The organism is Salinibacterium sp. 10G20-15 (assembly GCF_057365065.1).
Map to the genome: position 1 here is coordinate 1,947,738 of NZ_CP195118.1, position 55,104 is coordinate 2,002,841.

60 protein-coding genes and 1 tRNA gene (2 of these 61 running past the window's edge) are annotated in these 55,104 nt (G+C 62.5%); 38 read left to right on the plus strand and 23 right to left on the minus strand.

Annotated features, from left to right (window positions below):
* Positions 1-94, minus strand: the beginning of a protein-coding gene (locus tag ACR3YK_RS09365) for a TetR/AcrR family transcriptional regulator (protein ID WP_486174621.1). 533 nt of this gene lie to the left of the window's left edge; the window shows 94 of its 627 coding nt (coding positions 1-94); its start codon is at positions 92-94; its stop codon lies beyond the left edge, outside the window.
* Positions 95-158: 64 nt separating this feature from the next.
* A complete protein-coding gene (locus ACR3YK_RS09370; RefSeq protein WP_486174622.1) occupies positions 159-794 on the minus strand; it encodes an MBL fold metallo-hydrolase in 636 nt (211 codons plus the stop codon).
* 56 nt (positions 795-850) lie between these two features.
* On the opposite strand from ACR3YK_RS09370, the gene ACR3YK_RS09375 reads away from it, so the two are divergent.
* The gene (locus ACR3YK_RS09375; protein WP_486174623.1) at positions 851-1,783 is read left to right on the plus strand and encodes a diacylglycerol kinase family protein; all 933 of its coding nucleotides are present in this window, start codon (positions 851-853) and stop codon (positions 1,781-1,783) included.
* A gap of 65 nt (positions 1,784-1,848) precedes the next feature.
* Here the strand turns inward: ACR3YK_RS09375 and ACR3YK_RS09380 are convergent, their stop codons facing one another.
* Entirely contained in the window at positions 1,849-2,313 is a 465-nt protein-coding gene (locus tag ACR3YK_RS09380) for a hypothetical protein (protein WP_486174624.1), read from the minus strand.
* Between the two features lie 79 nt (positions 2,314-2,392).
* On the opposite strand from ACR3YK_RS09380, the gene ACR3YK_RS09385 reads away from it, so the two are divergent.
* Together ACR3YK_RS09385 and ACR3YK_RS09390 are read left to right on the plus strand one after the other, a co-directional pair.
* Positions 2,393-2,465, plus strand: a tRNA-Glu gene (locus ACR3YK_RS09385).
* A gap of 256 nt (positions 2,466-2,721) precedes the next feature.
* Complete coding sequence (locus ACR3YK_RS09390) at positions 2,722-3,966, plus strand: acyl-CoA dehydrogenase family protein (RefSeq protein ID WP_486174625.1); 1,245 nt, start codon at positions 2,722-2,724, stop codon at positions 3,964-3,966.
* Here the strand turns inward: ACR3YK_RS09390 and ACR3YK_RS09395 are convergent.
* Genes ACR3YK_RS09395 through cmtR form a run of 3 tightly spaced genes read right to left on the minus strand, consistent with a single transcriptional unit; the run spans position 3,963 to position 7,008 of the window.
* A complete protein-coding gene (locus ACR3YK_RS09395) occupies positions 3,963-4,625 on the minus strand; it encodes a DsbA family protein (RefSeq protein WP_486174626.1) in 663 nt (220 codons plus the stop codon). The two genes, ACR3YK_RS09390 and ACR3YK_RS09395, sit on opposite strands and share 4 nt — an antisense overlap.
* Positions 4,622-6,640, minus strand: coding sequence for a heavy metal translocating P-type ATPase (locus tag ACR3YK_RS09400; protein ID WP_486174627.1), 2,019 nt, complete (start codon positions 6,638-6,640; stop codon positions 4,622-4,624). Before ACR3YK_RS09400 ends, ACR3YK_RS09395 begins: the two co-directional genes overlap by 4 nt.
* Positions 6,637-7,008, minus strand: a complete 372-nt coding sequence (gene cmtR, locus ACR3YK_RS09405) for a Cd(II)/Pb(II)-sensing metalloregulatory transcriptional regulator CmtR (RefSeq protein ID WP_486174628.1) — start codon at positions 7,006-7,008, stop codon at positions 6,637-6,639. Before cmtR ends, ACR3YK_RS09400 begins: the two co-directional genes overlap by 4 nt.
* Positions 7,009-7,245: 237 nt before the next feature.
* Between cmtR and ACR3YK_RS09410 the strand changes: the two genes are divergently transcribed.
* A complete protein-coding gene (locus ACR3YK_RS09410; protein WP_486174629.1) occupies positions 7,246-8,247 on the plus strand; it encodes a TerC family protein in 1,002 nt (333 codons plus the stop codon).
* Between the two features lie 27 nt (positions 8,248-8,274).
* Here the strand turns inward: ACR3YK_RS09410 and ACR3YK_RS09415 are convergent, their stop codons facing one another.
* On the minus strand, positions 8,275-9,363 hold the full coding sequence (locus tag ACR3YK_RS09415) for a Glu/Leu/Phe/Val dehydrogenase family protein (RefSeq protein WP_486174630.1): 1,089 nt from the start codon (positions 9,361-9,363) through the stop codon (positions 8,275-8,277).
* Between the two features lie 211 nt (positions 9,364-9,574).
* Here ACR3YK_RS09415 and ACR3YK_RS09420 point away from each other — a divergent pair, with 211 nt between their 5' ends.
* The 7 genes from ACR3YK_RS09420 (at position 9,575) to ACR3YK_RS09450 (ending at position 16,446) form a co-directional block, all read left to right on the plus strand.
* Positions 9,575-9,982, plus strand: coding sequence for a hypothetical protein (locus ACR3YK_RS09420; protein ID WP_486174631.1), 408 nt, complete (start codon positions 9,575-9,577; stop codon positions 9,980-9,982).
* A gap of 99 nt (positions 9,983-10,081) precedes the next feature.
* The gene (gene leuC / locus ACR3YK_RS09425; RefSeq protein ID WP_486174632.1) at positions 10,082-11,542 is read left to right on the plus strand and encodes a 3-isopropylmalate dehydratase large subunit; all 1,461 of its coding nucleotides are present in this window, start codon (positions 10,082-10,084) and stop codon (positions 11,540-11,542) included.
* Entirely contained in the window at positions 11,542-12,138 is a 597-nt protein-coding gene (gene leuD / locus ACR3YK_RS09430; RefSeq protein ID WP_486174633.1) for a 3-isopropylmalate dehydratase small subunit, read from the plus strand. The genes leuC and leuD overlap by 1 nt, the downstream gene beginning before the upstream one ends.
* A gap of 8 nt (positions 12,139-12,146) precedes the next feature.
* Complete coding sequence (gene murA / locus ACR3YK_RS09435; RefSeq protein ID WP_486174634.1) at positions 12,147-13,514, plus strand: UDP-N-acetylglucosamine 1-carboxyvinyltransferase; 1,368 nt, start codon at positions 12,147-12,149, stop codon at positions 13,512-13,514.
* Between the two features lie 6 nt (positions 13,515-13,520).
* Complete coding sequence (locus ACR3YK_RS09440; protein WP_486174635.1) at positions 13,521-14,291, plus strand: lysophospholipid acyltransferase family protein; 771 nt, start codon at positions 13,521-13,523, stop codon at positions 14,289-14,291.
* A 1-nt stretch (position 14,292) separates the two neighbouring features.
* A complete protein-coding gene (locus ACR3YK_RS09445) occupies positions 14,293-15,324 on the plus strand; it encodes an NAD(P)H-dependent glycerol-3-phosphate dehydrogenase (RefSeq protein ID WP_486174636.1) in 1,032 nt (343 codons plus the stop codon).
* A 3-nt stretch (positions 15,325-15,327) separates the two neighbouring features.
* The gene (locus tag ACR3YK_RS09450; RefSeq protein WP_486174637.1) at positions 15,328-16,446 is read left to right on the plus strand and encodes a D-alanine--D-alanine ligase family protein; all 1,119 of its coding nucleotides are present in this window, start codon (positions 15,328-15,330) and stop codon (positions 16,444-16,446) included.
* Between the two features lie 67 nt (positions 16,447-16,513).
* On the opposite strand, the gene ACR3YK_RS09455 is transcribed toward ACR3YK_RS09450, so the two are convergent.
* Complete coding sequence (locus ACR3YK_RS09455; protein WP_486174638.1) at positions 16,514-17,059, minus strand: DUF3515 family protein; 546 nt, start codon at positions 17,057-17,059, stop codon at positions 16,514-16,516.
* Between the two features lie 23 nt (positions 17,060-17,082).
* Between ACR3YK_RS09455 and thiL the strand changes: the two genes are divergently transcribed.
* On the plus strand, positions 17,083-18,075 hold the full coding sequence (gene thiL / locus ACR3YK_RS09460) for a thiamine-phosphate kinase (RefSeq protein ID WP_486174639.1): 993 nt from the start codon (positions 17,083-17,085) through the stop codon (positions 18,073-18,075).
* 12 nt (positions 18,076-18,087) lie between these two features.
* Here the strand turns inward: thiL and rsmD are convergent, their stop codons facing one another.
* Positions 18,088-18,660 (minus strand): 16S rRNA (guanine(966)-N(2))-methyltransferase RsmD, encoded by a 573-nt coding sequence (rsmD, locus tag ACR3YK_RS09465; RefSeq protein ID WP_486174640.1) that lies wholly within the window; start codon positions 18,658-18,660, stop codon positions 18,088-18,090.
* Between the two features lie 116 nt (positions 18,661-18,776).
* Between rsmD and ACR3YK_RS09470 the strand changes: the two genes are divergently transcribed.
* The 3 genes from ACR3YK_RS09470 to fgd all read left to right on the plus strand — a co-directional run bounded on the left by ACR3YK_RS09470 (position 18,777) and on the right by fgd (position 22,502).
* Positions 18,777-20,891: an ATP-dependent DNA helicase RecG gene (locus ACR3YK_RS09470; protein WP_486176401.1), complete on the plus strand. Its 2,115-nt coding sequence runs from the start codon at positions 18,777-18,779 to the stop codon at positions 20,889-20,891.
* Positions 20,892-20,978: 87 nt separating this feature from the next.
* Positions 20,979-21,467 (plus strand): pantetheine-phosphate adenylyltransferase, encoded by a 489-nt coding sequence (gene coaD, locus ACR3YK_RS09475; protein ID WP_486174641.1) that lies wholly within the window; start codon positions 20,979-20,981, stop codon positions 21,465-21,467.
* Between the two features lie 18 nt (positions 21,468-21,485).
* On the plus strand, positions 21,486-22,502 hold the full coding sequence (fgd, locus tag ACR3YK_RS09480; RefSeq protein ID WP_486174642.1) for a glucose-6-phosphate dehydrogenase (coenzyme-F420): 1,017 nt from the start codon (positions 21,486-21,488) through the stop codon (positions 22,500-22,502).
* A gap of 111 nt (positions 22,503-22,613) precedes the next feature.
* On the opposite strand, the gene ACR3YK_RS09485 is transcribed toward fgd, so the two are convergent.
* The 4 genes from ACR3YK_RS09485 to ACR3YK_RS09500 form a co-directional block, all read right to left on the minus strand.
* Positions 22,614-23,054, minus strand: coding sequence for an Hsp20/alpha crystallin family protein (locus ACR3YK_RS09485; protein WP_486174643.1), 441 nt, complete (start codon positions 23,052-23,054; stop codon positions 22,614-22,616).
* Positions 23,055-23,206: 152 nt separating this feature from the next.
* Positions 23,207-23,485: a hypothetical protein gene (locus tag ACR3YK_RS09490; protein WP_486174644.1), complete on the minus strand. Its 279-nt coding sequence runs from the start codon at positions 23,483-23,485 to the stop codon at positions 23,207-23,209.
* A 380-nt stretch (positions 23,486-23,865) separates the two neighbouring features.
* On the minus strand, positions 23,866-24,624 hold the full coding sequence (locus ACR3YK_RS09495) for an alpha/beta fold hydrolase (RefSeq protein ID WP_486174645.1): 759 nt from the start codon (positions 24,622-24,624) through the stop codon (positions 23,866-23,868).
* A gap of 7 nt (positions 24,625-24,631) precedes the next feature.
* Positions 24,632-24,754 carry a hypothetical protein gene (locus tag ACR3YK_RS09500; protein ID WP_486174646.1) on the minus strand — a complete coding sequence of 41 codons (123 nt, stop codon included), beginning with the start codon at positions 24,752-24,754 and terminating at the stop codon, positions 24,632-24,634.
* A 109-nt stretch (positions 24,755-24,863) separates the two neighbouring features.
* On the opposite strand from ACR3YK_RS09500, the gene ACR3YK_RS09505 reads away from it, so the two are divergent.
* From ACR3YK_RS09505 to ACR3YK_RS09530, 6 genes are read left to right on the plus strand one after another with little or no spacing between them, the layout of a single operon-like run.
* Positions 24,864-25,877 carry a TIGR03557 family F420-dependent LLM class oxidoreductase gene (locus ACR3YK_RS09505; protein WP_486174647.1) on the plus strand — a complete coding sequence of 338 codons (1,014 nt, stop codon included), beginning with the start codon at positions 24,864-24,866 and terminating at the stop codon, positions 25,875-25,877.
* Between the two features lie 39 nt (positions 25,878-25,916).
* Entirely contained in the window at positions 25,917-26,705 is a 789-nt protein-coding gene (gene cofE / locus ACR3YK_RS09510) for a coenzyme F420-0:L-glutamate ligase (protein WP_486174648.1), read from the plus strand.
* A 38-nt stretch (positions 26,706-26,743) separates the two neighbouring features.
* On the plus strand, positions 26,744-27,103 hold the full coding sequence (locus ACR3YK_RS09515; RefSeq protein ID WP_486174649.1) for a PLD nuclease N-terminal domain-containing protein: 360 nt from the start codon (positions 26,744-26,746) through the stop codon (positions 27,101-27,103).
* 26 nt (positions 27,104-27,129) lie between these two features.
* Positions 27,130-28,125 carry an AAA family ATPase gene (locus tag ACR3YK_RS09520; RefSeq protein ID WP_486174650.1) on the plus strand — a complete coding sequence of 332 codons (996 nt, stop codon included), beginning with the start codon at positions 27,130-27,132 and terminating at the stop codon, positions 28,123-28,125.
* A gap of 9 nt (positions 28,126-28,134) precedes the next feature.
* Positions 28,135-29,505: a DUF58 domain-containing protein gene (locus ACR3YK_RS09525; protein ID WP_486174651.1), complete on the plus strand. Its 1,371-nt coding sequence runs from the start codon at positions 28,135-28,137 to the stop codon at positions 29,503-29,505.
* A complete protein-coding gene (locus ACR3YK_RS09530) occupies positions 29,492-31,738 on the plus strand; it encodes a transglutaminase TgpA family protein (protein WP_486174652.1) in 2,247 nt (748 codons plus the stop codon). Before ACR3YK_RS09525 ends, ACR3YK_RS09530 begins: the two co-directional genes overlap by 14 nt.
* A 7-nt stretch (positions 31,739-31,745) precedes the next feature.
* On the opposite strand, the gene ACR3YK_RS09535 is transcribed toward ACR3YK_RS09530, so the two are convergent.
* Genes ACR3YK_RS09535 through ACR3YK_RS09545 form a run of 3 tightly spaced genes read right to left on the minus strand, consistent with a single transcriptional unit; the run spans position 31,746 to position 34,622 of the window.
* A complete protein-coding gene (locus tag ACR3YK_RS09535) occupies positions 31,746-32,591 on the minus strand; it encodes an ABC transporter ATP-binding protein (protein ID WP_486174653.1) in 846 nt (281 codons plus the stop codon).
* A complete protein-coding gene (locus tag ACR3YK_RS09540) occupies positions 32,588-33,598 on the minus strand; it encodes a putative F420-0 ABC transporter permease subunit (RefSeq protein WP_486174654.1) in 1,011 nt (336 codons plus the stop codon). The genes ACR3YK_RS09535 and ACR3YK_RS09540 overlap by 4 nt, the downstream gene beginning before the upstream one ends.
* On the minus strand, positions 33,591-34,622 hold the full coding sequence (locus ACR3YK_RS09545; protein ID WP_486174655.1) for a putative F420-0 ABC transporter substrate-binding protein: 1,032 nt from the start codon (positions 34,620-34,622) through the stop codon (positions 33,591-33,593). Before ACR3YK_RS09545 ends, ACR3YK_RS09540 begins: the two co-directional genes overlap by 8 nt.
* 266 nt (positions 34,623-34,888) lie before the next feature.
* Here ACR3YK_RS09545 and ACR3YK_RS09550 point away from each other — a divergent pair, with 266 nt between their 5' ends.
* From ACR3YK_RS09550 to mutM, 4 genes are read left to right on the plus strand one after another with little or no spacing between them, the layout of a single operon-like run.
* Positions 34,889-35,476 carry a YceD family protein gene (locus tag ACR3YK_RS09550; protein ID WP_486174656.1) on the plus strand — a complete coding sequence of 196 codons (588 nt, stop codon included), beginning with the start codon at positions 34,889-34,891 and terminating at the stop codon, positions 35,474-35,476.
* A 2-nt stretch (positions 35,477-35,478) separates the two neighbouring features.
* Positions 35,479-35,682, plus strand: a complete 204-nt coding sequence (gene rpmF / locus ACR3YK_RS09555; RefSeq protein WP_100388572.1) for a 50S ribosomal protein L32 — start codon at positions 35,479-35,481, stop codon at positions 35,680-35,682.
* Between the two features lie 32 nt (positions 35,683-35,714).
* The gene (rnc, locus tag ACR3YK_RS09560; RefSeq protein ID WP_486174657.1) at positions 35,715-36,410 is read left to right on the plus strand and encodes a ribonuclease III; all 696 of its coding nucleotides are present in this window, start codon (positions 35,715-35,717) and stop codon (positions 36,408-36,410) included.
* A gap of 5 nt (positions 36,411-36,415) precedes the next feature.
* Complete coding sequence (mutM, locus tag ACR3YK_RS09565; protein ID WP_486174658.1) at positions 36,416-37,330, plus strand: bifunctional DNA-formamidopyrimidine glycosylase/DNA-(apurinic or apyrimidinic site) lyase; 915 nt, start codon at positions 36,416-36,418, stop codon at positions 37,328-37,330.
* Here the strand turns inward: mutM and ACR3YK_RS09570 are convergent.
* Both ACR3YK_RS09570 and ACR3YK_RS09575 read right to left on the minus strand, forming a co-directional pair.
* Positions 37,314-37,784 (minus strand): hypothetical protein, encoded by a 471-nt coding sequence (locus ACR3YK_RS09570; protein WP_486174659.1) that lies wholly within the window; start codon positions 37,782-37,784, stop codon positions 37,314-37,316. The genes mutM and ACR3YK_RS09570 overlap by 17 nt on opposite strands.
* Positions 37,785-37,882: 98 nt before the next feature.
* Positions 37,883-38,953 (minus strand): GNAT family N-acetyltransferase, encoded by a 1,071-nt coding sequence (locus tag ACR3YK_RS09575; protein ID WP_486174660.1) that lies wholly within the window; start codon positions 38,951-38,953, stop codon positions 37,883-37,885.
* 243 nt (positions 38,954-39,196) lie between these two features.
* Between ACR3YK_RS09575 and smc the strand changes: the two genes are divergently transcribed.
* Positions 39,197-42,886, plus strand: a complete 3,690-nt coding sequence (smc, locus tag ACR3YK_RS09580; protein ID WP_486174661.1) for a chromosome segregation protein SMC — start codon at positions 39,197-39,199, stop codon at positions 42,884-42,886.
* On the opposite strand, the gene ACR3YK_RS09585 is transcribed toward smc, so the two are convergent.
* A complete protein-coding gene (locus tag ACR3YK_RS09585; protein ID WP_486174662.1) occupies positions 42,883-43,446 on the minus strand; it encodes a histidine phosphatase family protein in 564 nt (187 codons plus the stop codon). The genes smc and ACR3YK_RS09585 overlap by 4 nt on opposite strands.
* Positions 43,447-43,501: 55 nt before the next feature.
* Here ACR3YK_RS09585 and ftsY point away from each other — a divergent pair, with 55 nt between their 5' ends.
* Positions 43,502-44,371 carry a signal recognition particle-docking protein FtsY gene (gene ftsY, locus ACR3YK_RS09590; RefSeq protein ID WP_486174663.1) on the plus strand — a complete coding sequence of 290 codons (870 nt, stop codon included), beginning with the start codon at positions 43,502-43,504 and terminating at the stop codon, positions 44,369-44,371.
* A gap of 36 nt (positions 44,372-44,407) precedes the next feature.
* Here the strand turns inward: ftsY and ACR3YK_RS09595 are convergent, their stop codons facing one another.
* The gene (locus tag ACR3YK_RS09595; RefSeq protein WP_486174664.1) at positions 44,408-44,929 is read right to left on the minus strand and encodes a gamma carbonic anhydrase family protein; all 522 of its coding nucleotides are present in this window, start codon (positions 44,927-44,929) and stop codon (positions 44,408-44,410) included.
* 50 nt (positions 44,930-44,979) lie between these two features.
* Positions 44,980-45,861 carry an LLM class flavin-dependent oxidoreductase gene (locus ACR3YK_RS09600; protein ID WP_486174665.1) on the minus strand — a complete coding sequence of 294 codons (882 nt, stop codon included), beginning with the start codon at positions 45,859-45,861 and terminating at the stop codon, positions 44,980-44,982.
* 77 nt (positions 45,862-45,938) lie between these two features.
* Here ACR3YK_RS09600 and ffh point away from each other — a divergent pair, with 77 nt between their 5' ends.
* From ffh to ACR3YK_RS09635, 7 genes are all read left to right on the plus strand, one after another.
* Positions 45,939-47,501 (plus strand): signal recognition particle protein, encoded by a 1,563-nt coding sequence (gene ffh, locus ACR3YK_RS09605; RefSeq protein WP_486174666.1) that lies wholly within the window; start codon positions 45,939-45,941, stop codon positions 47,499-47,501.
* Positions 47,502-47,591: 90 nt separating this feature from the next.
* Positions 47,592-48,374, plus strand: a complete 783-nt coding sequence (locus ACR3YK_RS09610) for an LLM class F420-dependent oxidoreductase (RefSeq protein ID WP_486174667.1) — start codon at positions 47,592-47,594, stop codon at positions 48,372-48,374.
* Positions 48,375-48,569: 195 nt separating this feature from the next.
* Positions 48,570-49,028 (plus strand): 30S ribosomal protein S16, encoded by a 459-nt coding sequence (gene rpsP / locus ACR3YK_RS09615; protein ID WP_486174668.1) that lies wholly within the window; start codon positions 48,570-48,572, stop codon positions 49,026-49,028.
* Positions 49,029-49,031: 3 nt separating this feature from the next.
* A complete protein-coding gene (locus tag ACR3YK_RS09620) occupies positions 49,032-49,268 on the plus strand; it encodes an RNA-binding protein (RefSeq protein WP_100388591.1) in 237 nt (78 codons plus the stop codon).
* Positions 49,269-49,271: 3 nt separating this feature from the next.
* Positions 49,272-49,856: a ribosome maturation factor RimM gene (rimM, locus tag ACR3YK_RS09625; protein ID WP_486174669.1), complete on the plus strand. Its 585-nt coding sequence runs from the start codon at positions 49,272-49,274 to the stop codon at positions 49,854-49,856.
* Between the two features lie 16 nt (positions 49,857-49,872).
* Positions 49,873-50,559, plus strand: coding sequence for a tRNA (guanosine(37)-N1)-methyltransferase TrmD (gene trmD / locus ACR3YK_RS09630; protein ID WP_486174670.1), 687 nt, complete (start codon positions 49,873-49,875; stop codon positions 50,557-50,559).
* Between the two features lie 43 nt (positions 50,560-50,602).
* Complete coding sequence (locus ACR3YK_RS09635; RefSeq protein WP_486174671.1) at positions 50,603-51,211, plus strand: hypothetical protein; 609 nt, start codon at positions 50,603-50,605, stop codon at positions 51,209-51,211.
* 76 nt (positions 51,212-51,287) lie between these two features.
* Here ACR3YK_RS09635 and map read toward each other — a convergent pair whose 3' ends face one another.
* Together map and ACR3YK_RS09645 are read right to left on the minus strand one after the other, a co-directional pair.
* Positions 51,288-52,055, minus strand: a complete 768-nt coding sequence (map, locus tag ACR3YK_RS09640) for a type I methionyl aminopeptidase (RefSeq protein ID WP_486174672.1) — start codon at positions 52,053-52,055, stop codon at positions 51,288-51,290.
* Positions 52,052-52,678, minus strand: coding sequence for a TetR/AcrR family transcriptional regulator (locus ACR3YK_RS09645; RefSeq protein ID WP_100388595.1), 627 nt, complete (start codon positions 52,676-52,678; stop codon positions 52,052-52,054). The genes map and ACR3YK_RS09645 overlap by 4 nt, the downstream gene beginning before the upstream one ends.
* A 70-nt stretch (positions 52,679-52,748) precedes the next feature.
* On the opposite strand from ACR3YK_RS09645, the gene ACR3YK_RS09650 reads away from it, so the two are divergent.
* From ACR3YK_RS09650 to ACR3YK_RS09665, 4 genes are all read left to right on the plus strand, one after another.
* Entirely contained in the window at positions 52,749-53,234 is a 486-nt protein-coding gene (locus ACR3YK_RS09650) for an MFS transporter (protein WP_486174673.1), read from the plus strand.
* A gap of 130 nt (positions 53,235-53,364) precedes the next feature.
* On the plus strand, positions 53,365-53,712 hold the full coding sequence (gene rplS / locus ACR3YK_RS09655) for a 50S ribosomal protein L19 (protein ID WP_486174674.1): 348 nt from the start codon (positions 53,365-53,367) through the stop codon (positions 53,710-53,712).
* 65 nt (positions 53,713-53,777) lie between these two features.
* Positions 53,778-54,533, plus strand: coding sequence for a signal peptidase I (gene lepB / locus ACR3YK_RS09660; RefSeq protein ID WP_486174675.1), 756 nt, complete (start codon positions 53,778-53,780; stop codon positions 54,531-54,533).
* 3 nt (positions 54,534-54,536) lie between these two features.
* Positions 54,537-55,104: the 5' portion of a ribonuclease HII gene (locus ACR3YK_RS09665; RefSeq protein ID WP_486174676.1), read on the plus strand. It continues 68 nt past the right edge of the window; the window shows 568 of its 636 coding nt (coding positions 1-568); it begins with the start codon at positions 54,537-54,539; its stop codon lies beyond the right edge, outside the window.

Below are 55,104 nucleotides of genomic sequence, written 5' to 3' on the forward strand. Positions count from 1 at the left end.
CAGCCGTCACGATCTCGACCGCAGCGGTTTCGATGCGCAGGCGCGTCTCGATTCGCTTGCGGTCGCGAAGACCAAGGGCAGGAGTATCAGGCACTCAGCAATAGTTGCAGAGACTGCAAAAATGCACAACTGCAAAAAGCTGTCAAATCGCTGAGGGGTTAGAGCGCGATCGATTCGCCCGGCTGTAGAACGGTGAACTCGCCGCCGTAGCCCGCCATGACATCCGAAATTCGTGCGGCTGACAGGGCGAGTCCCTTGTCGGAGAGCACAGCATCGTGCGTCTGAATCGCGCGCCTCGGGGCCAGCTCAGCCACGTAATCCATGACTTCACTGATCTTGAGCCACGGAGCGCCCGCGGGGATCGCTGCGTGCTGCACGGACGTGGGCGGAACCGTGAAAGAGTCACCGCCGTACCAGAACGCGCCGTTCACGAGAACACCAAGGTTGTCGATCATCGGGATCGATGGATGGATGACGGCGTGATCACCGCCGAAGAACTCCAGCGTCCACCCACCAACGGTTTCGCTCGCGCCGTCTGCCTCGGTTGTAATGTTCCAGTCCGAGGCAGCGGCCGCGACTCCGGCCGGACCGAAGATGGGCGCGTCGGGATTGTCCTGGCGAATGCGCGCCAACTGATCGTCGGTCCAGTGGTCGGGATGCTGGTGAGTGATCACGATTGCGGTCACGTTCTCGAGTGAGGGGAGGGGGTTCGTGAAGTTGCCGGGGTCGATCACAAGGCGCTCGCCGTCGTGTTCAAGAACGAGGCAGGCATGCTCATACTTGGTCACATTCATGTCCCGAGCCTATGCCCGTGGTGTGCCGGATGCGAGGCCGTGCGACATACTGAAGTGTGGAGTCGATCAAACCCCTGCGTCTTGTTGTCGCGATCAATCCCACAGCATCGTTTGGGCGTGGCAGAAATGTTGGCCCCCGTGCTGTTGCAGCGCTGCGCGCCCTCGGGCACGAAGTCACGGCGCTCGAGCAACCCAATTTTGCGTTGCTTCTCAAGCGCGGCCGTAAGGCGATTGCGAAGAAGCCGGATGCTTTGCTCGTGGTTGGCGGCGATGGCATGGTCAATCTGGGTGCCAATCTCGTCGCCACAACGACGGTGCCACTCGGCATCATCCCCTCGGGCACCGGCAATGACATGGCTCGTGGGCTGGGTATCCCTTTTTCAGATACGGATGCCGCTGTCGCCAGTGTTGTGCGCGGCTTGGCTCGGCCGCCGCGGGCGATCGATGCCGGCAGCGTCACCTACGTCGATGAAGCCACCGGCGCGGCGGCTACGCGGTGGTTTGCGTGCGTACTCTCGGCGGGTTTCGATGCGATCGTCAACGAGCGCGCCAATCTGATGTCGTGGCCTCGGGGTGCCAGCCGTTACACGGTGGCTCTCATCATTGAGCTGCTGCGCTTGCGTCCCATCGCGTACAAACTCACTCTCGACGGCACGGTGATCGAGACGACCGGCGCTCTGGTTAGCGTGGGTAACAACGTGTCGCTGGGTGGCGGGATGAAAGTGACCCCGGATGCACTCCTGGACGATGGTTTCGCTGATGTTCTTATTGTCGAAGCTCTCTCGCGCTTCGCTTTCTTGCGCGTCTTCCCGCGCGTCTTCAAGGGGACCCATCTCACCGATCCGCGCGTCACGGTGCATCGGGCCAAAAACATTCGGATTGAATCTGAGGGGATCACGGCCTATGCCGACGGTGAACGGTTCGCGGCCCTGCCCATCGACATCACGATGGCCCCGGGCGTGCTGAACATTCTCGACCAGCGACCGTAGTCGCGGGTCAGCGGGTCAGTGGGGTCGCGGGTCAGTGGGTTAGAGAGGCAGCGGCTCAGCGGCGTCTAGGCTTCGGGCGTTGCGCTGTCGGTCGCGATGCAGGCGTAATCCGTTACGAGCGTGCCGTCGTCGGTGGTGCGCTCCGAAATGATGAACTCTTGATCGGGGCGTGCGCCGTCAGCGACGGTCTCCTTGAAGGCGCTGAACGTCTCCGAACACGCTGACGAGACCGCAATTTGTAGCCCGCCGGCTTCCGCGATAGCGCTCTTGGCGAGTTCGCCCTTACCGATAACGACGTGTGTGTGTTCTTCCGTGCATGGGGTCACTTCGGCTTCGCTGAGGTTGGTTCCCTCGACGAACGTGAAGCAGTCGTCCACGAGCAATTGAGTGGAGCCGATCACTGTCGGTTCGAGCACTTGACCGGTCTCATCGCGTGGAATCTCTGGCGAGAGAAGCGAGCACCCCGCGAGCGCAGCAAGGGCAGCAATGCTGAGAAACGTAGCGGTGGTGGCGCGCGAAAATACAGTCAAGAAAAATCCAGAGGTTCGAAATTGGCAAATGTGGAAAAAGTGGGCCGAAAGATGTGGCATACTTTTCTAGTTGTTGTGAGGCCCCATCGTATAGCGGCCTAGTACGCCGCCCTCTCACGGCGGTAACGCGGGTTCGAATCCCGCTGGGGTCACAGTAGCAAAATCCCGGTCACGTTCTGGTGAACATGACCGGGATTTCATCGTTAACGGGACACCCAGTTCAGGGGGTGATTGACGGCGTTGGTGAAGTCCGTTGGGCGCTCACGGGAGTGTCATTTCCATTCACTCGGCGTAACAACGGGTAGCCGTACGAAAAAAGGCGACACAAACTCCATATCGCGTTGAATCAGGCACAGGATGTAGTTCACCCATTCAGAAAACGGGGTCTACACCTCAAGGAGTATTGCTATGTCTGATGTCACCATTGCCCGTCCCGCGATCGAGAACCGGTGGGCTGATGTCGCCCGCCCCACAACGCCAGAAGGGTGGCTCGCACGCGCTCAAGAAGTCTCCGACATCCTCGCGGCCGACGCTGTCGAGCGGGATGCCGCGAACCAGCCCCCGCACGCCGAGGTTGCGCTTCTCAAAGACTCGGGGCTCGTTACGTTGCTCGGCCCGGTTGAGCATGGCGGTGGTGGGCAGGCGTGGGACACCACCTACAAAGTGATCCGCACCATTGCCCGGGGCGATGGCTCCATCGGGCAATTGCTCGGGTACCACTATTTGTGGGCGTGGGCGGCACGCCTTGTCGCCACGGACGAGCAAGCCATTGCCGTGGAGAAACACTACACGGAGAACAACTTCCTCTTCGGCGGCGCCGTGAACCCCCGCGACTCTGACCTCGTGGTCACGGATGAAGGCGACGAGATCGTCTTCACCGGCAACAAGTCCTTCTCTACGGGAGGCGTCGTGTCTGACCTCACCGTGCTCGAGGGCATCCTCGAAGGAACCGACACTCACGTCTTCGCTATCGTGCCCACAGCTCAGCCTGCAATCGTGTTCAACGGAGACTGGGACAACCTCGGCCAGCGCCTGACCGAATCTGGCTCGGTGCAAATCAACGGCGTACGCACCGGATGGTCGTCAGCCCTCGGCTTCGTGAACAAAGAGTTCCAGTCACTCACCTACGGCACGCTCAATGTGCCCGCCATCCAACTGGTGTTCGCGAACTTCTATCTCGGCATCGCGCAGGGAGCGATCGAAGCAGCATCCTCGTACACGCGCACCAAGAGCCGCGCCTGGCCCTACGGCGGCGACAACAAGGCTCACGCGAGCGAGGAGTGGTACATCTTGGCTGGCTACGGCGAGCTGCAGTCGAAACTCTGGGCGGATGAGGCCCTGCTCGATGCGGTCGGCAGCGAGATCAGTGCCGTGCTTCACGCGCCGCGCACCGAGCTCAGCGAACGCCGTCGTGGCGAAATCGCGGTGCGCATTGCAGCGGGAAAACTGCGTATCAGTGACGATGGTTTGGACATCGCGACGAAGGTGTTCGAGCTGACGGGCGCGCGAGCATCCGCCAGCTCAGTGGGGCTCGATATCTACTGGCGCAACCTGCGCACCCACAGCCTGCACGACCCCGCGCCGTATAAGAAGCGCGAAGTTGGTCAATACGTGCTGCTCAACGAAGTGCCCGAGCCGAGCTGGTACACCTAGCCCTTGACTGCGGCGTCAACAGCCTCTGGCAGATTCTCGAGACGGCTCGTCTCGATGTATTCGTCATTCACGAAGAAGGTGGGAGTGCTGTTGACGCCCAGCTCAACACCGGCGTCGAAGTCGGCCTCGACGCGCGCCTGAGTGGCGGGGTCGGCAACGGCGGCATCATAGGCATCCATATCGAGGCCGATTTCTTCTGCCAGCGCGCGGAAGGCATCCGTCTGCGGAGGAGTGCCGCCGGCCCAGTCGCCCTGAGTTTCGAAGAGTCGCTGGTACATGGCCTCGAACTCACCCTGCTGGGCGGCAGCTTCTGCGGCGATAGCGGCATCCATCGAGTTGAGGTGGCTGGGCAGCGGGAAGTAGCGAACGACGTAGTTGATGTCGCCCTCGTAGACCTCGCGCATCGCCTCGACATACGGGTAGAACTGGCCACATGCGCCACACTCGAAGTCGAGAAACTCGACGATCGTCACGGCGTCCGGCCCGACGTTATCGACGTAGTTCGAGTCGCTGGCCACAGTGGAAGCGAGCTCCTGGGAACCGGTGCTGCTGGCGGTCTCGGAGTCCGCGTTCTTGGCCGTGACGTACACGAACACGAAGGCGGCAACGAGCGCGAGAATCCCCAGCGCGGCAAAAGTGGGCAGGAGGGCTTTCTTCACACGAGACTCCGAACGGGCTGGGGTTGACGGCGATCGCCCAGTACTGAGCGTGAATCAAGGCTACGGGAAAGCCTCGCCGCGCGGAGGCCGTTCAGGATAACGACCAGCTCCGCGAGCTCGTGCACGAGCACCACTCCCGCCAACCCAAGAACACCTGTGAGCGCCAGCGGAAAAAGACCAATAATGATCGCGAGCGACAGCACGATGTTGCCCGTCATAATGCGACGCCCGCGCCGCGCATGAAGCAACGCCACCGGAATGAGGCGTAGGTCGCTGCCTGTGAAAGCGACATCCGCCGACTCGACTGCAGCAGCGGATCCGGTAGCGCCCATTGCGATGCCCACATCGGCCGTCGCGAGAGCCGGGGCGTCGTTGATGCCGTCGCCGATCATCGCCGTGGGGGAGTCTTTCGTCAGGGTGGAGATGGCACTCGCTTTATCGGCGGGCAGCAGCTCGGCGCGCACATCACTGATGCCCGCGTCGCGCGCGATCGTTGCTGCCGTGCGCTCGTTGTCTCCCGTGAGCATGAGAGTGCGGATGCCCGCGCTCGCCAACTGTTCAACAGCTTCCGCAGCCTCGGGTCGCAGTTCGTCGCGGATGCCGAGGAGCCCGATCACGATGCCCTCGCGCTCGATCGCCATCACCGTCATGCCGTCGTCGGCCAGGCGCACGGCGGCAGGCGACAGTTCGCCCGCATCCATCCACCGGGTGCTTCCGGCGCGCACAGGAACACCGTCGAGCGTGCCCGATATTCCGCGACCGGCATCTTCGCGAACGTTTTCGGCTTCGGCGTGCACAGGCCGCTCGGCGAGTACTGCATGGGCGAGCGGATGCGTGCTGTGAGTTTCGAGCGCGGCGGCGATACTGAGCACCTCGTCACGGGTCACGGTAGCCAGCGTTTCGACCGCAACAACGCTGGGGCGATTCTGGGTGAGCGTGCCGGTCTTGTCGAAAGCAACCGTGCGGATGCTGCCCATCCGTTCAAAGGCGGCGCCCGACTTCACGATGATGCCGAGCTTGCTTGCCGACCCAATGGCCGAGATGACGGTCACGGGAACGGCGATGGCGAGAGCGCACGGCGATGCGGCCACGAGCACGACGAGCGCACGCTCGGTCCAGAGCTCGGGGTCACCGACGAGGAAACCAAAGCCGACTATCGCAGCAGCTACCCCCAGCACGATGGGCACGAGGGGGCGCGCGATTCGGTCGGCCAGGCGGGCACGATCGCCCTTACGCGCGTTCGCTTCTTCCACGAGGCGCACGATCGTCGTGAGCGAGTTGTCGGTGCCGTTCGCCGTAGTGCGGATGCGGAGGGCACCGTCTCCATTGATGGAGCCGGCGAGAACGGTGTCGCCGGTGTCGACCGCGGCGGGGAGTGATTCGCCCGTTACCGCGGAGGTGTCGACGCTGCCGCGACCGCTCGTAACCACGCCATCCGTCGCCACGCGTTCGCCCGCGCGCACGACGAGCAGATCGCCGACCACGATGTCGCGAGCCGGCAGGGTGAGCAGTTTTCCGTCGCGCTCGATCAGCGCCGTGTCAGGAATGAGGGAGAGAAGAGCGCGCAAGCCAGAGCGCGCACGATCCATTGCGCGATCTTCGAGCGCCTCGGCGATCGAGAACAGAAAAGCGAGGGCGGCCGCTTCGCCAACGTGACCTAGGAGCACTGCGCCCACGGCCGCAATCGTCATGAGTAAGCCGACGCCCAACGAGCCGCGCAGGAGACGGCGTACGGCGCCGGGCACAAACGTTGCCGCGCCGGCGAGCAAACTCACACCTTGCAGCGCGGTAACGATCCATTCCGCTCCGCCCGACCACAGGGCAATGACGGATGCCGCAAGCAGAACGCCCGAGGCCGCCGGCAGAGCGAGTCCTCGGTCGTGCCACCACGGTGCAAGGTCATCGTGCACCGCGACAGCGGGGCTAGCACTGGCTCCGTCGGCGGGAGCGGCCGCAGAGGAATCGGCGCCGCGGGGCGTGCGTGGGGCATCCACTCCACAGCATTCTTCGCTCACGCGGTCACCTCCGTTGCCGTTGCCGGGGTGCAGCAGAACGGATCATTGCAGTTATCGCCAGCGCACGGTGTGCCGTCATCAACGGCGAGCACCACGTTCACGACGTCGTTGAGAGCATGGGCAAGATGGGGGTCCGAAATCTCGTAGCGAGTCGACCGCCCTTCAGGCGTTGCCACGACAAGTCCGCAGCCGCGCAGGCACGTGAGGTGGTTAGAGACGTTACTGCGCGTGAGCTCAAGGGCGTGGGCCAGCTGTACGGGATAGCCGGGCTTGTCGAGCAAGGAGAGCAGGATGCGCGCCCGAGTGGGGTCAGCCATGGCGCGACCTAAACGGTTCATGACGTCGACGCGAGAAGCAACGGTCAGCATGTGCTGACTATACAGCGAGTACTGACCGAACATCGACGTCTGAAACTGGGAGTTCTCCCGCGTTGCCCGCGCGCACGTCGGCTATCATGGGCAGGCGAAGGGGAGTATCCCACCTCGTTGTCCTCGTCAATACGAACCACTCTGTAGTGGATCCGGGGCAGCGGCATCCACTCGGTTTCTGGATGCGGGAGAGACTTTCGAGACCTGCTACGCCTCGAAACCCTCGAATGGATTCTCTTGACCACTCTGCCTATCTGGTTCGAAGTCACGTCGCTGACTGTGCTGCTGATCACCCTCGCAGCCGACCTCATCATGGCGTACAAGCGCCCGCACATCCCGAGCACTAAAGAATCCGCGCTGTGGGTTGGCTTCTACGTCACGCTCGCGCTGATCTTTGCGCTCATGATGTTCTTACTGGGCGACGTCGAGCAGGCCGGACAATTCATTGCCGGTTGGGTCACGGAGTACAGCCTCTCGATTGACAACCTCTTTGTGTTCGTCATCATCATGGGGCGCTTCTCGGTGCCGCGAAAGTACCAGCAAGAGGTGCTGATGGTGGGCATCCTGATTGCTCTCGTATTGCGCGGAATCTTCATTCTTCTCGGCGCTCAGCTCATCGAGAACTTCAGCTTCATCTTCTACATCTTTGGTGCGTTCTTGCTCTACACGGCGATCCGCCAAGTGTTCGAAGACCACGACAGCATGGAAGAAACCGAGAGCGGAATCATCCGTTTCCTGCGCAAGCGCATCAACATTTCGCCGACGTTCGACGGCGGCAAGGTGCGCACGGTCATCGATGGCAAGAAGGTCTTCACGCCGATCCTTGTCGTGTTCGTTGCACTCGGCATCACCGACCTTGTCTTTGCGATCGACTCGATCCCGGCGATCTTCGGTATCACGACCGACCCCTTCATCGTCTTCACGGCCAACATCTTCGCGCTTATGGGGCTTCGCCAGCTGTACTTCCTGCTCGGCGACCTCATCGACAAGCTCGAGTACCTGCACTACGGCATTGCCTTCGTGCTCGGCTTCATCGGTGTGAAGTTGTTCTTCCACGCGATGCACGTCAACGAGTTGCCCTTCATCAACGGGGGAGAGCCGCTGCTGTGGGCGCCCGAAATTGGTACGTGGACCTCGCTCGTCGTGATTCTTGTCGCAATGGCTGTTGCCGTGATCGCGAGCCTTCTCAAGATGAGCCGCGACAAGAAGCGTGAAGCTATCTCTGTCGACAGTGAGTAGAGGCAGCTCGCCGGTAGCGCTCGTCGCCTAGATCGTGGTGACGAGGCGAGACTGCGCGAGGCGCTCCGCCGCGTCCAAGGTGGTGATGCCCTGGGCTGAAGCGTCGCGGAAGATCGTCGTGACCGTGTCACCGATAGCTTCGACGCGCTTCGCGATCGCGTCGGCATCCGCATCGGGTTCTGACGCCATGTCGAGGTAGATCACGCCGCCGCCGTTGACCACGAAGTCGGGAGCCCAGAGGATGCCGCGCTCGGCCAGTGCTTCTGCGCCGTCGTGCTGCGCGAGCTGGTTGTTGGCCGCGCCCACGACACCGCTGACGTTGAGTTCGCGGATGACGCGGGGGCTCAGTACGCCACCCAGACCACACGGAACAAAGATGTCGGCCACCACGCTGTGGGCCTCTTCGACGTCAACCCAGTTGGCATCGAGCTCGGCGGCGAGCAGTTTGCGGTCGAGGTTCACGTCGGTGACGGTGAGCACGGCGCCAGCGGCGGTGAGTGAACGCGCGAGGCGGCCACCGACCTGGCCGAGGCCCGAAATGATGAGGTGGCGACCAGCAAGGTCGCGCGTACCGAAGAGGGCTTCGCAGGTGGCGAGGATGCTCGCGTGAACGCCAGCGGCAGTCGCGTCCGCGGGTTCACCGGCTCCACCCTGATCGGCGGGGAGACCACAGACGTGTTCGGTGCGCTCCGCGACCACCGACATGAGTTCGGCGCTCGTGCCGACATCCTCTGCCGTCATGTACGCGCCGTTGAGGCTTTCGATGGCGTCGCCCAGATCGAGCATCGCATCGCGCTTCTGTTCGGTCGTCAGCGTGACACCCATCGGAATATGGATGACCGACTTTCCGCCACCGCGGTTGAGGCCAGCGGCCGAGTTCTTGAGCGTCATCGCGGCAGAGAGTCGCAGGGAGTCTGCAACGGCATCCGTCCAGAGTGGGTAGTTCCACATTCGGGCGCCGCCGAGGGCCTGACCGAGAACGGTCGAGTGGACTGCGACGCTGATGATCAGGCCGGAGCGCTTGCCCGTTGAAACGAGAACTCTCTCGTGACTGAATTCGGCGTTTTCGAGAGCGGAGGCCGGGGCCTCGAGCGTCGTGGATGCTTGCGTAATCATGTACTTCTCCTGCGTGTGGGCCTTGTGGGCAAAACAACAAAATGGCAAGTGGTGGTAGCACGAGGGTGGTGCGCTCTGGTCAGCATACCGCTGGGCTTCGGTGCTGTCGCCTGTTCCCCAGTGGCTTATGATCTGACCATTGCTTAGACCGTCAGGAACGGTCGTCGCCGTCCCGCTCTGCGGTGTACGCCGATGACAGAGAGTGCAGTTGATGAGTGACATTTCGGCGGCACCCCAGCCGCCCCGCCGCACCCCCGTGTGGAACCTCGTGAAGTTTCTGGTCATCCCGTTGATCATCATTGCGGGCATCGGTTTTGCGACGCTCGGCAACCACGATGACCGGGTCACGATTCTCGACAAGGGCGTCGTTGCCGAAGCGGTACCCACGGGCAATACGGTGGCGGAATCACACCGCGATGGCCGCCACACCGTTCAAGTCGTGCGGCTCGAATTCAGCTTCGATGTCGACGGCGAAACGTACACGGCGTTGGGCGACCACACCTTCGACGAGGAGTCCTTTGACAAAGCCGCGGCCCTCGCGGCGAATGTCGCTGCCGAAGTGCACTATCTCGACGACGATCCTGCAGCGGCAGTCGTGCTCGACAACGACTATCGCTAGCCGACTTCGAAGTCGCAAAAGCGCCTTGCGCGCGGCGTAGACTAGAGAGATTGAGCCGCGTTTTTTGTGGAGCGATCGTTGATTCGAAAGAGGTGCGCTATGGGCAAGACCCTGGCAGAGAAAGTGTGGGAAGACCATCTGGTCGTCAAGGGTGCCGATGGCACGCCCGACCTTATCTACATTGACCTTCACCTTGTGCACGAAGTCACGAGCCCTCAAGCCTTCGACGGACTGCGGATGGCCGGCCGTCCAGTTCGCCGCCCCGATCTGACAATCGCGACCGAGGACCACAACACTCCTACGCTGGCTATCCACAAGCCGATTGCCGACCTCACGAGCCGCACCCAAATTCAGACGCTGCGTAACAATGCAGAAGAATTCGGCGTTCGCCTGCACTCGCTCGGCGACATCGAGCAGGGCATCGTTCACGTTGTTGGCCCGCAGCTCGGGCTGACGATGCCCGGCATCACCGTCGTGTGCGGCGACTCGCACACCAGCACGCACGGGGCTTTCGGGGCCATGGCGTTCGGAATCGGCACGAGTGAAGTCGAGCACGTGCTCGCCACTCAGACCCTTCCGCTCAAAGCCTTCAAGACGATGGCAATCACCGTCGAGGGCGAACTGCGTCCCGGTGTCACCGCGAAAGACATCATCCTCGCGGTCATCGCGCAGATCGGAACCGGCGGAGGCCAGGGGTACGTTCTCGAATTCCGCGGCAGCGCCATCCGCTCCCTCTCTATGGAGGGTCGCATGACGATCTGCAACATGTCGATCGAAGCAGGCGCCCGCGCCGGCATGATCGCGCCCGACCAGATCACCTACGACTACCTCAAGGGCCGCCCGCACGCCCCCGAGGGTGCTGACTGGGATGCCGCCGTCGAATACTGGAACACGCTCGCGACCGACGAGGATGCCGTCTTCGATGCCGAAGTCTTCCTCGACGCCAACACGCTCGAGCCTTTCGTCACCTGGGGTACCAACCCCGGCCAGGGCGTGTCTCTCAGCGACAACGTTCCCGTTCCTGCTGAAATCCCTGACGCGACGGAACGCACAGCGGCGGAGCGCGCTCTGGAATACATGGCACTCGATGCTGGCATGCCGATGAAAGACATCCGAGTGGATGCCGTCTTCATGGGGTCGTGCACCAACAGCCGCATCGAAGACCTCCGGGCCTTCACCTCCATCATCAAAGGCCGCAAGAAGGCGGACAACGTGCGCGTTATGGTCGTTCCCGGCTCCGCACGCGTTCGTCTCGAGGCAGAAGCCGAAGGCCTCGACAAAATCGTCGAAGAGTTCGGTGCCGAATGGCGATTCGCGGGGTGCTCGATGTGCCTCGGCATGAACCCCGACCAACTGGCTCCGGGGGAGCGTTGCGCCTCTACCAGTAACCGCAACTTCGAAGGTCGCCAAGGCAAGGGAGGGCGTACCCATCTGGTGTCGCCGCTCGTTGCCGCGGCCACCGCCATCCGCGGAACGCTTTCAAGCCCGTGGGACCTCGAGAACAGCCCACTGCCCGAACAGCTGGCGCTCGCCGCTACGACCGCTGAGGAGTCACGCTAATGGAGAAGATTACGACCATCAGTGGCATCGCTGTTCCGCTCAAGCGCAGTAACGTCGACACCGACCAGATCATCCCCGCCGAGTTCCTCAAGCGAGTCACCAAGACCGGGTTCGACGACGCGCTCTTCTTCGGTTGGCGTCAAGACCCCGACTTCATTCTGAACCGCGAGCCTTACAGCCACGGCAAGATCCTCATCGCCGGCTCCGACTTCGGTACCGGCTCCAGCCGTGAGCACGCCGTCTGGGCGCTTCGCGACTTCGGCTTCCACGCGGTGCTGAGTTCACGCTTCGGCGACATCTTCCGCGGCAACTCGGGCAAGCAAGGGTTGTTGGCCGCGCAGCTTTCTGAGGAAGACATCGAGTCGCTCTGGGCCCTCGTCGAGGCCGACCCTGAACTTGAAGTGAGCGTTGACCTTGAATCCCGCACCGTCACAGCAGGGGCCGCACAGTTCACATTCGAGATTGATGATTACACTAGGTGGCGTTTGCTCGAAGGTCTCGATGACATCGGCCTCACCCTGAGAAACGAAACAGACATCACGGAGTTTGAAAGCCGCCGCGAATCATGGCGACCCAAGACTTTGCCAGCGAAGTAGAGGTAACGATGAATCCATTGGCTCAAGACGCAACAGCGGCGGCCAAGCGATCAGGTCTGCATTCCAACCAAATTGTCATTAATGGTGGAAAGCCCCTTCGTGGACGCATCAACGTTCGCGGTGCGAAGAACCTCGCCACTAAGGCAATGGTGGCAGCACTTCTGGCTGACACCCCCAGCGTTCTGCGGGACGTTCCGGCCATTAGCGATGTCGGCGTCGTTACCGGGATGCTTGAGGCCTACGGCGTAACGGTCACCGAGACCGGTGACGGCGAACTCACCCTCGACCCCAAAAACGTACTGAAGGCGCACTTCGCCAAGATTGATGCCCTTGCCGGCTCGAGCCGCATCCCGATCCTGTTCTGTGGACCACTATTGCACCGCCTCGGCGAAGCGCTGATCCCTGACCTCGGTGGTTGCCGTATTGGCGACCGTCCCATCGACTTCCATTTGGATGCTCTGCGAGCGTTCGGCGCCGTCGTCGACAAGAGCTATGAGGGTATTCGTCTCACGGCCCCCGATGGCCTCCATGGTGCCAACATCGACCTGCCCTACCCGAGCGTGGGGGCGACCGAGCAAGTGCTGCTCACGGCAGTTCTCGCCCAGGGCGTTACCGAGCTCAAGGGTGCAGCAATCGAGCCCGAGATCATGGATCTCATCGCGATCTTGCAAAAAATGGGTGCGATCATCAACGTCGAGCCCAACCGTGTCATCTTCATCGAGGGCGTCGAGAAGCTCAGCGGTTACAACCACCGCGCACTCTTCGACCGCAACGAGGCCGCGAGCTGGGCATCCGCTGCTCTGGCCACCGGCGGAGATATCTTCGTTGAGGGCGCCATGCAGCAAGAGCTCATGACCTTCTTGAACATCTTCCGCAAGGTGGGTGGCGCGTTCGATATTGCTGAAGACGGCATCCGCTTCTGGCACCCCGGTGGAGCGCTCAAGCCCGTTGTGATCGAAACTGATGTGCACCCTGGTTTCATGACGGACTGGCAGCAGCCGCTCATCGTTGCGCTCACTCAGGCTGAAGGGCGTTCCGTCGTTCACGAGACGGTATACGAGAACCGCCTAGGCTTCACCTCTGCTCTTGTGGAGATGGGCGCGGATATCGAGGTGTTCGAAGAGGGAATCGAGTCGGTGAGCCGTCGCGTTCCTCGCCGTCCTCTTGAGCAGGCAGCTGTCATCATCGGCCCGACAGCACTGCACGGTGCGGATGTTGAGATCCCCGACCTGCGCGGTGGCTTCAGCCACCTCATTGCAGCGTTGACCGCGGATGGGCAATCCACAGTAAGCAACATCGGAATCATCGCGCGCGGCTACGAGCACTTCATTGACAAGCTCGAAACACTGGGCGCTGACTTCGTTTACGAGGGATAGCCGCCGGTGTCATCCCGCTCACCGCAGCCCAAGCGAGTGAAGTCGGAGAAGACGGCTGCCTTTCGGTTGCTCGCTTTTCTGCTGCTTCCCACCATGACCCTGCTGGCGAGGTTTAAGCTGCATGATGCTCACCACGTGCCCGCAGAGGGCGCGTTCGTGATGTCGCCCAATCATTACAGCAACATCGATCCCGTGGTGATTGGTGTAGGTATGTGGAAGATCGGGCGCATGCCGCGCTACATGGCCAAAGCGTCGCTATTCAAGGTTCCCGTGGTGGGCTGGCTGCTCAAAAAGTCAGGCCAAGTGCCGGTCGAGCGTGTACCTCGTGGACGCCAGAGCGGTGATCCCATGAAAGCCGCTCGTCAGATTGCCGACCAGGGCCTTGCCGTAGTGATCTATCCGGAAGGGTCGCTGACCCGCGAGCCAGACATGTGGCCGATGCGCGGCAAGTACGGTGCCGTGCGCACCGCGCTTGAGGCAGGGATTCCGCTCATTCCCACCGCGAGCTGGGGTGCGCAAGAAATCCTGCCGCGATACTCGAAACGTATTAGTGTTTTTCCTCGTAAGACAATTCACATTCGTTTCGGTGAACCCCTCGATCTTTCTGAGTATGAAGGCAAGCATGTGGATTCGCGTGTGCTCGCTGAAGCAACGGAGAAGCTCATGACTGCCATCACGTCGCTGCTCGAAGAACTGCGACACGAGAGCGCCCCCGCTGTGCGCTACAACCCCGCCGAGCATGGTCAGAGCGAGACCGGCCGATTCGAGAGCAAGTAACGTGATCAACGACAACGCCGAAACACCCGAAAGTCCCCGCCGCGTCGCCGTTCTCGGCGCCGGCTCGTGGGGAACGACGTTCTCCAAGATTCTCGCCGACGGTGGCAACAACGTTGCGCTGTGGGCGCGTCGCCCCGAACTGGCTCGCGAAATCTCGCAGTCCAAACGCAACAGCGACTACCTCCCCGGTATCAACCTGCCGCGCTCGCTCTGGGCCAGCGACAAACTGCATGACGTTCTGGATGGCGCCGAACAGGTGTATCTCTCTGTGCCGGCTCAATCGCTCCGCGAGAACCTGCGCATCGTTCGCGAACTCATCCCGGAAGACGCGATTATTGTCTCGCTCATGAAGGGTGTTGAAAAGGGCACCGGAGCGCGAATGAGTGAAGTGATTCTGCAAGAGTTGGGTGTCGATCCCAACCGGGTGGCCGTGGCATCCGGCCCCAACTTGGCTCTCGAGATTGCCAAGGAGCAGCCGACCGCTGCCGTCATGAGCAGCGCGAGCCTTGAAACGGCAACCGCCGTGGCCGTCACCGCACGCAACAGCTACTTCCGCTCCTTTGTGAACACCGATGTCATCGGCACCGAGTTTGGTGGAGTGCTCAAAAACCTCATCGCTGTTGCCATCGGAATCGTGGATGGGGTCGGCTACGGCGAGAACACCAAGGCCTCGATCATTACGCGCGGTCTCGCCGAAATGACCGACTTTTCGGTCGCTTTTGGGGCTCGCGCTGAGACGCTGGCCGGATTGGCCGGGCTTGGCGACCTCATCGCGACGTGCGAGTCATCGCTCTCGCGTAACAACACTGCCGGCCGTCTGCTGGGTCAGGGCTATAGCTTCTCTGAAGTCATCAAGCAGATGAACCAGACAGCGGAAGGCCTCTCCTCGGTCGCGCCCATTCTCGAACTCGCGCTCTCGAAGGGCGTAGACATGCCGATCGCCAGCCAGGTGGCTGAAGTGTTGGCAGGCACGCTCGCCCCGCGGGATATCGCGCCGCACCTCACCACTGACGACCTTCCTCAAGGGGAGTAAACGATGACGACTCAGCCCACACCAACCGCGAGTGGTCCTGTGACGGTGGTGTTGCTGTTCGGTGGTCGTTCTTCGGAGCACAGCATCAGTTGCGCGACCGCCGGGGGAGTTCTCTCGGCGATCGACCGTGACAAGTACACCGTCATTCCCGTCGGCATCACGCGGGACGGCGCCTTTACGCTTCAGCCCGATCACGCCGAGACTTTCTTGCTCAACCCGGAGGCGATGCCCGAGGTCGTTGACAATGGCACGCGAGTACGCTGGCCAGACTCGGCTGCCTCCCGCGAAATGACGGTGGTGGAGGCCGACGGCAGCGTTCGCAGCTTCGGTGACGTCGACATCGTGTTCCCCATCTTGCACGGCCCCTTCGGCGAAGACGGCACCGTTCAGGGCCTCATCGAGCTCTCGGGATTGCCCTACGTCGGCAACGGCGTACTCGCCTCTGCCATGGGCATGAATAAGCACTTCACGAAGCTCGCGCTCGAGGCCGCCGGTGTTGCCGTTGCACCGTGGGTGACCGTGTCGGCGCTCGACTGGCAGCGAACTCCGGATGTGTGGCGCAAGCGCGCCTCCAGCCTCGGGTTCCCTGTCTTCGTGAAGCCCGCGCGCGCAGGTTCCTCAGTGGGCGTGACTAAGGTTTCCAGCCCCGAAGAACTCGATGCTGCCTTCGCTGCCGCCTTTGCGGAAGACTCCACCGCGCTCGTCGAACAGGCGATGACCGGGCGCGAGATCGAGTGCGGAGTGCTTGCGGGCCGTAATGGCGGCCAGACGCGGGTGAGCGTCGCGGGTGAGATCGTGGTCACCGGCCGCGACTTCTATGACTTTGAAGCGAAGTATCTCGATGTGGCCGCCGCGGAACTCATCTGCCCCGCGCCGCTGCGCGATGGCGAACTTTGGCAAATGCAGCGCACGGCGGCCCGTGCTTTCGAATCGATCGGCGGGGCAGGGCTTGCCCGCGTTGACTTCTTCTTCGACGGCTCTGAGTTCGTGGTGAACGAGATCAACACGCTGCCGGGCTTCACGCCGATTTCTATGTTCCCCAAGTGCTGGGCAGCGAGCGGAATGAGTTACCCCGAGCTGATCAACGAACTCATAGAGCTGGGGCTCGAAACCGCTCGCTAGCTCGCTCTAGCGAAGACGTGTGATCCCCGCAGGCTGTGCGCCTATCGCGCCTATCGCGCCCAACGGGCTACTCGGGCGACTCGGGCGACTCTGTCTCGCTCGGCGCAGGAGTGTCTGAGAGGGCGACGCAGAAGCGTTCGGCGGGAATCTGGCTGACCGCTCCCGCGACATCGCTGAGCGCCTCGAAGCCAGAGACCTCGTCGCCGTCGATATCGGGGTCACCATCGCTGTCGACGATCACCTGGACCGCGGGATCGCGACCGTACGACGTGAAGACATAGTTGGGGGCGTCGCTATCGTCGCGCAACCAATCGATGCCGTCTTCGGGGGCTGTGACGCAGGCAAGTTCGGCCGTAGGAGCGGGTACTGCAACGCCGCAGCGCAGCAGGATGGTGGCGGGTTCGCCCCACGCGCCCGTGCCCTGAGCGTTGGTCTCGCGCTTGTCGAGCCCCGCGACAGTATCGGGCAGCCGCACAATGACGTCGGCGCAGGAGGGGTTACCGGCGTCATCGCCGGGCTCAAGCGGCACGATCGCCGCGCATCCGCCCAGTGTCGCCAGCAAAGGAACCATCGCGAGCAGGGCGATCAGGGGAGTGCGGGTCGTCGTTCTCATCGCCTTCAGGCTACCGTGAGTTCATGACGATTGACCGCGAGAGCGAGACCCCTGACACTCTCGGTGGCGTGGGCGAACTTGCTGCCCTGAAGCGCATTTTTCCGCGCCTGCCCTCTGCCGCCGGCGAGCTCATTGGCCCCGGCGACGATGCTGCCGTGTTGGCGGCGCCTGACAAGCGCGTCGTGATTACAACGGACATGATGATCCACGGCCCCGATTTTCGGATGGCGTGGTCGAGCCCGTACGACCTCGGCTGGAAAGCGGCGGCCACGAACCTCTCAGATGTCGCCGCGATGGGGGCGGTGCCCACCGGCCTGGTCGTCGCGATTGCTGCGCCCAATGACACCCCGGTCTCCTCGCTTGAAGCGATTGCCGATGGACTGCGCGAAGGCTGCGAGTCGCTTGCCGCCGGTAGCGGAGTCATTGGTGGCGACCTTTCGGTGTCGACCGTGCTCACGATTGTCATCACCGCTTTCGGCGATCTTGAGGGACGCGCTCCCGTACTGCGCTCGGGGGCCCGCGTCGGCGATGTGATCGCTGTTTCCGGCACGCTGGGTCTCGCGGCTGAAGGACTCCGATTGCTGTTCACCGAAGGTGTCGTTGACGGGGAACCGGATGCTGCCGCCGCGGCTACACTCGCGACCCAGCATCCCGACGCCATCGCCGCCCAACTCAGGCCAGCGCCTCCCATCGCGGACGGCAAAGCCGCCGCGCTTGGGGGAGCCACGTCAATGCTCGACCTCAGCGACGGGCTCGCGATTGATGCGCGCCGCATTGCGACGGCTAGCGGAGTGGGACTCGACCTGTCATCCGAAGCGGTGGGTGGTCGAGTGCAACTCGATGGTGGCGAAGATCACTCGCTGTTGGCGACGTTCCCCGAGGGGGCAACGTTGCCGGCAGGTTTTCGGGCGATCGGTCGCGTGGTCGAGGGGGAAGGGCTTCTCGTCGATGGTGCTGCGTACACCGAGCGTGGTGGCTGGGACCCGTATGCCGGGTGGGATGGCGCGGCGGGGTAGCGCTCGTTCGAATTAGGCCTCGCTGGGCTGAACCCAGTACAGCGTGGTGTCGCCGTAGTCTTTGCGGCGGTCGAGTTCGAGACCGGCGGGCCACTCGGGCTCGGGGTCGCGTGAACTGCGTTCGACGATCACGAGGGCGTCAGGGCTCAGCTGCGGTGCGAGCAATGCGAGAGCATCGTCGAGTTCGGCATTGCCGAGTTCATACGGCGGGTCGATAAAGACGAGATCCCACTGATCGCCGGATGTCTCCAAAAAGGTGTGCACGGCACGAGCGGCGGTGAGAATGATTGGTCTTGAACCGCGCGGAGCCTTCGCGGCGATGAGCGTGGCGTTCTTGCGGCACGTGTCGGCGGCGCGCGGATTCTTCTCCACTAGGGTTACGTGCGGTGCTCCGCGGGAGGCGGATTCGAGACCCAGGGCTCCCGAACCGGCATAGAGGTCGAGCACGCGGGCGCCGTCGATGGCGTCGCGAGCCTCAAGCGCGGAGAAGATCGCTTCGCGCAGGCGGTCGCTCGTGGGGCGCGTGCCCGCGCTGGGAACGGCAATCGTAAGGGAGCCGGCGTAGCCGGCGATTATGCGTGTCATGGCCTTTCGAGCCTAGCCGTCTGAAGAACGCCAGTGGTCACCGGTACTCTTCTAGAGTGACCTCGCCCCTTGATCAAAAGCTCAGCGCTGTGCTGGGTGGGCGCACTGCTACTTCCATGCAGCGCGGCCTTGGTTTACTCACTGTGGGCGACCTCATGACGCACTATCCGCGACGGTATGCGCGGCGCGGTGAACTCACCGCTCTGGCCGAATTGCCGCTCGATGAAGCGGTCACGATCGTGGCCGAGGTGCGCGAGGTGCGTAATCGCCCCATGCGCAACAAGCGCGGTTCGATTCTTGAGGTGTCGATCAGCGATGGCACGGGCATCCTGACCCTCACGTTCTTCAATCAGGCGTGGCGGGCCAACGAGCTCCTTCCTGGCGTTCGCGGAATCTTTGCCGGCAAGGTCGGGCAATACCGTGGCACGCGCCAACTGGCGCACCCCGATTACGAACTTTTCGACCGCGACGCTCTTGAGTTGAAGAAGCCCGAGCAGGCTAAGGGGTGGGCAGAGCAGCCGATCCCGATTTACCCCGCAACTTCCACTGTCGCGAGTTGGCAGATTCAGAAAGCGGTCGAGGTCGTGCTCGACACGCTTGGCCCGCTCGAAGACCCGGTTCCGGATGCCGTGCGCCGCGAACGCGAACTACTGCGGTATTCGCAGGCGCTTGAGCTCGTGCACCGCCCCAAGGTCGACTCCGATTGGCGCAGCGCTCGCGACACCCTACGCTTTCACGAAGCTTTCGTGCTGCAGTCCGCTCTCGTGCAGCAGCGCCAGAAGCAACGGGAGTCAGCGGCGGTTGCACGCACCGCTGGCTCCCTGCTCGAAGGCTTCGATGCTGCGTTGCCGTTTACGCTCACGGGCGACCAGCAGTCCGTCGGCGAGCAGATCTTCCACGACCTTGCCGAGCCTGTGCCGATGAATCGCCTGGTGCAGGGTGAAGTTGGTTCCGGTAAGACGCTCGTCGCGCTGCGTGCGATGTTGGCTGTTGCGCAATCAGGTGGCCAGTCAGCGTTGCTGGCACCCACCGAAGTGCTCGCTCATCAACACTTTCGGTCGATCGTACGAACGCTGGGTCCCGATCTCGCGGCCGAATTGCGCCCTACCCTCATCACCGGCCAATTGCCCACGGCAGAACGCAAGAAGGCCCTGTTGGCGACCGTTTCGGGTGCGTCGCGCATCGTTATCGGTACGCACGCACTCTTGGGCGATGCGGTCAGCTTCGTCGATCTCGGTCTCGTCGTCGTCGACGAGCAGCACCGCTTCGGTGTCGACCAGCGCGAGGCTCTGCGGCTCAAGGGCGCCACGCCGCCCCACGTTCTTGTCCTTACCGCAACGCCGATCCCGCGCACCGTCGCGATGACGGTCTTCGGTGACCTCGACATTTCATCCATCGCCGAGTTGCCTGCCGGTCGTCAACCGATCAGCAGTCACGTCGTGCCGCTGGCCGAGAAGCCCGGCTGGGTGTCACGCGTCTGGCAACGGTTGGCCGAAGAGCTGGCTATCGGGCGGCAGGGCTTCGTCGTGTGCCCCGCGATTGATGCCAAGACAGAAGAGCCCGGCAGTGAGCCCGCTTCGCAAGCGACCGACGATCCGGATGCCGGACCGCCGCGACCCATCGCCAACGTCACTGAAGTGCTGGCGTCGCTGCGCAACAACGAGGTTCTCGCGGGTAAGCGGATCGAGGCGCTGCACGGCAAGCTCTCGAGCGACGAGAAAGACGAGCTCATGCGCTCGTTTGCTGCCGGCGATATCGATGTGCTCGTCGCGACGACCGTGATCGAGGTGGGCGTCGACGTGCCCAACGCTTCCGTGATGGTCGTTCTCGATGCTGACCGCTTCGGGGTTTCCCAACTGCACCAGCTGCGCGGTCGTGTCGGCCGTGGTGGCGTCCCCGGCCTGTGCCTGTTTGTGACAGCAGCCGAGGGGGAGTCGTTGGCTCGCGAGCGTGTCGAGGCTGTGGCATCCACTCTCGATGGTTTCGAACTCGCGAACAAAGACTTGGAGCTGCGTCGTGAAGGTGATGTGCTCGGCGGAGTGCAGTCGGGCGGGCGTTCGAGCCTCAAGCTGCTGCGCGTGGCCAACGATGGGCAACTGATCACGGAGGCTCGCGAGGCGGCGCAGAGTGTTCTCGTCGCCGACCCGACTCTTGCTGAGCATCCGGCGCTTGCCGATGCATTGAAGCGTCGCCTTGATGAGAGCGCCGAAGCCTTCTTGGGTAAGAACTAGCTCACCGAAAGCGAACTTCGGTAAAACAAGTTCCCCGCACAGCGAACTCCCACGTAGGGGAACGGGCTCAGCCACTATCGTTGAAGCATGAGTCGGATCGCTGTCGTTCCCGGGTCCTTTGACCCTGTCACCCTGGGCCACCTGGACGTGATTGAGCGGGCAGCAAAAACCTTTGACGAAGTGCACGTTCTTGTCGTGCACAACCCCGGCAAGACGGCGCTTCTGCCTATAGCCCAGCGCGTCTCACTCATCGAGCAGGCGGTGGCGGATGCCCGGCTTGCCGGCAACATCCGCATCACGAGTTGGAGCATGGGGTTGCTCGTCGACTACTGCACCGAGGTTGGTGCGAGCGTCATCGTGAAGGGCATCCGGTCTCAAGTGGATGTCGCCTACGAAACGCCTATGGCGATCGTCAACCGTGACCTCGCGGCCGTCGAAACCATCTTTATGCTGCCGAATCCCGCGCACGCGCACGTCTCCAGCTCGCTCGTTCGCCAGGTTGCGGCGCTCGGCGGAGATGTTGCGCCGTATGTTCCTCGGGTGGTTTCTGAGTTTTTGCAAGCGCCGCGCGACTAACACCGGCACAATGGGTCTATGACTCTCACTCTCGGATACAAAGCGTCAGCCGAACAATTTGCCCCGCGTGAACTCGTAGAGATTGCGGTGGCGGCCGAAGCTCACGGCATGGAGAGTGTTGCGGTCAGCGACCACTTCCAGCCGTGGCGTCACGAGGGCGGTCATGCGCCGTTCTCGCTGAGCTGGATGGCAGCGGTCGGTGAGCGCACGAGCACGATCCGTATCGGCACGAGCGTGATGACTCCGACTTTCCGTTACAACCCCGCCGTGCTCGCTCAGGCCTTCGCCACGATGGGGTGCCTGTACCCGGGGCGCATCATGCTCGGGGTGGGAACGGGCGAGGCACTCAACGAGATCGCCACCGGATTCCGCGGTGCCGGTGAGCAAGACTGGCCCGAGTTCAAGGAACGCTTCGCTCGCTTGCGTGAATCGGTTCGCCTCATGCGCGAACTGTGGACCTCAGACCGCGTGTCGTTCGAGGGAGAGTACTACTCCACTCACGGTGCGAGCATTTATGACCGCCCCGACCAGCCCATCCCGATCTACATCGCCGCCGGTGGCCCCATGGTGGCACGCTACGCCGGCCGTGCCGGTGACGGTTTCATTTGCACGTCGGGCAAGGGCATGGAGCTCTACAACGACGCGCTGATCCCCGGCGTGAAGGAGGGTGCAGCCAAGGTCGATCGCAAGTTCGAAGACATCGACCGGATGATCGAGATCAAGCTCTCGTACGACACCGATGCTGAGCTCGCGCTCGAAAACACCCGTTTCTGGGCTCCGCTTGCGCTCTCCAAAGAGCAAAAGCACGACATCACCGACCCCATCGAGATGGAGCGTGCCGCTGACGCTCTGCCGATCGAACAGATCGCGTCGCGGTGGATCGTGGGCAACGACCCCGACAAGATCGTCGAAGCGATTCGACCATACGTGGAGGCCGGCCTCAACCACCTCGTATTCCACGCGCCCGGTGGCGACCAGCGTCGCTTCCTCGAACTTTTCGAGCGCGATATCGCTCCGCGACTGCGGGCGTTGTAGGGCCTAGGGCGCGAGACGCGCACACGGTTTAATTGACGATGGGCGGATGCGTGAAGCATCCGCCCATCGTTGTTGTGCCGGCAATCAACTCCGCCGGCTACAGCATGCCGTCTAGCTCGTGACAGCGACTTTCTCGGTCGATCGAGCCTGGTTGGCGGAGTTAGTGCTGACCTCGATCTTGCGAGGTTTTGCCTTCTCCGACACTGGGATGATCACGCTGAGTACACCGTTGTCGTAGCTGGCACTGATGTTGTCGCGGTCGATGCCCGCACCGATGCTGAACTGGCGAAGGTAGGAACCGTAGCGGCGCTCCTGCGAGAGCCATTTGGCTCCTTCGCGCTCGCCAGCGGTGCGCTCGGCGCGAATGGTGAGGAGCTGACCGTCAACGTCAACGTCAACGGAGCCGGGATCGACGCCCGGAAGGTCGGCGGTGAGAACGTACTCGTCAGCCTGGCGGTAGAGATCCACGGGCATGGGCTGGGTGCCGACGCGGGACTGGGCAGCGGAGGTGAGCCTGTCGAGTTCGGCAAAAGGATCAAATGACAGTGTCATGGGAAACCCCTTTCTCAAAGTTGAGTCACCGTGACTCAACAATCAAAAATTAGCACTCTCGCCCCGAGAGTGCCAAGTCGTTTTGCTCAAAGTTCGCTGACAACGAAACGACCGCCGCCGGAGAGCTGCGGCGACGGTCGAATACGTGGTTCTCATCGGATGATGAGCCGCGGATATTTCTGCTCAGTGCGAGCACGGGCCAGCGCCACACGCTCGCGGCGGAGCTGGTGTTGAGCCCGCAGTTCAGCCGACGCGAGCAGTCGAGCGCGGTGCGGCCGGCGGCTCCACGTGATGAGAGCGACGCCGAGATGCAGAGCAAGACGGTCGATGACTCCCACACGACGTGCTGCCGCAGGGCGCGGCTCGTCGACGGGACGAGGTTCGGGCGGATGGTCACGGCGGTCTTTCGGAGCCGCCAGAGTTGCGTTCATGAGGTGTCTTTCGTGAAAAAAGTGGATGCGGAAGGTGCGCACAATTGCGCTGTTTCAGGTGGCGACCCAACGGCATCCCACAGTGATCGCGAGTCGCTGAAGAAGGGAAGACCATCGAGAGGCGAACGCACCCATGAAGGGGGTGCAGACTCGTCAGTCGTCGCAGTCTCGCGATGATCGAGTTGGGTCGTGTGCTCCGTGAGCGCCGCCACCGTCAGAACCGGTGAGCGGAGAGCGCTAACCGGTTAGGCGGTGAGGGTGCCGACGGAGCCGGCGGTCGTGGGGTTCTTCGTAATGGTGAAAACAAACACGCGAGGCTCCTTTCAATAGTTGGCGTTTGCTCAGTGTAAGGCGGGCAGTCGCTGACGGCAAGACCCGATTTAGGTGCGATGCAAAGCCGTGATGATGGCCTCCGAGAGCTCAGCCGGTTTCGTGAACTGCGGCCAGTGCCCGGTGGGGAGGTCTACGAGTTCGAGGTCGGTGAGCTGAGCGAGTTCGGTCGCGAAGGGTGCACCCTCGCTCATCCACTCTCGCACTTGCTCGGAAGGGAACTCGCAACAGATTACGGTGGCGGGCACGCTGAAGCGCGCCGGCGTGGAGAGCGATTGCGGGGTGGTTGCGATCAGTGCTGGCTGGGGGATCGCAATTTCTTGAAACCACGTGCGCAGTTCGTCGGTCAGGTCAACGAGGTCTTCATCGTCGAAGATGCTCCAGTCAGGCAGTGGGATCTCACCGTCAACGGTCGGCAGTTCGGTGTTGATGGGCATGCCGTTCGGCAGTGGCACGGTGTCGACGTGCACGATTCTGGCCAAGCACGTGGGCCGGGCATCCGCTACCGCGTGGGCAATGGGGCCACCGCCGCTATGGGCAACGAGGGCAATGCGGGGCGTCGGTCGCTCGTCTTCGTCGTCGTTTCCGTTCTCGCTGCCGTCGGCCTCGACATGAGTGAGGGCGTCAACCACCGCGACCACCGCCGCGATGTGGTCGGCCAGGGTTACCGTCGCGCGGTTGGTGTCACGGCGTCGCAAGCCAGGGAGGGTGAGCGGATGCGCGGTGTGGCCAGCATCTCGAAGAGCGCGGGTTACCGGAGCCCACGAGTCTCCGTCGAGCCAGAATCCGGGGATGAGAATGACGTGCATCGGCGGGCTAGCGTCGCTGGTCGATCAGGACCTGGTCGATCGGTCGCTCGAGGTTTCGTCGCTTGTGGAGCTCAAAGGACGCAGCACGGTATTTCACGGTGAGACTGACAGAAAACGCGCCGAGCTTCATGCTGACTCCTCATTGAGTAGACCGCCATTATCCGCCCGCGAGCGTGCCAACTCAACGGTTGCGCGAATGGTGGGCCCACTTGGGGCACCATAACCGCCACAATAGACGGATGCCCGTGACTGTTGCTGCCCCCCATATCGGCTATGCCGCCATGCTCGAACGGTTTCACCCGCGCGAGGTGATGGGCTTTGCGCAGCATGCAGAAACGCGGGGCTTTCGCGGGGTCATGGCCGCCGACCACTATCAGCCGTGGGTGCCACAGCAGGGGCAAGCATCGTTCGTGTGGAACGTGCTGAGCGGTCTCGGCGAAACCACGACGGGCGATCTCGGTACGGGCGTTACCGCGCCGACGTTCCGCTGGCATCCCGCGATGGTCGCCCAGGCCTCCGCCACCCTTGCCGCCATGAACCCGGGCCGTCACTGGTTAGGGCTCGGCAGTGGCGAAGCGATCAACGAACACATCGTCGGTCAGTATTGGCCCGAAGCCCCCGAACGCATCAACCGGATGTTCGAAGCCGTCGAGATCATCAAAAAGCTCTTCGCCTCGGGGCTCGCGAACAAAGACGTTCGCCACGAAGGCCAGTTCTACCGCCTCGAGTCGACGCGACTCTGGACAATGCCCGAAGTCGCCCCCGAAATCTTGGTTGCGACAGCCGGCCCGGTCGCGGCGAAGCGCGCCGGAAAGACCGTCGACGGCCTCATCACCGAAGCGGCACCGCTCGAGAAGATCGATATGTTGCTTGCGCGCTTCGCCGAAGGTGCCCGCGAGGCAGGGCGCAGCCGAGAAAGCCAGAGCCGCGTGCTGCGGCTGCACTTGAGCTGGGCCGAAACAGATGAGCAGGCCATGCGCAACGCGCTCACCGAATGGCCGAACGGCGGACTGCGGTTCGCCAAGAACGACATCCGCTCGCCGTTCGAGCTTGAACAGCTTGCCCGCATGGTGCGACCAGAGGACTTCGAGGGGCGGATGCCCGTAAGCGCCGATCCCGACGTGCACCGTGCCTACATTCAGAGCTACCTCGACGCCGGGTTTGATCGCATCTACCTGCACAACGTGGGTCGCAATCAGCGGGAATTCTTGGATGTCTTTGGCCGCGCCGTGCTTCCCGCACTGCGCAAGTAGGAGAGCGCACGAATGATGCCCCAGACTAGAAGCGTGAGAATGAGCGCCTGGGCCGTGCCCGGCATCCCCGAAATAGTGTCCGGAGACGATCTCGTCGAAGTGATTGCGGACGCCCTGGTGGCAGAGTCTGGCGATGTCAGTGCGGGCGGACTGCTTGATGGCGACATCCTCACCGTGACCTCCAAGATTGTGAGCAAGGCCGAGGGCCGCTCGGTCGAAGCGGCAGATCGCGAACAAGCGATTACCGATGAAACCGTGCGCATCGTCGCGTCGCGCGAGCACCCCAATGGCGTGACGCGCATCGTCGAGAACCGACTCGGTCTCGTGATGGCAGCGGCCGGTGTTGATTCCAGCAACACTCCCGACGGCATTGTTCTGCTTTTGCCGCTCGACCCCGACGCGACCGCGCGCACGCTGTGTGCTGGTCTGCGGCAGCGGTTCGGCGTGACTATCGGCCTCGTGATTACCGACACCGTGGGGCGGCCGTGGCGCAAGGGGCAGGCCGACATCGCTATCGGCGCCGCCGGCATTCACGTGCTTGATGATCTGCGAGGAACCGCGGATGCTTCGGGCCGCCCGCTCGCGGTGAGCGTCACGGCACTCGCCGACGAAGTTGCCGCCGCGACGGATTTGGTCAAGGGCAAGGCCGGGGGATTACCCGTTGCGGTGCTGCGCGGACTCGGCAGCCACGTCGCTGATCTCGATGCTCCCGGCGCCCGGTCTCTTGTGCGCAGCGGCCCCGAAGACATGTTTAGTCTCGGCACGAAAGAGGCGTGGATGGCAGGCTTCGCTGAAGCTCACGATGAGAGTACCCTCAAAGAGGAATAATACTCGACTGTCGGTGATTTTGCCTCTACGATAATGGGATGGGGCTTCTCATTTCGTTCGCGTACTTCGCGCTACTGATCGCTGTTCTGATCGACGTCATCCTGATTGATGAATCTCGCATCAAGAATCTAGGCAAGATCACATGGTTGTTTATCGTGATCATCATGCCCTTCATCGGCAGCATTTTGTGGTTCGCGATTGGTCGCGAATACAACTCGGCTGCACCAACTTTCTCGTCGTTTGGCGCACCCGAACGTCGTGCAGACCTCGCAACGAACAACACCAGCTCAACAGAAGCCGAGCTCGCTAAGCTCGACGCCGAGATCGAATATTTCGAGCGCCAAGAGAAGATCCGGTCCCTCGAAGAAGAGCTTCGCAAGCGAAAGCAATTGCCGTAGTGCACGACGGGTGTAAGACTCACTCCATGGATGTCCCTAGCTCCGGGTCTCTACCCGATGACGTGTTCCACGATCGCTGTGATGCGATTATTCGCAGTGTGTCAACGGTGATCGACGGTAAGACCGAAGCAGTGCGACTGGCGCTCACGGTGCTTCTTGCCGAGGGACATTTGCTCATCGAAGATGTTCCCGGCGTCGGCAAGACGATGCTGGCGCGGGCACTGGCCCGCACGGTCGACAGCACGGTCTCTCGCGTGCAATTCACTCCCGATTTGCTGCCCGCCGACATCACCGGTGTCTCGGTCTACAACCAGAACACTCGCGAGTTCGAGTTCAAGAAGGGTCCCGTTTTCGCGAACATCCTCATCGGCGATGAGATCAACCGCGCGAGCCCCAAGACTCAATCTGCATTGCTCGAGTGCATGGCGGAATCCAGCGTGACGGTCGACGGTGCCACCTACACCTTGGAATCACCGTTCATCGTGGTCGCGACGCAGAACCCCATCGAGATGGAGGGCACCTACCCGCTGCCCGAAGCCCAGCGCGACCGATTTATGGCCCGTATTTCGATGGGCTACCCGGATGCCGCCGCCGAGCTCGAGATGCTGCGTTCGCGTGAGCTGTCGAGTCCACTCGATGCGCTCACTCCCGTCGTCTCCGTTGACCAGTTGCGCGAGCTCATCGCGACGGTGCGCCGCGTCTTCGTGAGCACGGCGGTTGAGGAGTATGCGGTGGCGATTGCGCAGGCGACGCGGCGTGACCCCGAAGTGCGGTTGGGAGCGAGTCCGCGAGCCACGCTTCACCTGGTCCGGGCCGCGAAGGCACGCGCCGCGATCGATGGCCGAGACTTCGTCTTGCCCGATGACATCGACGCGCTTGCCGTGACGGTGCTGGCACACCGGATGATTCCGGCGCGGCATTCGGCTCAGGCATCCACTGTTCTCACGGGGCATTCGATCGCTGATGTGATCGAGCGCATCGTCGCGGAAACACCGGTTCCGGTCACCGCTGCGGCGTCCTAGTCGGCCCTGATGCCTCGCCTTCGTCCGTTCCGAGCTCTCTGCGTTGCGCTGCGCGTGGTGCGGCTCACCAACCGCGGCAGCGCCTTCGTGGCGCTCGGCGGGCTAGGGCTTGTGGCGGGCTACGCGGCAGGTATGCCGATTCTGTTATATGCCGGATGCTTCGCCCTGGCCCTGCCGCTGATGGCGGGGGTGCTCGTGCGTTCTCGAGAAACTTCGCTGGCCCTCACGCGTCAGTTCGCTTTCCCGGTCGTGGAGGCCGGCACTACAAGCCTGGTCACGTTACGGGTCGATAATTATGCGCGCACGGGTCTTCGCGGGGTGCACTGGGCTGATGGTCTGCCCTGGCAGCCGTGGGCGACAGCAAGTGGCTGGTTGCCGCCGCTGTCAGCTCGAGTGGGCGGGCTCAATCAGCGCAGTGCCGCACAACTCACGTACTCGCTTACCCCGCGCGATCGCGGCATCTTTGAGATCGGCCCGCTCTTGCTGCAGAGCATTGACCCGCTGGCGTTGGCTCATGGCACCTGGAGCGTCGGCGGTGTCACTGAACTGACCGTCACGCCGCGAGTCGTCACGTTGACCCAGTCGGCATTGCTCGCTCAGTCGGGGGACGGTGAAGCTCGGGTGCTTCAGCGACGGTCGGCCGGTGACGACGATGATGCGATGACGCGGGAGTACCGCCGCGGCGATGCGATGCGCCGGGTGCACTGGCGAGCATCCGCCCGCCACGGCAGCCTCATGGTGCGCCAAGAGGAGCAGCACAGTTACCCCGAGGCCCGCATCATCGTGGATACCCGATTGGCGGGATACCCGGATGCTGGCCGTAACGAATCCGTGGGCCTCTCGAGCGGTGCGATCACCGCAGCCGCTCGCAGCCCGCGTTTCGAGTGGATCGTCAGTATGCTCGCCTCTGCCGCCGTTCAACTCAAGCGCGAAGGCTTTCTCGTCGAGGTCATCGAAACGGGTCCCTCCCAGCTGGCGGAGGCGTCGATCGTGCACCGGCGGGCTGCTGAGGAACACGAGTTCCTGACCCGCCTCGCTACGTTCGGACCCGTCGAAAGCGCGCCGGGCTGGTGGGGTGAACCGGTGCCGAGCACGAGCGCGGGAGGCCCCGTGCTGGCGCTCGTCGCGCATCCTGAGCCTGAAACGGTGGCGTACTTGCGACGTCAGGCGCTTGCCGGCGTCCTTGCTGTGGCATTTGTGGTGGAGTCGTCGTCGAGCTTCGGAGATTTCGCGCGCACGGGTGACCCGGCGCGGCAGCCTGTTGCTGATGAACTGCGCGATGCCGGGTGGAAGGTCATTGCGGTGCAGTCGTTCGATGATGTTGCCGAGGCGTGGACGCTGTTCGTTGCGGAGTCGAGGGCACACCGTGACAACAACTGAGGCGAGCCGCGCTCGTAGTTTGCGCGCTCACGAACGACGCGTGCGCATCTGGTCGCTGAGCGGCACTCTCGCTCTGGCGCTCGGGGTTGCGGCGAGCAGTCTGGGCGAAGTGCTCACCGAGGGAGCGTGGTGGTTCCCGTACATCGGCGTCGTAATCGTGGTGCTTGCCGTCGCTGCCGTGGCTCACACGCTCATTGCGCGCGCCTGGATCGGATCGCTCGTGGGGGCCGCGGCTGGGCTCGCGACCCTCACCCTGTTCTTTGCGCCCGCTACCGCAATCGTCGGCATCATCCCCACCCTCGACACCTTCGATCGCTTTGGCGCGCTGATTGCGCAAGGTCAGTCGTCAATGGAAAGTCAGCGGTTTCCGGCGGATGCCGACACCGGCATTGTCTTTCTGATTTGCCTCGGTGCGGTGGGGCTCTCGGTCGCGATGGATGCCATTGCCTTCGTGTTGCGGAGACCGGCGCTGACGGCGCTTCCCCTGCTCATCATGCTCGCCGTCCCTGCCTTTGTGCGCAGCGAGCTGCACGACGCGTTCGGCTTCGCGGTGACGGCTCTCGCCTACGCCGGCATCCTGCTCGTCGCGGGGGAGCGAACGACGGTGCGTGCCGCATGGCCAGTTGTGGCAAGCGCGCTCGTGCTGGCGCTGATTGTTCCTGTGCTCTTGCCGAGCGTTGAACCGGGGGAGTCATCGTCGAGTGCGACGGGCCTGATCTCTACCGGTGTGAACCCGATCCTCAACCTGAGTAACGATCTGCGGCGTGACTCTGCGCTGCTCGCGCTGACCTACTTCTCTGACGAGGGTGACGAGTACCTCAGAGTGGCTGCGCTCGATGAGTTCAGCGACGAAACGTGGAGTCCCTCCGAACGTGAGCTCGACGACGCAAACACCGTTGACGAGTTCGCTCCCGCCCAGGGGCTCTCTGATGAGGTGCCTCGAACCGAAAACGTCATGCAGATTCAGATCCAGCGGTTGCGGGGAAAGCTACTGCCGGTACCGTACGCCGCCACCAGCATCACGGATGCCGGGCGCGGGTGGGTGTGGGAGCCCGAGGGCCTAACGGTGGCCAGTTCGTTCGCGAACTCCAAAGACGCGAACTACGAAGTGTCGTACATCACGCCAGCGCCGACGATCGAGCAGTTGGAAGCGGCACCGACCGAATTGCCGGAGGGATTCGAAAAGTATCTGGCGCTGCCGGAGTCGTTGCCGGCTGTCGTGGCCGAAACTGCTCAACAAGTGGCGGGGGCCGAAGCGACGCGCTTCGACCAAGCCTTAGCCCTTCAAAAATTCTTCCGCAACGGCGATTTCACGTACTCCGAAGAGGCACCCGTCGCCGAGGATTACGACGGTTCGGGCGCCGAAGTACTCGGCGAATTCCTCTCCGCCCAGAGCGGCTACTGCGTGCACTTCGCCTCGGCAATGGCGGCCATGGCTCGCAGCCTCGACATCCCTGCCCGCGTGGTCGTCGGCTTTACCCCGGGTCAGCGACAGGTGAACTCAGAGACGGATGAGGTGCGCTACGCCGTCACGACCGACAACCTGCATTCGTGGCCGGAGCTTTATTTCCCGACCGTCGGTTGGGTGCGGTTCGAGCCGACAACCTCCGTCGGCAGTACACCGCGCTTCGCGCAAAGCGTGAACGACGATCCGAGCACTCCGGATGTCGATGAGTCGAAGCCTGAACCCACCGCCACTCCCACCGCGAGCGCAACTCCGGGAGCTCGCCCCGACGTGCCGCGTGATGACATCCCTGACAACTCGACGCCGGGCGAGACTCAGATTTCACCGTGGTGGTTGCTGCTGCTGACCATTCCGTTCTTGCTGGCGATTCCCGCCCTCGTGCGGGCCGTTCGTCGCGGTCTGCGACTACGTGCGGTTGGTCGCGGAAACGTGGCTCTGGCGTGGCGAGAGATTTGCGATAGCGCCGCCGATCTTGGGGTGGCCGTCTCCCGCAACTCCACTCCGCGCCAACAGCACGAGCAGCTCGCAGCTCAGCTCGGCCTCGTCACCTCGGGCGCCGATTCAACAAGCTCGCCGAGTTCGTCGACCTCGCCGCCTTCTGCTCTGGCCGCCGTGCTTGCCGCCGTGGAGGCATCCGCCTTCAGTCCGCACCCGAAACCCGTGCGCCGAGAAGCCGTGACCAGCGTGCTGGCCTCGCTGCGGTCATCCGCCGGCTGGAGGGCCCGGATCGCGGCGACTCTCGCGCCCCGCACGGCATTCGACCGCTAGTCAGCGACTACGCCGGGCTGAAACCGATCACAGGCTTGCCCGTAACGGGATTGCGCAGGATGGATGCCGTAACGCCATACACCTCGGCGATCAGTTGTTCGGTCAGCACAGTTTCAGTCGCCCCCGCCGCCACCACGCGACCATGGGACAGCACAATGATGTGGTCGCAGTAGCTCGCCGCGAGGGAGAGATCGTGAAGGGCAGCCAGCACGGTCACGCCGGTGCTGCGCAGGCTCGACAGCAGTTCGAGCACCGCCAGCTGGGCGGCGATGTCGAGGTGGTTGGTGGGTTCGTCGAGGGTGAGCAGCTGCGGCTGCTGGGCGAGCGCCCGGGCCAGCATCACGCGCTGCTTTTCACCGCCGGAGAGGCTCTGAAACTCGCGCTCGCGGAACGCCGTCATGTCGACCGTCTCGAGGCTCGCTGCGATGATGGCGGCAGATTCGGGGGAGTCGGCGTCCCACAGTGACTGGTGCGGCAGGCGGCCGAGCGCGACGACCATTCCCACGGTGAGGGAGGTGTCGGTGGTGGCGTCTTGCTCCACGAACGCGGCGAGGCGGGCGCGTTGGCGGCGGGGCATCCCGAGCAGATCGTGGCTGCCGAACGTGACGCTACCCGCGGCGGGAGTCTGCACGGCGGTGAGAGCACGCAGCAACGTCGATTTGCCGGCACCGTTTGGCCCGACGAGCGCACTGAGGGAGCCGCGCGCGACCGTGCAGTCGACGTCGTCGATGAGCAGGGTGCCGTCGGTGGTGACGCGGATGCGTTCGGCGACAAGGCCGCTGTCCTCGCCGAGGTTGCTGTGGTTATGGAGGCTGGCGGCGCCCCTGCTGTCGCCCACGTTGTCGTCGCTCATGTTGAGCTCTTTCGCCGCGTGAGGAGGAACGCAAAGATGGGGGCGCCGATCATCGCGGTGACGATGCCCACGGGAATCTCGCGAGGATCAAAGAGGGTGCGGGCAAGAGTGTCTGCCCAGACGAGAAAGACAGCACCGAGGAGGGCGCTGAGGGGGAGTAGAGCGCGATGGCCTGGCCCCACGAGCAGCCGCACGGCATGCGGCAGTATCAGCCCCACAAAGCCGATCGAGCCGCTCACCGACACCATGGCACCCGTAACGAGAGCGGATGCCGCCAGCAGCCCCCAGCGAGTGGCGCTGACGTTCACGCCGAGCGACGCTGCCTGCACGTCGCCAAAGGCAAAGGAGTCAAGCAGACGGCCCGTGAGCATCACGGGAATACCGATCACGATGATGGCGACCATCGTGATGCCGACGGCGGGCCAGCGCGCTCCGCTGAGCGAACCCAGCAGCCACGAGAGCACTTCGCGATACGAGTCGCCCGTGACGCTCCAGAAGATGACAAAGCTCGTGATGGCCGAGGCGAGTGCCGAGACGGCGATACCCGCCAAGACGGTGCGCGAGGGTGTGATCGCCCCCAGCGACCCCGCGAGCAGCAACGTCAGGGTGAGAGCGAGCAACGCTCCCACAAAAGCCGCGAGCGGCAGCAGCACGGCGGCGCCCAAAAGCAACACCGAGACGGCACCGAGCGCAGCGCCCGACGACAGCCCCAAGAGGTACGGATCGGCGAGTGGGTTACGCGTAATCGCCTGCATCACGGCACCGCTCAACGCCAGCCCCGCGCCCACCGCCGCAGCGGTCAGCACTCGTGGCAGTCGCAACTGCCACACAATGCCATCCCGAAGTTCGCTCAGCGGGCTCACCCCGATACCGAGATGACTCCCGATCGACCGCCACACTTCATCGAAGCGGATGTCGGCAGGGCCGATCGTCACCGCCACCGTGATCGACACCAGCAGTGCGATCGCAAGGGCGGTGCCGAGAGCGAGCGGAGAAGCTTTAGCCATCAAGCTCCGCAATCTGGGCCGACAAGCTGGCGGCGGCTTCAACACTGCGCACGCCAGCCTCGCTCGCTGCGAACGGCACCACGAGGTAACGGCCAGCTTTCACAGCACTGAGGTTAGCGGTTGCAGGGTTCGTCTCAAGAACTTCGATCTTCTTGTCTGCGGTGTTCCAGGCGGCATCCACGAGCACAATGAAGTCGGGGTCGGCGTCAACGACGGCTTCCCAGTTGAAGGGAGCCCACGTGGAGTCGATGTCGGCAGCGATGTTGGTCAGCCCGACGGTATCGAGCAACAACTGCGGTGCTCCGATGCCGGCGCCCACATACGGGGTGTCGGATCCTGACGAGAACCACAGCGCGGTGCGGGAGTCGCCATTCGCGTCGATCGCGGCCAGTTGAGCGCGTTGTTCTGCCACGATCTCGGTCGCATCCACCCGGAAGATCGACGCTACCGTCTCGATGTCGCTGAAGACGTTGTCGAAGCTCAGTTGAGCGGGCTGTTCGGCACTCTGGCACGCCGAGGGCGCAACGAAGGTGTTAATGCCCAGCGCGGTGAGGTCGGCGCGCTCGCCGGCGCCGTCTGCGCTGAAGGTCGATTCCCATCCGGCAAAGACGAGGTCGGGTTCGAGGTCGAGTACTGCTTCTTCACTCGGTACGCGCTCGGCGATCGAGGTGAGGTCGGCAGCGTCGGATGCCCACTGCTCGGGCACGGGACCGTCCTGAAAAGCGGTGCCGATGATGCGATCGCCCAGCCCGAGCGCCAGCAGCATTTCGGTGGTCGACGACTTGATCGTGATGACGCGTTCGGGGGCGGCGTCGAAACTGACGTCGAACCCACAGTTGCTGAGGTCGACGCTCTGCGCGCTGGCATCCGGGGAGGCGGTGGCCTCGGGCGTCTCGGTGGCGCAACCGCTGAGGGCGAGAGCCGACACTGCGAGAACGGCCGCACTGCGAACGACGGTTGCGCGAGTGCTCGTGCGGTGATTGTCGGGGCGAGTAGCGAAAAGGGAACGGCTAAGAGTGGACATGGGGCCTTTCGAGAAACGGCGAAGGGTGGCGCGAGAGTGCACCACGAAAACGAAAAAGTGTTTCAAGAAGACCGGAAGCCCAATCCTGGGCAAACCAACCACGCCATACCAAGCGCACGGGTCTGTCGCACCAGTCTAGAGAAGCGCGGATGCTCGTGCCTACACCGACCCGCGCACCCGCCGGTGCTCATCCGCGGGTCAGGAGACTGAGGGATCGTTGACCGGGGGGCGACAGCAGGGCCGTCCCGGGGGTAGAATTGTCGATCGTGTCTAGAATCAGCGAGAACCCGTACGCCGTGATGGTGCGCGATCTTATTCACCGTCCCGGTGAGATGAGAGAGCACTCCATCACTGTTGTCGTACCCGAAGCCTTTGGCACTGCCGTTATTGCGGTGCCGGCGGGGTCTCAGCTGACGATCAATGGCCGTTTCGAATCGCTTCATGACGGAGTTTTAGTCGACGCTGTTGTCTCGGGACAAGCTCAAGCAGAATGCGTTAGATGCCTCATTGACGTCACGATGACTGTCCGGGTCGAGTTTCAGGAACTTTTCGCGTATTCTGAGGACGAAGCTTTTGACTACACGGTTATTGACGAGCATGTCGATTTAGAACCTGTAGTGCGGGATTCGGTAGTGTTGTCACTTCCGTTCCAGCCGGTCTGTCAGAAAGATTGTCTCGGCCTGTGCCCTGAGTGTGGGGTTCGGTTGCTCGATAATCCAGGACACGAACACGAAGCGCCCATCGATGCTCGCTGGGCAGCGTTGGCCGGCCTCCAAGATTTCACGCAAGACTCGCATGATCACAACGTGACCGATGCGGATGATTCACCTGAGACCCAAGAAGAAAAGAGTTAGTCATGGCAGTACCCAAGCGCAAGATGTCGCGGGCAAGCACCCGCATGCGCCGCGCCCAGTGGAAGGCAACGCCTACCGCTCTCGTCAAGACCGTTGAGAACGGCAAGACCGTTTACAGCCTCCCGCACCGCGCCAAGGTAGTCGAAGACTCCGCCGGCACCCCCCTGTACATGGAGTACAAGGGCCGCAAGGTCGCTGACGTTTAACTAGTCTCCACTTACTCGGGTCGAAAATAGCGATGACGGGCTCCAGCTCACCTGCTGAGCTCTCCGCTGTGCTCGGGGTCAACATTGATCCCGAGTTGCTCACGCTTGCGTTGACGCACCGTTCTTTCGCGTACGAAAACGGCGGCATCGCGCATAACGAGCGACTCGAATTTCTTGGTGATTCAATTCTTGGCCAGGCAGTAACGGTCAAGCTGTATCGCGATAACCCGGAGCTTGACGAGGGAGACCTTGCCAAGCGCCGGGCTAGTCTCGTTTCTTCTGTAGCTCTTGCCGAAATCGCGCGCCTCATTGGTCTTGGCGCGTTCATTCGCCTCGGCAAGGGAGAAGAGCAAACGGGCGGCCGTGAAAAGCCGTCCATTTTGGCAGACACCGTTGAGGCGATCATCGGTGCTGCCTATCTCGACCTCGGCGGGGACGAAGCCACAGCGCTCGTCCTCCGCCTCGTCGCCCCTCTGCTGGCTGATCCTGCACGGTTCGGCGCCGCGATGGACCCCAAGACGAGCCTTCAAGAGCTCGCCGCCCAGATCGGGCGTGGGGCTCCCGACTATCGCATCGAAGATAGCGGCCCCGATCACTCCAAGCGTTTTCACGCGAGTGTCTGCCTCGACGACGAAGTAATTGCGACAGGTATCGGCTCCAGCAAGAAGCAGGCCGAAATGGCTGCTGCGCTCGAAGCCTGGACCATCCTCCAAGCCGCAGCGAAGTAATCGGCGTGCCTGAACTTCCCGAGGTTGAGGTTGTGCGCGCAGGGCTCGAACCGGCGGTTACTGGCGCGACTGCGGCATCCGTCACCGTCTTCGACGAGCGCTCTCTGCGTCGCCATGAGGGGCCGAGTGAAGACTTTATCGACCGTCTGACCGGTCGCACGTTCCTCACCCCTCAGCGCCGCGGCAAGTTCATGTGGCTTCCGCTCGCTGATAGTGCCTACGCAGACAGCGCTGACACTCACGGCGAAGCGCTCGTCACCCATCTCGGCATGAGCGGGCAGGTGCTTCTTCGCGATCGGAGTACGGATGACCGGCTCACGCGCATCCGCATCGAACTTGATCATCCTGACCACGGCGCACTGCGCCTCAACTTTGTCGACCAACGTATTTTCGGCTCGATGGCGATCGACAGCATGCTGCCCACCGTTGATCAGCCCGCTTTCGCGGTGCCGCGCCAAGTCGCTCACATCGCGCGTGATCCGCTCGACCCCTTCTTCGACGATGCAAAGTTCTTGCGGTCGCTGAAGGCGAAGCGCACAGGAGTGAAGCGGGCGTTACTGGACCAGACTCTCATCAGCGGGGTCGGCAACATTTATGCGGATGAGGCGCTCTGGGCCGCGCGTGTGCACTACAACCAGCCCACCGAAACCCTCAGCCGCGCGAAAGCCGTGCAGTTGCTCGCGGAAGTGCGGGCGGTGTTCTCTAAGGCTCTCGCCGAAGGCGGCACGAGCTTCGACACGCAGTACCTCAACGTGAACGGCGAATCCGGCTTCTTCGCGCACTCGCTCAACGTCTACGGCCAGCAAGGTCGGGCGTGCCCGCGCTGTGGTCGCGAGGTCGTGCGCGAGAGCTTCATGAACCGGGGTTCGCACTTCTGTAAGTTCTGTCAGCGCGTTCGCGCCGCTAAGCGGTCGTCGTAAACTGAGACCCCTTGTAGGTGAATGACACGCTGTTCACCGCGTGTCGAGCGCTGACTGTGATGAAGTTGTGGTTGCCGATATTTGTCTTGGGTAGCGACCAAGGGAATTCGTGGGTCGCGCCAAGCGACTCGAAAAAGTGCGTCCCGGGCTGAAGGCGCTTGTGCGTGAGCTTGTCCGTGCCATTGTTTCCAGTGCAGGCGATTTCGATGCTTGAGATCGCTGCGGGAAGGCTATTGGTAACCAGAACGCCCCATTTCTCCCCGGCCTCTCCGTGGATTTCGGTCTTGACCCACGCGGCACTTATGCCACTTTCGATTTTGTCGTGTGCTCGGGCTTGGCTCTCTAGTCGATCTTGCCGACGCCAGACAAAGATCACAGCAGCACTGGCTGCGCTCAACGCCATGATCCAGTTGGGGATTGTTTCCGACCAGATGTACAGTGCTTCATTTTCCATGATGATATTTTATCAGGATTTTCACGTGTTCAATCCCATCCGCGAAGCCGCCGCAGCTCTCGCCGAGAGGGGTGCGTTCGCGTTAGAGCAGCCTCGCCCTACCGCAGCTCCTTCTTCCACGCCCCCTCGTACCCAATGGGCACGAATCCCACCGCTTCGTTGACCGAGAGCATGGGGCGATTCTCTTCAGCGTTGTAGGTGATGACGGCGGGATGCCCGGGCGCTACCCGTTCGAGGTGCGCCAAGTTCAGCACCTTGAGCAGATTGCCGAGGCGATGCCCGCGGTGCGCGCTGAGAACGATCGTGTTGTCTTGGAGAACTGCGCGATCGGCTTGCTCTGGCACGGTCAGTGCGGTGTACGCCACCAATTCGCCGGTCGAGACGTGTTCGATCGCGGCGTAAACGCTCGTTACGCCGCTTGCGAGTTCTCGTTCGTCGTGGTCGACGACGCGTTCGGCGGTCCAGACGTCTTCGGGAGGATCAAGCCCCGCGCTCGGTTCGTCCGTGCTCATGCGGGTGTAGAGCAGTGCAAGGTCGTCGCGCCACTTCTCTGGGCAGGGTCCAGCCCACTCGTGCACGGCGTAGTCACGACTGCACCGCTTGATCGCGTCATCCACGAGAGAGTGCAACCCGGGCACGGGCAGCGGGAGTCGGCTCACCCGCTCAACCTGCTCGAAGGTATAGCGGTGCTTCTGCAGAAAGAGCGTTCCCGCAGCATCTCGAGGAACGGCGCCGTAACCGGTGGGCGCAGCGAGGAGATCACCGTCGCTCGGCAGCGTGGGCACGTAGACGTGAACCTTGCGTTTGCCTGCATCCATCGCGATCGTTTCGAGCTCGCTCAACAGTCGGCTGCCGATTCCGCGACGCCGATAATCCGGATGCACGCTGGCGTGAATCCACGCGGTGTCGGCGTCTTCGCCCAGAGTCGTCGTGTAATCGCCGCGGCCGATGATGCGGCCCTGATCGCGGGCGACGAGCATCCGTCGTTCTTCGAAGGCGCTGGGTTGCCAGACAGCGATCTCGACGACGGGGTCGTAGGCCAGCTCCGGATACACACCGACCATGTCGTCGGTCAGATTGCGCAGGGTATTCGCGGCGGTGAAGTCGTCGGAGCCATCGCGAGCGAGCGCACGAGGAATCTCGAGGGCCGAAATATCTATCTCTGGCATGAGCGCACCAATCTGCGGGGGTAAGCGCTACGGAGGTAGCCGACCAGAATACGCCGCGACTCCGCCGCGCGCTAGAGGCGCGGCCCGTGCGCTGCCTGGAGTCACCGACGGCCGGGCGCGGTGCGACACCTGCGCGGCAGAACGGCGCAACCCCGCGCATCCGGTACCGTATAGCAAGGTTCTGGCCAGCAACGTGGTCAGAGATTTGACCAACGCTGAGACCAGCAACGACCGGGCGGTGACGTGTACCTCAAGAGTTTGACCCTCAAAGGGTTCAAGTCGTTCGCTCAACCGACCACTTTTGCGTTCGAACAGGGCGTGACGTGTGTCGTCGGCCCCAACGGTTCGGGCAAGTCGAATGTGGTGGATGCTCTGGCCTGGGTCATGGGCGAGCAGGGTGCCAAAACTTTGCGCGGCGGCAAGATGGAAGACGTCATCTTTGCCGGAACCGCCACCAAGGGTCCGCTGGGTCGTGCTGAGGTTATCCTCACGATCGATAATGCGGATGGCGCGCTGCCGATTGAGTACAGCGAAGTCACGATCAGCCGCACCCTGTTCCGCAATGGCGGCAGCGAGTACGCGATCAACGGCACCTCATGCCGTTTGCTCGACGTTCAAGAACTCCTCAGCGACTCCGGTCTGGGGCGCGAAATGCACGTCATCGTGGGTCAAGGCCAGCTGGATGCGGTGTTGCACGCCAGCCCTGAAGACCGTCGCGGTTTCATCGAAGAAGCCGCCGGCATCCTCAAACACCGTCGTCGCAAAGAGAAGACGCTGCGCAAGCTCGATGCGATGCAAGCGAACCTCACGCGTCTTTCCGACTTGGCGGGGGAGATCCGTCGTCAACTCAAGCCCCTGGGTCAGCAGGCCGAGATCGCCAAAGAGGCAGCCTCGATTGCTTCGATCGTTCGGGATGCGCGCGCTCGCCTCCTTGCCGACGAAGTCGTTGAACTGCGCTCCAGCATCAACGACTTCAGCCGCAGCGAGAGCGAACGCAAAACGCAGCGCATCGTGTTGCAAGAGCAGCTCGACCAGAACAAGTTGCGCGAAGCCCGCCTCGAACAGGCGCAGGTCGGTGACGACGTTGATGAGGCGCGTCGCGTGGCCTTCGGCCTCGAATCGGTGCAAGAGCGCCTGCGCAGTCTGTACACGCTCGCCAACCAGCGCCTCTCGCTACTCGGGCAGCAGAGCGATGCGCCCGTCTCCAACAACAGCGTCAGCCAAACCCTCGTCGACGAGGTCAATGCTGAAGCCGATCTTCTTGCCGCCGGTGTCGCGGATGCCGAGAAGGCCGTCGCCGCTGCGGCTGCTTCCACCGCCACAGCGAAGGCTGCGCTCGACTCGCTCGACGAAGAAATCGCCGCCCAGAGTGCGCTCGTGTCGCGTCACGAGCTAGAGAGCGCCGGGCTCACCGCTCGCGTTGAAGTTGCCACCTCCACTCTGACCGCAGCCCAAGGCGAGCTTGTGCGTCAGCAGCAGGCGCTCGCCGAAGCGCAGGCTCGCCGCGAGGCCGCTCAGGCCGAATTCGAAGCCCTTGAAGCCGAGGCCGGCAACTCCACGATCGAAACCGACGGCTCGCTCGACACCGCCTACGAAGCCACCGAAGCAAAGGTGTCGAGCGTTCAGGCGGAGATCGAAGCCCTGCGCGAAGCGCTCCACACCTCCGAGCGTGAGCGTGATGCCCTCGCCGCCCGCAACTCAGCGCTGTCGCTCGCGGTCGATCAGAAAGACGGTTCAAGCGCCCTCGTCGCGGCTCAGCTCTCGGGCATCCGCGGTCTCGTGGCCGAACACGTGAAGATCACGCCCGGCTACGAAGCGGCCATCGCTGCCGCTCTCGGCACGCTTGCGGATGCCGTACTCGCCGACGACCGCGATTCGGCCATTGATGCGCTGGCCGAGTCTGCTTCGCGCGATTTCGGTCGCGTTGAAGTGGTTGTGGCCAACGCCGCGAAGCAGACCGTCTCGCTCGGAACGGCGGCCGGCACCGTGCCCGCCACCGACGTCGTCACCGCCCCTGATGGTGTTCACGGTCTCCTTACTCACGTGCTCATCGCCGACGATCTCGAGGCTGCTCGCGCCGCCTACGGATCGCTGTCGAACGCCGCCGACCTGACCTTCGTCACTCGCGACGGCGACGTACTCACTCAGTTCGTGCTGCGCGGAGGCTCTGGGGCCAAGCGTTCGCGCCTCGAACTCGTTGCCGAGCGGGATGCCGCCGCCGACAAACTCGGTGTCGTCACGACCCAGATTGAGCGCACGAGTTTCGAGCTCGACGAAAAGCGCCGTGAACTCACCTCCGCCAAGGCCGATGCCGAAGCCGCTCTGGTTGCCCTGCGCGAGTACGACGCCCAGCTTGCCGCGCAATCCGAATTGCTTGGCCGCCACCGCATCCAGGCCGAAGCAGCCCAGGCCGAGTGCGACCGTCTGGCCCGCGCCGTCGACGTTGCCGAAGAAGCGGTAGCCGAGGCGACCACCGAAGTGGCTCGTGCGCAAACCGCGGCTGACAAATACCAGGCCGCTCCGCGCCCCATGCTCGATGTCTCGCAACGCGAACCGATGCTGGCCGAAGTGGATGCCGCTCGGGCGCGCGAAGTCGAACTGCGCATTGAAATGGAGACCGTCCGCGAGCGGGTGCGCGCCGAGCGTGCGCGCGCCGAACAACTCGCCGCCCAGCTCGTGCGTGAGCGCGAAGCAGCGCAAGAGCAGGCCCGGCTGGCCGTTATTCGTCAACGACAGATGGCATCCGCCACCAAGGTCGTCGAGATGTTGCCCGCGGTCCTCGATTCTGTTGATCGTTCGCTATCGGAAGCACGCGTTTCGCTGGCCTCGAAAGAAGCAGAGCGTTCAGCACAGAACGAAGAGCTTTCGGCATTGCGTCGTGAAGAGTCTGCGCTGCGTGAACGCCTCTCGGCCGTCAGCGAAAGCGTGCACGGCCTCGAGATGCAGATCTACGAGAAGAAGCTGCATCTCTCGAGCCTGCTCGAGAGATCGGGCGAAGAACTCGGTCTCGTCGAAGACGTACTCGTGGCGGAATATGGCCCCGAGGTGCCGGTTCCCGACGATCGAGTGAGCGACCCGAGCGACGAGCCTACGACGGCTGCTGGCGGCTCTCGTAGCGAAGAGTCCAGCGCCAACGCCAGCGCCAGCGCCAACGACAGCAGCGTCCGCAGTGATGACAGCATCGCTGACCGCAACGATCGCGCCACGGATGGTGACTCGGACGAGGTTGCTGAGCCCGTGGCATCCGGTCGCCCCTTTGTGCGTGCAGAGCAGGAAGCTCGACTGCAGAAGGCCGAGCGCAAGCTTGCTCGCTTGGGCCGGGTAAATCCGCTCGCGCTCGAAGAGTTCGACGCTCTTGAGCAGCGTCACAAGTTCTTGACCGAGCAGCTCACCGACCTCACGAACACGCGCAAGGACCTGCTGACAATCATCGAAGAACTCGATGACAAGATGCAGTCGATTTTCGCGAGCGCGTTCGAAGACACCAAGAACGCCTTTAACGAGGTGTTCCCTGTGCTGTTCCCTGGTGGCACCGGCAGCATCTTCCTGACGAACCCGGATGACCTTCTAACGACGGGCATCGAGGTCACGGTGAAGCCCGCCGGTAAGAAGATCGAACGACTGTCTCTGCTGAGCGGTGGTGAGCGTTCACTCGCTGCCGTTGCGCTCCTGATCGCGATCTTCAAGGCGCGCCCCAGCCCGTTCTACATCATGGATGAGGTCGAGGCTGCGCTCGATGACGCCAACCTGGGCCGCCTGCTCGCAATCTTCGAAGACCTGCGCCAAACGAGCCAGCTCATCGTCATCACGCACCAAAAGCGCACGATGGAGATTGCGGATGCTCTCTACGGCGTCAGCATGCGCGCCGACGGTATCAGCGCCGTGGTGGGCCAGCGCGTCGCAAAAGAGACCGCCTCAGCGGACGCGAGCTAGTCGACTCGCTTGAGCGGTTCGCCGTTGACGGTGTGCACGCACCAGCCGCTGTGCAGCTTCTCGATTGTCGATACTGAGCCGTTGAGAATGTGGTCGAAATCGCGTCCCGCGAGTTCACTCAGCGTGTACCGGATGATCGTGCCGTGACAGACAACGATGACCTTTTTTCCGGGGTAGTCCTGGGTCACTTCGTCCAGCGCAGCGATACCGCGTTCGACAACATCGTGCAGCGACTCAAGCCCCGGGTACACGGAGCTGTTCGGCCAACGCTCGTCGATTTCGGACTTGGTAAGGCCTTCGCCTTCGCCATAGTGGCGCTCGATGAGGAGGTCGTAGCTGCGGCCGAGCTCGAGGCCCAAGCCGTCGGCGATGATCTGGGCAGTTTCGCGCGCACGCTGCAGGGGAGAGCTGACAATGACGTCCCACTCAGAATCGCGCAGAACATCAACGGCCTCTCGCGCCTGCTGGCGACCGGTGTCGTTGAGCGGGATGTCGCTGGCACCTTGCATGCGTCCGGCAGCGTTCCAGTCAGTTTGGCCATGGCGAATCAATGAGAGCATCCAAAAAGCCTAGCGCGGTTAGGGAAGCGGCAGGCACCTGCCTTAACCTGTAGTCATGGCAGCATCCTGGTCGCTCTCGGGCGCACTCAAATCTATGTTCGCGCGCGACACGATCGACGCTGATACGTGGAACGATCTCGAAGACGCGATGATCTCGGCCGACTTCGGCCCCGACATCACCGAGTCGGTCATCGATGAGTTGCGAGCAAGTGTGGCGAAGTTCCGCACCGATGACCCCGCAGACCTGAAGCGGATGCTGCGCGAAACTCTCGAGGAGCGTCTCGCTCGTCTCGACCCGACTCTCACGCTCAGCGCCCGCCCCGCGGTCGTACTGGTTGTGGGGGTCAATGGCGTCGGAAAGACCACCACGATCGGCAAGTTTACGAAGTTTCTCGTCGGCCACGGCCGCTCAGTGGTCGTGGGGGCCGCCGACACGTTCCGCGCCGCTGCCGTTGAGCAGTTGGCGACGTGGGCCGAGCGCGGGGGAGCATCGATCGTGCGTCCGCAGCAGCAGGGCCAGGATCCGGCATCCGTCGCTTTCCAAACCGTGGAGCGCGCTCAGCGTGAGGGCATTGACATCGCCATTATCGACACCGCTGGTCGTTTGCAGACCAAGAGTGGTCTGATGGATGAGCTCGGCAAGATTCGCCGTGTCGTCGAGAAGCAGACGGAGATCGCCGAGGTGTTGCTCGTGCTCGACGCGACGACGGGCCAGAACGGTGTGGCTCAGGCTGAAGCGTTCATTCAGCACGCGGGAGTGACCGGATTGGTCATCACGAAGCTCGATGGTTCAGCGAAGGGCGGTTTCGTGCTTGCGGTTCAGGAGCGCACGGGCATCCCGATCAAACTTGTTGGGCAGGGTGAGGGCATTAACGACCTCACCGGTTTCACCCCGCACGTTTACGTGCAGGGTCTCGTCGGTTAGTTCGGGGCAGACACCTGCGAGCCGGAGGCCCGCGCGCTAGTTTCCGACTGCTTTGTGCGCGGCAGATAGCTCGAGGTAGTGGGCGGCATTTTCGCGAACGCCCGCCTTCTCTTCGTCGCTGAGTTCGCGACGAACCTTGGCGGGCACTCCGGCCACGAGCGATCCGGGCGGGATGACGGTGCCTTCGAGAACAACGGCGCCTGCTGCCACGAGTGACCCGGTTCCGATAACCGCGCCATTGAGCACGGTCGCGCTCATGCCGATGAGGCAGTCGTCTTCGATGGTGCAGCCGTGCAGCACAGCGCCGTGGCCCACGCTCACGCCGGATCCGACCGACGTGGGAATGCCCTCGTCGCAGTGCACCGTGACGTTGTCTTGCAGATTCGAACCTTCGCCGATCGTGATGGAGTCGGTATCGCCGCGCAGAACGGCGCCATAGAAGATGCTGGCGCGCTCAGCGAGCGTGACCTGCCCGATAAGGGTGGCGTTGGGCGCGACGAATGCGCTGTCGGCAACCTGGGGGGTGTGTCCGGCAAGAGTCACGATAAGAGCAGTCATGTCTCTACGCTAGCGGGTGCTGCGTGGGGGCTTTGCGTCAACCGGGAACCTCAGCGGGAGAAGCGCGAGGCGATCTCGGTCAGCACGCTTTCTTTGCCGGCGTAGATGCCGTCGGCGCGGGGCCAGTGCCCGATCACATCGGTAAAGCCGAGCGCATCAGCGCGACCGACGGCGTCTTCCCAGGTGTCGACGCTTTCGAGGCTGAACTGGGGCGCGCCATCCAGATTGAGGTAGCGATCGAGGGTCGCGGATGCTCGGCCGGCCTTCTCGAGAGCGTCATCCATGCGCGCGGCGGTGTCGGCGACAATCTGCCACCACTCGTCGAGGGTGTCGGCGGTGCGGCCGAGAGTGAGCCAACCGTCGGCCAGTTCGGCGGTCAAGCGCAGACCGCGGGGGCCTTCGGCGGCGACCACGAAGGGCATGCGTGGTCGTTGGGCAGGCGCCCCGACCATCCGAGCGTTGACGGCCGTAAACCAGTCACCGCTAAAGCTGACGCCGCCGCTGCCGGGGTCTTCGAAGCGCAGTAGCTCGTCGAGTCCGCGCACGAACTCCTCGAAGCGGGCATGACGTTGACGCGGAGTGAGCTCATCTTGGCCGAGCACCGTCGCGTCGAAACCTGTACCGCCCGAGCCGACGCCGAACAGAAAGCGGCCAGCGCTCACATCGTCGAGGGTCGCGAGCTCTTTGGCAAAGGGAACCGGATGCCGGTAGTTGGGCGAGGCGACGAAAGTGCCAAGCCCGATGCGGCTCGTCACGCTCGCGGCTGCCGTGAGCGTGGGAATGGTGGCGTACCACTGCTCATCAGCGAGAGATCTCCACGAGAGGTGGTCGTAGATCCACGCGTGATCGAAGCCCATTTCTTCGGCCTGAATCCAGCGATGTTGGGCTTCAGCCCACGGCTGTTGGGGCAGTATGACGATTCCGTGTCTCACGTTCTCACCCTACTCCGAGCCCCTGACGGCGTTGTGGAGTCGCCGCGCAGCCAAAGACACCTTAAACTGGTGGCATCATGGCCACTTTTGGAAATCTCACCGACCGCCTCGCGGATACCTTCAAGAACCTGCGCGGCAAGGGCAAGCTCAGCGAAGCGGATGTCGATGGCACCGTTCGCGAAATCCGCCGTGCCCTACTCGATGCTGACGTTGCGCTCGAGGTTGTTAAGGAGTTCACCGCTCGGGTTCGCGATCGGGCACTTGGCCACGAAGTTTCTGCTGCGCTGAACCCCGCGCAGCAGGTGGTGCAGATCGTCAACGACGAGCTCGTGACGATTCTCGGTGGCGAAGCCCGCCGCATCCAGTTCGCTAAGAACCCGCCAACCGTCATCATGCTTGCGGGTCTGCAGGGTGCCGGTAAGACGACGCTCGCCGGAAAGCTCTCCAAGTGGCTTGCGGCTGACGGCCACACGCCGCTGCTGGTCGCTGCCGACCTTCAGCGCCCCAACGCCGTCACCCAGCTGCAGGTTGTTGCTGAGCAGGCAGGCGTTGCCGTTTTCGCCCCTGAGCCGGGCAACGGCAAGGGCGACCCGGTCAAGGTTTCTAAGCAGGCCATGAAGTTTGCCAAAGACAAGCAACACGATGTGGTCATCATTGACACCGCTGGTCGTTTAGGTGTGGATGCCGAGCTGATGAAGCAGGCCGCCAACATTCGCAAGGCTGTTGACCCTGACGAAGTGCTTTTCGTTATTGACGCGATGATTGGTCAAGACGCCGTCACCACTGCTCGCGCTTTCCAAGAGGGCGTGGACTTCACGGGTGTCGTGCTGTCGAAGCTTGATGGTGATGCTCGCGGTGGTGCCGCACTATCTGTTGCCTCCATCACCGGGCGCCCGATCATGTTCGCCTCGACGGGGGAAGGTCTTGACGACTTCGAGCCGTTCCACCCCGATCGCATGGCGAGTCGCATCCTTGACCTCGGTGACATCCTCACGCTCATCGAGCAGGCTCAGAAAACGTTCGACGAAGAAGAGTCGCGCAAGGTCGCCGAGAAATTCGCGACTGACACCTTCACTCTTGACGACTTCCTGCGGCAGATGCAGCAGCTCAAGAACATGGGCTCGATCAAGGGAATGCTTGGCATGCTTCCCGGTGCCAAGGGCATGCGACAGCAGCTTGACAACTTCGATGAGTCGGAGATCACCCGCACCGAGGCGATCATCCAGTCCATGACGAAACAAGAACGTGCCATGCCGAAGCTCCTCAACGGCTCTCGTCGCGTGCGAATTGCGCGCGGTTCGGGAACGACCGTCACCGAGGTGAACGCGCTCGTGAACCGCTTCGAGCAAGCGGCCAAGATGATGAAGACTGTCGCGAAGGGTGGCGTGCCGCAGATTCCCGGCATGGGGCCGATCCCCGGTGGCCACGGTGGCAAATCCTCGAAGAAGAACCAGAAGAAGAAGGGCTCAAAGTCGGGAAACCCCGCCAAGCGCGCAGCGGAAGATGCTGCTCGCGCCCAGGGCGCGGTCACTCCTTCGGCTCCTTCCGGTTCAGGCTTTGGTCTCGGTGGTGGCAAGGCTCCTGCAGGAGGCCCGTCGCCGGAAGAACTTGAGAGCCTGCAGAAGTTCCTCGGACGCTAGTCCGCGCGGGCACGAGTGTGCGCGGGTGCTATCCGCTGAGCAGAAGAATTGGCGCTTCGTCGTGTCGCGTGCTCGGGATACTGTGGAGCTATGACACAGAGCCGTTCCGTTCGTATTGCCGTTCAACTTCAACCTCAGCACGCCGAATACTCGGTCATTCGTGACCGCGTAAAAGAGCTTGAACAGCTCGGAGTTGACGTGCTCTTCAACTGGGATCACTTCTTCCCGCTGTATGGCGAGCCAGACGGCCTCCACTTTGAAGCGTGGACCGAGCTTGCGTCGTGGGCTGAGATGACGAGCCGGGTCGAGTTCGGCACGCTTGTGAACTGCAACAGCTACCGCAACCCCGACCTGCAGGCTGATATGGCTCGCACTCTCGACCACATCAGCGGCGGCCGCTTCATCTTCGGCACCGGCTCGGGCTGGTTCGAGCGCGACTACCAAGAGTACGGGTACGAGTTCGGCACCGCCGGTTCGCGGTTGGATGCTCTCGCTGAGGCATTGCCTCGTATCGAGTCGCGCTGGGGCAAACTAAACCCGGCGCCGACGCGCAAGATCCCCGTTCTCATTGGTGGCGGGGGAGAGAAGAAGACTCTCAAGCTTGTTGCCAAGCACGCCGACATCTGGCACAGCTTCGCAACCGGTGACGAGCTCGTTCACAAGCTGAGCGTGCTCGCCGGCCACTGCGATGCCGTTGGCCGAGACATCAACGAAATCGAGATCTCGAACGAGCTGCGCGACAAGAGCGTCGAAGATGCCGACAGCATGCGCGAGCAGGGCATCACTCTGTTTACCCTGGGCATTACCGGCCCCGATTATGACCTCACGACGGCCAAGCAGTGGCTGGCGTGGCGTGATTCGCAGAACGGCTAGCGGCACGTCTTTGAGGCATTATTTCCGTTGAGTTCACGAAGTGGCTAAAACTCTGGCAGAATAGGCGGTTGAGTCCTCCGTAGCCCGACCCTCTAATCAGGCCCGGATGGAATCCACTAGAGCTTTTCTGCCGAGTGTGCCCCCACGCTCACGGCTAGCGGTTCGCCACCAATAAACATTTAATTCAGGAGAATTGTGGCTGTAAAGATTCGTTTGAAGCGCATGGGCAAGATCCGTGCACCGTTCTACCGCATCGTCGTTGCCGACTCGCGCAAGAAGCGCGATGGTCGTGTTATCGAAGAAATCGGAAAGTACCACCCCACCGAGGAGCCCTCGTTCATTGAGGTCGAGTCGGAGCGTGCGCAGTACTGGTTGAGCGTTGGCGCCCAGCCCAGCCCGCAGGTTGAGGCTATCCTCAAGCTGACCGGCGACTGGGGCAAGTTCAAGGGTGACAAGAACGCCGTCAGCACCGTCAAGGTGAAGGAAGCTAAGGCTGAGTTCCAGGCTGACGAGAAGAAGAAGCCGGTTCTCAAGCCCAAGTCGGAAAAGGCTGAGCCCAAGGCTGAAGACGCACCCGCCGCAGAAGCTGCAGAAGCTCCCGTCGCCGACGAGACCCCTGCTGCTGAGGCTGCCGCCGACGCAGACAAGGCCTAGCAATTGCTCGCTCCCGCTCTCGAACATCTCGTCAAGGGAATCGTTGATCACCCCGACGAGGTCCAGGTTGTTGCGAAAAATACGCAGCGCGGTGACCTCCTCGAGGTTCGCGTGCACCCGGAGGATCTCGGCCGTGTCATCGGTCGCTCTGGTCGCACCGCGAAAGCTCTGCGCACGCTGATCACGGCTCTGGCCGATGGTCGCAAGGTGCGTGTCGACGTAGTCGACACTGACTTCTAGCCAGTGAGCGAAACAAAGATTCCCCGCGAAGGTCGCACACAGTTGCGCGTGGGGCGCTTGACGAAAGCTCACGGGCTCAAGGGAGCGATCAAAGTTGAGATGTACACGGATGCCCCGGAACGTCGTTTCGTTCCGGGCGCCGTGTTTTCTCTCCAAGTGCCCACGAGTTCTCCGTGGCACGGAAAGACACTCGAGCTCGCCGAGCTCAAGTGGTTCAATGCGCAGCCGGTCGCGTTCTTCAAGGGCGTTCCTGACCGCAGTGCTGCCGAAAAGCTTGTAAAAGCTATTCTCTGGATCGATCACGATCCCAACGAGGCGCCAGAAGAGGATGCGTGGTTCGACCACCAGCTCATCGGCCTCAAGGTCATCCGTGACGGCAAACAGGTCGGTACTCTCGCGCAGGTCGATCACTTTCCCGCCCAAGATCTCTTGACCGTAGCAACGGACAACGGAGACGTTTTGGTTCCCTTCGTCAAGGCAATCGTGGCGAGCGTCGATATTGAAGCGGGCGAGATGGTTGTTACCCCTCCGCCCGGGCTCTTTGAAGAGATCGCCGACGACGCAGGCGACTCCACCGAATCCGACTAACAGTAAGGGTCGACGAGTGCGCATCGACATTCTGACGATCTTCCCGGATTTCTTCGGGGTGCTAGACATTTCTCTGCTGGGTAAAGCGCGCGAGCGTGGAATCATCGAGTTGGGCGTGCACGATCTGCGCGACTACACGCACGATCGTCACCGCACCGTCGACGACACCCCTTACGGTGGTGGCGCCGGCATGGTCATGCGCCCCGAGCCGTGGGGGGAGGCGCTGGATGCCACCCTCACGTCCGAAACGGTAGTCATCGTTCCGAGCCCTGCCGGTGTTCCTTTCATGCAAGCAGCAGCCCGCGAATTAGCGCAAGAGAAGCATCTCCTTTTCACCTGCGGACGCTACGAAGGCATCGACCAGCGCGTCATCGACTACGCCGCAGACACGGTTCGTGTTCGCGAGATCAGTCTGGGCGACTATGTGCTCAACGGTGGCGAAGTCGCCACGATGGCCATGATTGAAGCGATCGGCCGTCTGGTGCCGGGCGTGGTGGGAAACCCCGAAAGCCTCACCGAGGAAAGCCACGAAAACGGTCTACTTGAGTACCCCAGCTACACGAAACCGTCAACGTGGCGTGAACGCTCCGTGCCGCCGGTGCTGCTGAGCGGAAACCATAAGGCGATTGCGGATTGGCGTTATGAGCAGCAGCTCGAACGCACGCGTCGAGTGCGCCCCGATCTTCTGCCTGACGGCGAGTAGTACAACTCTCACCGCATTTTGGCCCGTGTGAAAGCATGGACGCATGACTCTTCGATCGAAGCCCGGTTTTTTCTTCGCCACGATGGCCAGCGTTGCCCTGCTGGCCGGATGCACCGCGACGGCGACCGAAGAAGTCGACTCGTCGGCTGGGTCTGCGACGCCGGGCCCCGCATCCACGTCGAGTTCTGAAGGCGGCGCGGGGGAGTCGAGCGATTCAACCCTCACGACGCGGCGGATGACCGTTGACGATGTCACTTTCGCTGACATGGCGGCGCACCCGTTGCCGAGCGGTTACACGCAGTCTGCGGTGTCGGTGGACGCTTGGCCCGCGGTCGAGGTGCTGGTGGATGCCGACGACGACGAGGTGGTGCAGGCGCGCGGCGACCTCGCGGCGACTCTTGGCGGTGCCGACATGGTCATCACGACTGAGGTGCAGTCGTGCGAACTCATTGCCGTCTGGGTGCTTCCACAACCCGACAGTGTTCGTGTGGGTCACGAAACCCACCCCGATTCGGCGAGCTGCACTGACACCACCACGTACGACGTGCTGTTTGCGATCCCGCAGGCGGGTACCAACAGCGAGGGCGCTTGGGATTACACGACGACGGTGCCGCCGATTCAGCGTGAGGTCCGCGCCGGCGTACAGAGCTAGCGCGGGTGGCGCACGTTCGTTGCCGCTTGGTGGCTAATCGCGTGCCGGTTCGCGCAGTTCGCTGACTTGCGGGCGCTTAAGTGCGCGCCGTGAGAACGAGCGGGCCATCGGGAGTAACCGCAACCGTGTGTTCGAAGTGGGCGGCGCGCGAGCCGTCGATGCTTCGCAGCGTCCAGCCGTCGTCATCCGTGTAGATGTCGTCGGTGCCGATCATGAGCCATGGCTCGATCGCAAAGACGAGGCCGGGCTTCAGCGGCATGCCTCGGCGTGCCTTGCCGTCGTTGGGGATGTGCGGGTCGCCGTGCATTTCGCGGCCAACGCCGTGACCACCGAAGTCGAGATTGACGTCGTAGCCTGCGCCGTAGGCGACGTCTCCGATGGCGGCCGAGATGGCTCCGATGCGGTTGCCAACGATGGCAGCGGCGATGCCGGCGTCCAGGGCACGCGAGGTGGCATCCATCAGCTTGAGGTCTTCGTCGCGGGGAGTGCCCACGGCGAAAGTGATCGCAGAGTCGGCGACCCAGCCATCGACCGCAACAGCGAAGTCGAGGCTCAGGAGGTCGCCATCTTTCAGCGTGTAGTCGTGGGGGAGCCCGTGCAGGGCGGCGTCGTTGACCGACGTGCAGATGACCTTGCCGAAGGGAGAAGCGCCGAACGAGGGGTGGTAGTCGATGTAGCAGCTCTCGGCGCCACGTTCGCGGATCATGCTGTGCGCGAGGGCATCAATCTCGAGCAGGTTGGTGCCCACCTTGGAGGCCGCTTCCGTTGCGGTCAGAACACTGGCCACAAACTCGCCGGCTGCCTTCATCTCATTGATCTCGGCGGGGGTTCTCAACTCGATCATGCGGTAGCTGCCTCTTTCGTGTGCGGTGCCAAGAGTTGCGCAATGAACTCTCGGAGCTTGTCGATAAACGGTTCTTCACCGCGCGGGTCATACAAGAATGCACGCTCGAGGAGTGAATCGGCGATTTCTACCGTCACTTCGATATCGAAAGCGAGGGCATCCGAGGCCGGAACTTCGTAGGTGGTTACCAGAAGGTCGGTCAAAATCTCGGCCAGGGCTGTGTTGTTGCTCTTGCGATCGACGTTGAAACGGCGGTCGATGATGTTGCCGAACGACAGCACTCGAAAGCCCGGCTCGGTGCGGCAGAGTTCAATGTAAACGTCGATCGCAACGTTGAGTGCGTCGAGAGCGTTGGTTGCGCGCTTATTGAGAGTTGCTGAAAGCCCGGCGCGGTACTTGTCGAAGTTGCGCGATGCCAAACCCCGAAGCAGCGACTGGATGTTGGGGAAGTAGCGGTAGATAACGCCAACAGAGGACTGCGCTCGCTTCGATACATCGCTCGTGGTGAGCGCGTCGATCCCGACTTCATCGAGCAGTACCGCGGCCGCATCGAGGAGCACGTTGATTCGTTCTGCACTCCGCTGCTGCACTGGTTCGGTGCGAACGTTCGCGGGGTTGGGCACGGGGGATACCTGGTCTTTCGGTCTGATGCTTCTCAGCATTCCTGATCACAACGAAGATACCCTGAGAACCATGATGATTAGGCGCGGGTTCTACTACTGGCAGTTCATCGCTGTAATCGTGTTGCCGCTGTGGGTATTGATCGCCCGCGGCATCTACGGTTCGAGCGTGGGCTGGGATTTCGTACTGTTCCTTATCCTGTGCCCGATTCTGGCTTTTGCCCTGCTGGCCATCGCGGGGCTGACGGTCGCCCGTAAGAGTGTGCGCGATTCGAAGCAGGTGTCGTGGATTGATGTCGGAGTGCTCGCGGCGTGGCACGCGGCGATTATCATCTATGGCTTTGTGGATGCCCCGTTCCCGGCTGCGCTCATCGTGATTGTTGCCATCGCGGCGTTCTGGATCGCGCTCTGGCAGCTCGTCACCGAGACCCGCAATCGCTTTACTAGCCTCGTCGAGGGCTTCGAGCGCGACGCGCAACGGCCCTCACGACCGGGAGAGAACCTCGACAACGGTCGCGTCATCATCCTCGAAGCCGAGGAGAATCGCACTTTCGACTGAATGTGTGGCAGAATTATCGATTGTGCTCGCGCACGACTCTGCCATGAGGGCGTCGTAACCGCTTGAAGCACAACTTTTCTTTTCTAACTAGATGCGTTCGACTCATGGCGGGCGCAGAGAGCGATCAATAATGCATATCCTCGATGACGTCGACAAGGCGTCTCTCAAAGACAACATTCCTGACTTCCGTGCCGGCGATAACGTCAAGGTTCACGTCAACATCGTTGAAGGTACGCGCTCGCGTATTCAGGTGTTCCAGGGCGTTGTCATCGGTCGTTCGGGCCACGGCGTTCGCGAGACCTTCACGGTCCGCAAGGTGAGCTTCCAGGTCGGCGTTGAGCGTACCTTCCCCGTTCATTCCCCCGTGATCGACCACATTGAGGTCGTTTCGCGTGGACTTGTTCGCCGCGCCAAGCTGTACTACCTGCGTGACCTGCGCGGTAAGAAGGCGAAGATCAAAGAGAAGCGCGACAACTAACACTCACGAATTTCACAAACCAATGGCTCCCGGCGGCATATGCTTGCTGGGAGCTTTGGGGTTTAATGACAAATAATTCTGCTGAAAACACGCTGCCGGCCGGCGCTGAGCGTCGTCCGCGTGCCGCCAAAAATGCTGGCGGCTGGAAACTCTTTCTGCGCGACCTACTGATCATTTTCGTCGCAGCGATACTGATCTCGTTCGTAATTAAGACGTATCTGGTTCGTTCGTTCTACATCCCGTCAACCTCGATGGAGAGCACTCTTCAGGTTGACGACCGTATTTTGGTCAACCAGCTCGAGCCGTCGCTGTTTCCGATCGAGCATGGCGACGTTGTCGTCTTTACCGATCCCGGGGGCTGGCTCCCACCCATCTCCAACGAGCCCCAAAACTGGTTCGTCGGTGCCGTAGACGGTGTGCTCGCGTTTGTTGGCTTGAGCGCGCCCGACAGCAGCAATCACCTCATCAAGCGAGTCATCGGCCTTCCGGGCGACACTGTGGAGTGTTGCAACGAGTTCGGGCAGCTGACGGTGAACGGTATTCCGCTGGAGGAACCCTACATTCAGCTGCCGGATGCCGTAACGAAGGCGACTCAAGAAGACTTCTCTGTCACGGTTCCCGATGACTCCATTTGGGTCATGGGCGATAATCGTTATAACTCCGCTGACTCGGCCTTCCACAAGGATGACCCCACGGGTGGTTTTGTCAAGATCGATTCTGTGGTCGGTCGCGCGTTCTTGATCAGCTGGCCCACCGAACGGTGGAGCATGCTCGACAACTACCCCACGACGTTCCAGCGGGTAGTTCAGAGCTCAGAGTAGATTGTGGCAGTGTCAGACCCGCACAGCGATGTCGAGTTAGAACTCTTCGACGCGGGTGCGCGAGCAGTTATCGGTTGCGACGAGGTCGGTCGTGGCGCGATCGCCGGCCCCGTTGGTGTGGGCATGACGGCGATGACTCCTGCCCATGGCGTCTGGCCGGTGGGACTGCGTGACTCCAAGAAGCTCAGCCAAAAACGGCGCGAACTTCTTGAGCCGCTCACGCTCGAGTGGGCACCGCTTTCTGCGGTTGGCTACGCGGATGCCGCAGAGATCGATGCGATCGGCATCACGGCCGCCTTGGGGCTGGCCGGCAAGCGCGCGCTCATCCAATTGCATGAAGCGGGTCTCAACGTCATGTCTAGCGTGGTGCTGTTGGACGGCAGCTCCGACTGGCTCAGCGGCGCCCTGACCGTTGCGCCGCGAGTTCAGACCAGGGTGAAGGCTGACCGTGACTGTGTCTCGGTTGCTGCGGCATCCGTGGTGGCCAAGGTGCACCGGGATCGCCTCATGATCGAAGCCGACGAGGAGTACCCCGGCTATGGCTGGCCGAGCAACAAGGGCTACGGTTCGG

Excerpts from the sequence above, each read along its gene's own strand:
- ACR3YK_RS09635 (WP_486174671.1), top strand. The coding sequence starts at position 50,603 with ATGACTCTTCGATCGAAGCCCGGTTTTTTCTTCGCCACGATGGCCAGC.
- ACR3YK_RS09535 (WP_486174653.1), bottom strand. The coding sequence starts at position 32,591 with ATGAGCGACGACAACGTGGGCGACAGCAGGGGCGCCGCCAGCCTCCAT.
- ACR3YK_RS09500 (WP_486174646.1), bottom strand. The coding sequence starts at position 24,754 with ATGAAGCTCGGCGCGTTTTCTGTCAGTCTCACCGTGAAATACCGTGCT.
- murA (WP_486174634.1), top strand. The coding sequence starts at position 12,147 with ATGAATCCATTGGCTCAAGACGCAACAGCGGCGGCCAAGCGATCAGGT.
- ACR3YK_RS09455 (WP_486174638.1), bottom strand. The coding sequence starts at position 17,059 with ATGAGAACGACGACCCGCACTCCCCTGATCGCCCTGCTCGCGATGGTT.
- fgd (WP_486174642.1), top strand. The coding sequence starts at position 21,486 with ATGACTCTCACTCTCGGATACAAAGCGTCAGCCGAACAATTTGCCCCG.
- ACR3YK_RS09390 (WP_486174625.1), top strand. The coding sequence starts at position 2,722 with ATGTCTGATGTCACCATTGCCCGTCCCGCGATCGAGAACCGGTGGGCT.
- ACR3YK_RS09520 (WP_486174650.1), top strand. The coding sequence starts at position 27,130 with ATGGATGTCCCTAGCTCCGGGTCTCTACCCGATGACGTGTTCCACGAT.
- ACR3YK_RS09450 (WP_486174637.1), top strand. The coding sequence starts at position 15,328 with ATGACGACTCAGCCCACACCAACCGCGAGTGGTCCTGTGACGGTGGTG.
- map (WP_486174672.1), bottom strand. The coding sequence starts at position 52,055 with ATGATCGAGTTGAGAACCCCCGCCGAGATCAATGAGATGAAGGCAGCC.
- ftsY (WP_486174663.1), top strand. The coding sequence starts at position 43,502 with ATGGCAGCATCCTGGTCGCTCTCGGGCGCACTCAAATCTATGTTCGCG.
- ACR3YK_RS09610 (WP_486174667.1), top strand. The coding sequence starts at position 47,592 with ATGACACAGAGCCGTTCCGTTCGTATTGCCGTTCAACTTCAACCTCAG.
- ACR3YK_RS09490 (WP_486174644.1), bottom strand. The coding sequence starts at position 23,485 with ATGAACGCAACTCTGGCGGCTCCGAAAGACCGCCGTGACCATCCGCCC.
- ACR3YK_RS09495 (WP_486174645.1), bottom strand. The coding sequence starts at position 24,624 with ATGCACGTCATTCTCATCCCCGGATTCTGGCTCGACGGAGACTCGTGG.
- ACR3YK_RS09650 (WP_486174673.1), top strand. The coding sequence starts at position 52,749 with ATGATGATTAGGCGCGGGTTCTACTACTGGCAGTTCATCGCTGTAATC.
- ACR3YK_RS09370 (WP_486174622.1), bottom strand. The coding sequence starts at position 794 with ATGAATGTGACCAAGTATGAGCATGCCTGCCTCGTTCTTGAACACGAC.
- lepB (WP_486174675.1), top strand. The coding sequence starts at position 53,778 with ATGACAAATAATTCTGCTGAAAACACGCTGCCGGCCGGCGCTGAGCGT.
- ffh (WP_486174666.1), top strand. The coding sequence starts at position 45,939 with ATGGCCACTTTTGGAAATCTCACCGACCGCCTCGCGGATACCTTCAAG.
- leuC (WP_486174632.1), top strand. The coding sequence starts at position 10,082 with ATGGGCAAGACCCTGGCAGAGAAAGTGTGGGAAGACCATCTGGTCGTC.
- cofE (WP_486174648.1), top strand. The coding sequence starts at position 25,917 with ATGAGCGCCTGGGCCGTGCCCGGCATCCCCGAAATAGTGTCCGGAGAC.
- rplS (WP_486174674.1), top strand. The coding sequence starts at position 53,365 with ATGCATATCCTCGATGACGTCGACAAGGCGTCTCTCAAAGACAACATT.
- ACR3YK_RS09585 (WP_486174662.1), bottom strand. The coding sequence starts at position 43,446 with ATGCTCTCATTGATTCGCCATGGCCAAACTGACTGGAACGCTGCCGGA.
- ACR3YK_RS09485 (WP_486174643.1), bottom strand. The coding sequence starts at position 23,054 with ATGACACTGTCATTTGATCCTTTTGCCGAACTCGACAGGCTCACCTCC.
- ACR3YK_RS09540 (WP_486174654.1), bottom strand. The coding sequence starts at position 33,598 with ATGGCTAAAGCTTCTCCGCTCGCTCTCGGCACCGCCCTTGCGATCGCA.
- rsmD (WP_486174640.1), bottom strand. The coding sequence starts at position 18,660 with ATGACACGCATAATCGCCGGCTACGCCGGCTCCCTTACGATTGCCGTT.
- thiL (WP_486174639.1), top strand. The coding sequence starts at position 17,083 with ATGACGATTGACCGCGAGAGCGAGACCCCTGACACTCTCGGTGGCGTG.
- rnc (WP_486174657.1), top strand. The coding sequence starts at position 35,715 with ATGACGGGCTCCAGCTCACCTGCTGAGCTCTCCGCTGTGCTCGGGGTC.
- ACR3YK_RS09505 (WP_486174647.1), top strand. The coding sequence starts at position 24,864 with ATGCCCGTGACTGTTGCTGCCCCCCATATCGGCTATGCCGCCATGCTC.
- ACR3YK_RS09470 (WP_486176401.1), top strand. The coding sequence starts at position 18,777 with ATGCAGCGCGGCCTTGGTTTACTCACTGTGGGCGACCTCATGACGCAC.
- leuD (WP_486174633.1), top strand. The coding sequence starts at position 11,542 with ATGGAGAAGATTACGACCATCAGTGGCATCGCTGTTCCGCTCAAGCGC.
- ACR3YK_RS09420 (WP_486174631.1), top strand. The coding sequence starts at position 9,575 with ATGAGTGACATTTCGGCGGCACCCCAGCCGCCCCGCCGCACCCCCGTG.
- ACR3YK_RS09545 (WP_486174655.1), bottom strand. The coding sequence starts at position 34,622 with ATGTCCACTCTTAGCCGTTCCCTTTTCGCTACTCGCCCCGACAATCAC.
- ACR3YK_RS09515 (WP_486174649.1), top strand. The coding sequence starts at position 26,744 with ATGGGGCTTCTCATTTCGTTCGCGTACTTCGCGCTACTGATCGCTGTT.
- rpmF (WP_100388572.1), top strand. The coding sequence starts at position 35,479 with ATGGCAGTACCCAAGCGCAAGATGTCGCGGGCAAGCACCCGCATGCGC.
- ACR3YK_RS09595 (WP_486174664.1), bottom strand. The coding sequence starts at position 44,929 with ATGACTGCTCTTATCGTGACTCTTGCCGGACACACCCCCCAGGTTGCC.
- ACR3YK_RS09525 (WP_486174651.1), top strand. The coding sequence starts at position 28,135 with ATGCCTCGCCTTCGTCCGTTCCGAGCTCTCTGCGTTGCGCTGCGCGTG.
- ACR3YK_RS09415 (WP_486174630.1), bottom strand. The coding sequence starts at position 9,363 with ATGATTACGCAAGCATCCACGACGCTCGAGGCCCCGGCCTCCGCTCTC.
- cmtR (WP_486174628.1), bottom strand. The coding sequence starts at position 7,008 with ATGCTGACCGTTGCTTCTCGCGTCGACGTCATGAACCGTTTAGGTCGC.
- ACR3YK_RS09570 (WP_486174659.1), bottom strand. The coding sequence starts at position 37,784 with ATGGAAAATGAAGCACTGTACATCTGGTCGGAAACAATCCCCAACTGG.
- ACR3YK_RS09575 (WP_486174660.1), bottom strand. The coding sequence starts at position 38,953 with ATGCCAGAGATAGATATTTCGGCCCTCGAGATTCCTCGTGCGCTCGCT.
- coaD (WP_486174641.1), top strand. The coding sequence starts at position 20,979 with ATGAGTCGGATCGCTGTCGTTCCCGGGTCCTTTGACCCTGTCACCCTG.